The organism is Chitinivibrionales bacterium, assembly GCA_014728215.1.
Lineage (GTDB): Bacteria > Fibrobacterota > Chitinivibrionia > Chitinivibrionales > WJKA01 > WJKA01.
Genome location: WJLZ01000133.1, coordinates 57,672 through 115,342, shown reverse-complemented (window position 1 = coordinate 115,342; position 57,671 = coordinate 57,672). Strand labels below are relative to the sequence as shown.

47 protein-coding genes (2 of these 47 cut by a window edge) are annotated in these 57,671 nt (G+C 46.4%); 22 read left to right on the top strand and 25 right to left on the bottom strand.

The features are described 5' to 3' along the window. The 10 genes from GF401_11195 to GF401_11150 all read left to right on the top strand — a co-directional run. Positions 1-2,638 carry the 3' portion of a tetratricopeptide repeat protein gene (locus GF401_11195; protein MBD3345617.1) on the top strand. The gene continues 1,136 nt to the left of window position 1, outside the view, so the window shows 2,638 of its 3,774 coding nt (coding positions 1,137-3,774); its start codon lies beyond the left edge, outside the window; the stop codon is at positions 2,636-2,638. A 12-nt stretch (positions 2,639-2,650) separates the two neighbouring features. Further along, positions 2,651-3,727 (top strand): M24 family metallopeptidase, encoded by a 1,077-nt coding sequence (locus GF401_11190; GenBank protein ID MBD3345616.1) that lies wholly within the window; start codon positions 2,651-2,653, stop codon positions 3,725-3,727. Continuing rightward, positions 3,724-4,821 carry a PilT/PilU family type 4a pilus ATPase gene (locus tag GF401_11185; protein ID MBD3345615.1) on the top strand — a complete coding sequence of 366 codons (1,098 nt, stop codon included), beginning with the start codon at positions 3,724-3,726 and terminating at the stop codon, positions 4,819-4,821. The genes GF401_11190 and GF401_11185 overlap by 4 nt, the downstream gene beginning before the upstream one ends. Before the next feature lie 50 nt (positions 4,822-4,871). Next, complete coding sequence (locus GF401_11180) at positions 4,872-5,594, top strand: hypothetical protein (protein MBD3345614.1); 723 nt, start codon at positions 4,872-4,874, stop codon at positions 5,592-5,594. 305 nt (positions 5,595-5,899) lie between these two features. After that, a complete protein-coding gene (locus GF401_11175) occupies positions 5,900-6,532 on the top strand; it encodes a hypothetical protein (protein MBD3345613.1) in 633 nt (210 codons plus the stop codon). Continuing rightward, on the top strand, positions 6,529-7,023 hold the full coding sequence (locus tag GF401_11170; GenBank protein ID MBD3345612.1) for a hypothetical protein: 495 nt from the start codon (positions 6,529-6,531) through the stop codon (positions 7,021-7,023). Before GF401_11175 ends, GF401_11170 begins: the two co-directional genes overlap by 4 nt. Positions 7,024-7,025: 2 nt before the next feature. Then, positions 7,026-7,505: a hypothetical protein gene (locus tag GF401_11165; protein ID MBD3345611.1), complete on the top strand. Its 480-nt coding sequence runs from the start codon at positions 7,026-7,028 to the stop codon at positions 7,503-7,505. A 1-nt stretch (position 7,506) separates the two neighbouring features. After that, on the top strand, positions 7,507-8,304 hold the full coding sequence (locus GF401_11160) for a TonB family protein (protein MBD3345610.1): 798 nt from the start codon (positions 7,507-7,509) through the stop codon (positions 8,302-8,304). A 39-nt stretch (positions 8,305-8,343) separates the two neighbouring features. Then, positions 8,344-11,319: a TonB family protein gene (locus GF401_11155; GenBank protein ID MBD3345609.1), complete on the top strand. Its 2,976-nt coding sequence runs from the start codon at positions 8,344-8,346 to the stop codon at positions 11,317-11,319. A 15-nt stretch (positions 11,320-11,334) separates the two neighbouring features. Then, entirely contained in the window at positions 11,335-12,540 is a 1,206-nt protein-coding gene (locus tag GF401_11150) for a hypothetical protein (GenBank protein ID MBD3345608.1), read from the top strand. 59 nt (positions 12,541-12,599) lie between these two features. On the opposite strand, the gene GF401_11145 is transcribed toward GF401_11150, so the two are convergent. The 4 genes from GF401_11145 to GF401_11130 form a co-directional block, all read right to left on the bottom strand. Then, positions 12,600-14,336, bottom strand: a complete 1,737-nt coding sequence (locus tag GF401_11145) for a hypothetical protein (protein MBD3345607.1) — start codon at positions 14,334-14,336, stop codon at positions 12,600-12,602. 245 nt (positions 14,337-14,581) lie between these two features. Further along, on the bottom strand, positions 14,582-14,893 hold the full coding sequence (locus GF401_11140) for a flagellar basal body rod protein (GenBank protein ID MBD3345606.1): 312 nt from the start codon (positions 14,891-14,893) through the stop codon (positions 14,582-14,584). A gap of 84 nt (positions 14,894-14,977) precedes the next feature. After that, on the bottom strand, positions 14,978-16,120 hold the full coding sequence (locus GF401_11135; GenBank protein ID MBD3345605.1) for a hypothetical protein: 1,143 nt from the start codon (positions 16,118-16,120) through the stop codon (positions 14,978-14,980). Continuing rightward, positions 16,066-17,028, bottom strand: coding sequence for a cyclic nucleotide-binding domain-containing protein (locus GF401_11130; protein MBD3345604.1), 963 nt, complete (start codon positions 17,026-17,028; stop codon positions 16,066-16,068). The genes GF401_11135 and GF401_11130 overlap by 55 nt, the downstream gene beginning before the upstream one ends. Before the next feature lie 109 nt (positions 17,029-17,137). On the opposite strand from GF401_11130, the gene GF401_11125 reads away from it, so the two are divergent. Both GF401_11125 and GF401_11120 read left to right on the top strand, forming a co-directional pair. After that, positions 17,138-17,968 (top strand): hypothetical protein, encoded by an 831-nt coding sequence (locus tag GF401_11125; GenBank protein ID MBD3345603.1) that lies wholly within the window; start codon positions 17,138-17,140, stop codon positions 17,966-17,968. Further along, entirely contained in the window at positions 17,914-18,711 is a 798-nt protein-coding gene (locus GF401_11120) for a hypothetical protein (protein MBD3345602.1), read from the top strand. Before GF401_11125 ends, GF401_11120 begins: the two co-directional genes overlap by 55 nt. 110 nt (positions 18,712-18,821) lie before the next feature. On the opposite strand, the gene hisF is transcribed toward GF401_11120, so the two are convergent. From hisF to GF401_11100, 4 genes are all read right to left on the bottom strand, one after another. After that, positions 18,822-19,601, bottom strand: coding sequence for an imidazole glycerol phosphate synthase subunit HisF (hisF, locus tag GF401_11115; GenBank protein MBD3345601.1), 780 nt, complete (start codon positions 19,599-19,601; stop codon positions 18,822-18,824). 54 nt (positions 19,602-19,655) lie between these two features. Next, on the bottom strand, positions 19,656-20,276 hold the full coding sequence (hisH, locus tag GF401_11110) for an imidazole glycerol phosphate synthase subunit HisH (protein MBD3345600.1): 621 nt from the start codon (positions 20,274-20,276) through the stop codon (positions 19,656-19,658). 140 nt (positions 20,277-20,416) lie between these two features. Beyond that, positions 20,417-21,487, bottom strand: a complete 1,071-nt coding sequence (locus GF401_11105) for a DUF362 domain-containing protein (GenBank protein ID MBD3345599.1) — start codon at positions 21,485-21,487, stop codon at positions 20,417-20,419. Further along, complete coding sequence (locus tag GF401_11100; protein ID MBD3345598.1) at positions 21,366-23,063, bottom strand: 4Fe-4S binding protein; 1,698 nt, start codon at positions 23,061-23,063, stop codon at positions 21,366-21,368. The genes GF401_11105 and GF401_11100 overlap by 122 nt, the downstream gene beginning before the upstream one ends. 185 nt (positions 23,064-23,248) lie before the next feature. Here GF401_11100 and GF401_11095 point away from each other — a divergent pair, with 185 nt between their 5' ends. Genes GF401_11095 through GF401_11065 form a run of 7 tightly spaced genes read left to right on the top strand, consistent with a single transcriptional unit; the run spans position 23,249 to position 33,689 of the window. Further along, positions 23,249-23,956 carry an HAD-IA family hydrolase gene (locus tag GF401_11095; GenBank protein ID MBD3345597.1) on the top strand — a complete coding sequence of 236 codons (708 nt, stop codon included), beginning with the start codon at positions 23,249-23,251 and terminating at the stop codon, positions 23,954-23,956. A gap of 7 nt (positions 23,957-23,963) precedes the next feature. Further along, positions 23,964-27,392 carry a transcription-repair coupling factor gene (mfd, locus tag GF401_11090; protein MBD3345596.1) on the top strand — a complete coding sequence of 1,143 codons (3,429 nt, stop codon included), beginning with the start codon at positions 23,964-23,966 and terminating at the stop codon, positions 27,390-27,392. Between the two features lie 50 nt (positions 27,393-27,442). Then, complete coding sequence (locus GF401_11085) at positions 27,443-28,399, top strand: hypothetical protein (protein ID MBD3345595.1); 957 nt, start codon at positions 27,443-27,445, stop codon at positions 28,397-28,399. A gap of 16 nt (positions 28,400-28,415) precedes the next feature. Further along, positions 28,416-29,711, top strand: coding sequence for a hypothetical protein (locus tag GF401_11080; protein MBD3345594.1), 1,296 nt, complete (start codon positions 28,416-28,418; stop codon positions 29,709-29,711). Positions 29,712-29,717: 6 nt separating this feature from the next. Then, a complete protein-coding gene (locus GF401_11075; protein MBD3345593.1) occupies positions 29,718-30,458 on the top strand; it encodes a methyltransferase domain-containing protein in 741 nt (246 codons plus the stop codon). Then, positions 30,455-31,153 (top strand): cell division ATP-binding protein FtsE, encoded by a 699-nt coding sequence (ftsE, locus tag GF401_11070; protein MBD3345592.1) that lies wholly within the window; start codon positions 30,455-30,457, stop codon positions 31,151-31,153. Before GF401_11075 ends, ftsE begins: the two co-directional genes overlap by 4 nt. Before the next feature lie 46 nt (positions 31,154-31,199). Further along, a complete protein-coding gene (locus GF401_11065; GenBank protein ID MBD3345591.1) occupies positions 31,200-33,689 on the top strand; it encodes a hypothetical protein in 2,490 nt (829 codons plus the stop codon). A 71-nt stretch (positions 33,690-33,760) separates the two neighbouring features. Here the strand turns inward: GF401_11065 and gyrA are convergent, their stop codons facing one another. The 16 genes from gyrA to GF401_10985 all read right to left on the bottom strand — a co-directional run bounded on the left by gyrA (position 33,761) and on the right by GF401_10985 (position 52,907). Further along, the gene (gyrA, locus tag GF401_11060) at positions 33,761-36,304 is read right to left on the bottom strand and encodes a DNA gyrase subunit A (protein ID MBD3345590.1); all 2,544 of its coding nucleotides are present in this window, start codon (positions 36,302-36,304) and stop codon (positions 33,761-33,763) included. 11 nt (positions 36,305-36,315) lie between these two features. After that, positions 36,316-37,128 (bottom strand): 5'/3'-nucleotidase SurE, encoded by an 813-nt coding sequence (surE, locus tag GF401_11055; GenBank protein MBD3345589.1) that lies wholly within the window; start codon positions 37,126-37,128, stop codon positions 36,316-36,318. Between the two features lie 6 nt (positions 37,129-37,134). Then, positions 37,135-39,060: a DNA topoisomerase (ATP-hydrolyzing) subunit B gene (gene gyrB, locus GF401_11050; GenBank protein ID MBD3345588.1), complete on the bottom strand. Its 1,926-nt coding sequence runs from the start codon at positions 39,058-39,060 to the stop codon at positions 37,135-37,137. Between the two features lie 21 nt (positions 39,061-39,081). Further along, a complete protein-coding gene (locus tag GF401_11045; GenBank protein ID MBD3345587.1) occupies positions 39,082-39,375 on the bottom strand; it encodes a DUF721 domain-containing protein in 294 nt (97 codons plus the stop codon). Continuing rightward, a complete protein-coding gene (recF, locus tag GF401_11040) occupies positions 39,372-40,517 on the bottom strand; it encodes a DNA replication and repair protein RecF (GenBank protein ID MBD3345586.1) in 1,146 nt (381 codons plus the stop codon). The genes GF401_11045 and recF overlap by 4 nt, the downstream gene beginning before the upstream one ends. Before the next feature lie 316 nt (positions 40,518-40,833). After that, positions 40,834-41,217, bottom strand: a complete 384-nt coding sequence (locus GF401_11035; protein ID MBD3345585.1) for a response regulator — start codon at positions 41,215-41,217, stop codon at positions 40,834-40,836. Further along, positions 41,210-41,647 carry a response regulator gene (locus tag GF401_11030; GenBank protein MBD3345584.1) on the bottom strand — a complete coding sequence of 146 codons (438 nt, stop codon included), beginning with the start codon at positions 41,645-41,647 and terminating at the stop codon, positions 41,210-41,212. Before GF401_11030 ends, GF401_11035 begins: the two co-directional genes overlap by 8 nt. A gap of 22 nt (positions 41,648-41,669) precedes the next feature. Further along, positions 41,670-42,062, bottom strand: a complete 393-nt coding sequence (locus GF401_11025; GenBank protein ID MBD3345583.1) for a response regulator — start codon at positions 42,060-42,062, stop codon at positions 41,670-41,672. Continuing rightward, complete coding sequence (gene nuoE, locus GF401_11020; protein ID MBD3345582.1) at positions 42,062-42,580, bottom strand: NADH-quinone oxidoreductase subunit NuoE; 519 nt, start codon at positions 42,578-42,580, stop codon at positions 42,062-42,064. The genes GF401_11025 and nuoE overlap by 1 nt, the downstream gene beginning before the upstream one ends. Further along, complete coding sequence (locus tag GF401_11015) at positions 42,547-44,421, bottom strand: NADH-quinone oxidoreductase subunit F (protein ID MBD3345581.1); 1,875 nt, start codon at positions 44,419-44,421, stop codon at positions 42,547-42,549. The genes nuoE and GF401_11015 overlap by 34 nt, the downstream gene beginning before the upstream one ends. Positions 44,422-44,746: 325 nt before the next feature. Further along, entirely contained in the window at positions 44,747-46,708 is a 1,962-nt protein-coding gene (locus tag GF401_11010) for a HAMP domain-containing protein (GenBank protein ID MBD3345580.1), read from the bottom strand. Positions 46,709-46,722: 14 nt separating this feature from the next. Next, positions 46,723-47,346: a redox-sensing transcriptional repressor Rex gene (locus GF401_11005; protein MBD3345579.1), complete on the bottom strand. Its 624-nt coding sequence runs from the start codon at positions 47,344-47,346 to the stop codon at positions 46,723-46,725. Positions 47,347-47,612: 266 nt separating this feature from the next. Then, complete coding sequence (locus tag GF401_11000) at positions 47,613-48,395, bottom strand: hypothetical protein (GenBank protein ID MBD3345578.1); 783 nt, start codon at positions 48,393-48,395, stop codon at positions 47,613-47,615. A 231-nt stretch (positions 48,396-48,626) separates the two neighbouring features. Further along, positions 48,627-49,862, bottom strand: coding sequence for a hypothetical protein (locus tag GF401_10995; GenBank protein MBD3345577.1), 1,236 nt, complete (start codon positions 49,860-49,862; stop codon positions 48,627-48,629). 217 nt (positions 49,863-50,079) lie between these two features. Beyond that, positions 50,080-51,897 (bottom strand): hypothetical protein, encoded by a 1,818-nt coding sequence (locus GF401_10990; protein ID MBD3345576.1) that lies wholly within the window; start codon positions 51,895-51,897, stop codon positions 50,080-50,082. Beyond that, entirely contained in the window at positions 51,894-52,907 is a 1,014-nt protein-coding gene (locus tag GF401_10985; GenBank protein ID MBD3345575.1) for a TIGR02147 family protein, read from the bottom strand. The genes GF401_10990 and GF401_10985 overlap by 4 nt, the downstream gene beginning before the upstream one ends. Positions 52,908-53,016: 109 nt before the next feature. Between GF401_10985 and GF401_10980 the strand changes: the two genes are divergently transcribed. After that, the gene (locus GF401_10980; protein MBD3345574.1) at positions 53,017-53,637 is read left to right on the top strand and encodes a hypothetical protein; all 621 of its coding nucleotides are present in this window, start codon (positions 53,017-53,019) and stop codon (positions 53,635-53,637) included. 4 nt (positions 53,638-53,641) lie between these two features. Next, positions 53,642-54,109 carry a D-tyrosyl-tRNA(Tyr) deacylase gene (locus GF401_10975; protein MBD3345573.1) on the top strand — a complete coding sequence of 156 codons (468 nt, stop codon included), beginning with the start codon at positions 53,642-53,644 and terminating at the stop codon, positions 54,107-54,109. Between the two features lie 106 nt (positions 54,110-54,215). Here GF401_10975 and GF401_10970 read toward each other — a convergent pair whose 3' ends face one another. Next, a complete protein-coding gene (locus tag GF401_10970) occupies positions 54,216-56,480 on the bottom strand; it encodes an AAA family ATPase (GenBank protein ID MBD3345572.1) in 2,265 nt (754 codons plus the stop codon). 187 nt (positions 56,481-56,667) lie between these two features. Between GF401_10970 and trkA the strand changes: the two genes are divergently transcribed. Then, positions 56,668-57,671, top strand: the 5' portion of a protein-coding gene (gene trkA, locus GF401_10965; protein ID MBD3345571.1) for a Trk system potassium transporter TrkA. The gene runs 367 nt beyond the window's last position; 1,004 of the gene's 1,371 nt are visible here — the first part of the coding sequence; the start codon lies at positions 56,668-56,670; the stop codon falls past the right edge of the window.

The following is a 57,671-nucleotide window of genomic DNA, read 5'->3' as shown; positions in this document are numbered from 1 at the left end:
AACCAATCAAAATGATGTGCCGTCCGCCAGCCCTGCCGATACCGATACGCAGAAATATCCCCCTCAAGGGGAGGATGATCAACTCTCTCCGGCTGCAGAATCAACCGGTACACCTGCTCAAGCCGACACCGGTAAGCCGGAACAAGCCGCGCAGGAACCCGAATCAGGAATTTACTCCACCCCGGAGCCGGAAGAACCCGCGATCGAAACCGGCCGGGAATCCGATCGTGATACATCCACCCAACCTGCGGCAGAAACCGAACAAACCGGGGCCGATACCGATATCAAGGGTGACGATGTCACTTCACGTATTGATGAATTGTTTGATGAAAAGCCGCTTAACAAATCACAACTTTCCGATACCACCACCGTTGATCTTCCCGAGACCGATCAGCACGGTGAAGGTTCCGAGCCACCTAAAGAAACCGACACGCCCTATGAATCTGATTCAACCGGAACCGTTGAACAGGAATACGGTCACCCGCCCCCCGACGAACCATCGGGTGGTGAAACGGATATCAGTGGTGATGATGTTACCTCGCGAATCAATGAGATGTTCGAAGACAACGCTGAAGACAACATCGCCCAGGAGACAAATGCACCCGAAAAGCGTTTGAGTGACACCTCCATGCAAACAGCCGAACCCGAAGGAGAAGAAAATACAAAGATCGAAGATGCTTCGGTCTCTTCTGCAGACTCGGATATCAGCGGTGATGATGTCACTTCACGAATCGAAGAGATGTTTGAAGACACTACCGAAGAACCATCTGCCGACGATAACGCTCCTGCCGAAAACGGAAACGAATCAGTTCCCGGAGAAAGCACTCTCATTGAAGAGGATACCCGGGAGCCTGAAACTCAAACACCCAATTACGATACATCATCAGCAGAAGAATCGATTGACAAGGCCATAACAACCGAAAACTATCTCCCCGATTCTATTGAAGATGCACAAACGATAGCGATTGACCGCAGCGCCTTTGATGAAGCTATCTCCGAAAAAGCCCACCGGGAAAATCAGGAGGGTCTGGCTACCGAAGATCTCAACGTGTCGGATGAACAGGCTGCTGTAACCGGCGAAGATCTTACCAAACGGGTCGATGAAATGTTTTCGGGAAGTGATTCTGAAGAAAAGACCGCCGTCGACAACGACAGCCCTGGTGAGATGCTCACCGCCGGCCCAACCGAAGAACAAGTATCGGATACTCCACCGGTTACCGATGAAACAGTGGACAGTGATACTGAACTGTTTGCCGAGGAGACCGCCGACAATACTACGGCTCCCCAGACTGAGGATTCGGAACAACCCCGTACTGAAGGCAGCGACTCGGAGGAACACATACCGGAAGATTTCAGCACTATCGGAGAGTCCCTGGATGAATCCCTTAACGAAATCGCAGTAGACCTGCCGACCGACATCGCCGGTGACGATGTCAGTCAGCGTCTCGAGGAGATGTTCCCGGATGATGCCGGGGGTCAGACAGCAGAAGATATCATTCCGGATGATGAAAGTGATGCAGAAGAGGAAACAGAAGTCGGCGGGGGATTCTATAATATTTCGGGTGAAAATGCCGAAAATCCCGCCGAGGATAGCTCAATGCTCAAGGATGTGGATCAGGTTGAACTCGACAGTTCGATTTCCGAGTTTGATATTCCACAGGATGAGAACGCCGATAGTGATGAGAGCACTAAAGAAACGATTGCCTTGAAGAGCGAAGATCTGGAAGCCGCTCAAAATCGTCAAGCAGACGAGGTTGAAGATACAATCATTGAAGAGCCTTCACCGGAAATCGAGGGCAGTGATATTGAAAAACGTCTTGGTGAGCTTTTCCCGGAGGAGTCTCTGGATTCCGGGGAACTGGCCGAGGCTATTCCAGATGATGAGGACGATTCGGGAGATCAGGTGAGTGGAGATTTTTATACCATTGAAGGAGAAAACGCCGGTCCTCAAACCACCGAACAATCCCTTCCCGAAGAGATTGGTAACGTTGAGATTGAAGAGGAAATATCAGAATTCAGCGATGATAGCGGGGAAAGGGAACTGGAGGAGGTATCTTCATCTCACGAACCCCCGGTATCCGGCAAGAACCGGGATACGGTCCCTTCGAATGAGACCGAGACCATGGATGAAGTCGCTCCACTCGAAGAACCGGAAAGTAAATCCGGAGAATCACATCGATATCCGGCTGAGGAAACCACCGATGAAATGCAGGAGGCAATAAAGATATCGGCAGAAGAGTTTCCCCCGGAAGAGCCGGAGCCTGAAAATGAAGGACCGCCAACAATTCCCGATCATGTACTCACGCCAACCCTTGCTGATATTTACTATCAACAGGGCCAGGCTGGGCTTGCCGTTCAGATATACTCCAGACTCCTGGAGCGGGATCCCGATAATGAAAGAATTCAGAATCGGTTAGTTGAAATTAAAAGTACAATGACCGAAGAAGATAATGCGACGGGAATTCGGCCACAACAGCCGGTCCCACCCAATAAAGAAAAAAAAGATGCCCCGCAAGCAAAAAAGAAAAAGAGCCGCAGATCAACAAAGAAGGCAGTGGGAGATAAGCCTCTTAAAGGGGTCCGTATCAAAAGAAAAATCAGAGAAAATCTGAAAAAAGGCAGGCCAAAATCACGGTAAAGGATATTCTTCGTGAAATCGCGGTTATCACAACTTAAATCCTTGCTAAAAAAAAGTAACTGTACCCACATTCTGGTTACTGACATTGTCGATGTCCGCTATTTCAGCGGGTTTCGCTCAACTCAGGCCTTTCTTCTGGTTTCCAAATCGGATAATTATCTCATTTCCGACTTCCGGTACAAAGAAGCCGGCAAAGAACATTGTGCACAAACCGGAGAGTGGGAATTTTTTGAGTACAACAAAAGCGGGTTTGGTTTTCTTGCCGAAATTGCACCTCCATCAAGCAGGATCGGCATTCAATCAAACATTGTGACACTCGATCAGTTCGACGATTTGAAGCGGCAATGCAATAAGTGCATCTTTGTAAAGCTATCCACCACAGTTTCATCCCTTTGTATACCCAAGTTTTCGTCAGAAATAACCGCAATGGCTTCCGCGGCCCGTATCGGCGATAGGGCTTTAAAGTCAGTCCTGCCTCGGCTGAAAACGGGCATAACCGAAAAAGAAGCTGCTGCGGAACTTGAAGCCCTTTGCGCCCGGTTCGGTTCCGAAAAGCCCTCATTCGATACAATTGTTCTTTTCGGTGCGCGATCGGCCCTCCCTCACGGTCAACCATCATCGGCACAACTCAGAAAAGGAGACTGGATACTCGTAGATTTCGGATGTACTGTCGATGGATTCTGTTCAGATATGACCAGAACGATGGTATACGGAAAGGCCGGCCCGAAACAAAAGGAGATCTACGCCGTTGTTTTGAAGGCCCGGAAAAATGCCCGCACCCATGCCCGTGCCGGCATTACCGCAGCCGGCCTCGACCGGCATGCACGATCGATCATCAAAGATCATGGATTCGGAGATTATTTCGGCCACGGAACCGGCCACGGTGTGGGCCTTCGTATTCATGAAGCTCCCCGGGTGGCCTCGGCAGTCAAATCCCGCCTTCCAGCCAATGCAGTAGTAACCATTGAGCCGGGTATTTATTTGCCCGATTTTGGTGGTGTTCGCATTGAAGATATGATATTATTAGAAAAAAATGGAAACCGGGTACTGACCCATTCACCGCGCCGTCTCCTGGAACTGGGTGTATGATCGATATTCATGCTCTGCTGAAAGCTATGGTTGAAAAGAATGCGTCCGATCTGCATATCAGGGTAGGCTCTCCTCCCATATTTCGAATTAATGGAACACTCTTCCGGCTAAAAAGCGATCCACTTTCGGTTGCCGACCTTGATAAGATTCTCAAAGATCTTCTTACCGACGACCAGCTCCGGATGTACCAGCAACGTAACGAGCTGGACATGGCTAAAGGCGAGCGGGGAGTGGGCCGGTTCAGGATAAATATTTTCCGGCAACGCGGAACACCGTCACTGGCAATCCGGGCGATCCGGACCGATGTTCCTCATTTTGAAGAATTGAATGTTCCGGATGTCATTTTGGATATTGCAATGAAAAAACGGGGCCTGATTCTGGTTACCGGCACCACCGGAAGCGGCAAATCGACACTGTTGGCATCGATGATCGATCATATCAACGATACCGCCGCCATGAATATCGTTACTATCGAAGATCCGATCGAATACCTTTACAGAGATAAGCGAAGCATCGTTGTCCAACGGGAACTGGGCGCCGATACCGATGGTTTCCAAACAGCATTGCGCTCCTGTTTCCGGCAGGATCCGGATGTAATCCTGATCGGCGAAATACGGGATAAAACAACCATGGAAATCGGTCTGAGTGCGGCAGATACCGGACACCTGGTTATGAGTACCCTCCATACCATGAATACGGTTGAAACCATTACCCGGATTGTTTCCTTTTTCCCACCGCACCAGCATGATCAGATTCGTCTTGTCCTTTCCAATGTTCTTGTAGCGGTCATTTCTCTGCGTCTTCTCCCTCGTAAAGACGGCGCGGGACGGGTTCCTGCCGCCGAAATACTGATTAACAATGCCACCGTAGCCGAATATATTCTCAATCAGGAAAAAACACATCTCATTATGGGAGCCGTAGCTGAAGGATATACACAGTATGGTTCGCAAACGTTCGATCAGTCTCTGCTTCAACTTTACAAAGACGACATGGTGTCGTTTCAGACAGCAAAACAGCATGCGAACAATCCGGATGATTTTGAGCTGAAAGTGAAAGGTGTTGAAGGTACCTCAGACAGGAGCTGGCTGACATAACCTTGAAAATTGCAGTATATAAGAAAAGTCCTATTGAAAGGAGAATATACATGGAAAAAGGTTTCATTTACAGTGGTATACTTGTCGGCATATGCAGTGTTTTTGTATCCGCCCAGCCGGTGGCCCGGGTCGGTGCTCTTGAAGGAAAGGCCGGGATGCTGCGCAAAGGAAGTGAAAACTGGCGTAATGTTCGGCCGAACATGCCATTGAAAGTCGGCGACCAACTCTATACGCAACCGGAAAGTTTTGTAGAGATACGATATTCGAAGGGCCAGATCCTACGCATGGATGAAAGCACCAAAATCACCATCGAAGAATCCAGTGAAAAGACCACGAAAACCAAAAGCAGTATCGGCCGCATATGGGTGAACATGAAAAAGATGGTAACCCAGGGCGATGAGTTTCAAGTCGCCACGCCAACAGCTGTGGCCGCAATCCGTGGAACGGTGTTCAATATCAACACAGATAAAGATTCATCGACCTCTGTTGATGTTTATGACGGCAAAGTTGCGGTGGGCCCGGCCGACCGCCTGAAAAAGAAAAAAAAGAAAACGCAACCTTCAACGGGTGTAACCGAAATTCCCGGTCCTGAAGAAATTCCCGGGCCCTATGAAGTGCCGCTGGAAACATGGAAAACGATCGTTGCCGGACAAAGAATCTCCGTTAACAAAGACGGCAAATTCGCCCAGGAACAATTTGATATCGATACATCGGCTAAAAATGATTTTGTGAAAAAAAATATGGCACTGGATAAAAAAGAAGCCGAACAATAATTAATTTTACCGCCTCGTATTCTAAATCCCGTTTTACCATTAGTCGGTTTGCTTCAAACCGTCATCGTTCTCACAGGCAATGATATATATCATTTGTATATATCATTCCGGCATAGTTTTTTTATTTGAAAAGTTGGAACCGCCGCCGTGTATACCGATACGAGTAATTAATGACCTCTGTATTCGGCAAAATCAATTGGTACAATACTTGCAAACTCCTTGTTCATTATTTTCTTTTCCCGATCTCATATCAGCGTATCCTTGTATTATTTTATCGATTCCAAATTTAATAAGGAGAAGTCCTGATGATTGAAACCCTTGCAAAGCATTTCAACGCCGGTGGTCCGTTTATGTGGATCATTCTGGTGGTGCTTGCCGTAGCGCTCGCCGTATTGATAGAACGGCTGATTTTCTATTTTATCATTTGTCATGGTAACGGCGCCAGGCTGGTGGCGGAAATTGCCCGGGCCCTGAACAACAATAAAACGGAGGAGGCAAAAAAGGCTGTCTGCTGCAAAAAGGGGCCGCTCAGTATTTTGCTTCGTACCGCGGTTGAGCGTTTTGAAAGCGGGATGACAATTGATGATATTCGTGAAGGGGTTGAAGAAACTGCGATAAAGGAAATGCCGAAAATGTCACAGCGGCTCAATTACCTCGCACTCTTTGCCAATATAGCCACACTGCTTGGACTACTGGGTACTATTACCGGTCTTCAGCTCTCATTCTCTTCTCTGGCTTCGGTGGAAGCATCGAAAAAAGCGGCCCTTCTGGCCCAGGGAATATCCCAGGCAATGAACACCACGGCTTTCGGGCTTACTGTGGCCGTACCCTGCATGGTCTTTTATACCATGCTCAACAATAAGCAGCAGCAGCTGACCAAAGACCTCGACGAATCGGTTGTAAAAGTTCTTAATTATATGAAGAAAAAATTATCATGACCGGTCTCTCATTTTACAAAGGTACCCGCTCCCCATCGGAATTCGACGAAACACCGGATATCGATGTTACGCCGGTTATGAACATGTTTGTTATTCTTATTCCTTTCCTTGTTTCCATGGCGGTCTTTACACAACTATCCATACTGGAATTCAGCCTTCCACCCAATGTCGGTACCGGTCTCGACAATTCATCCGGCAAACCAAAATTGAAATTAACCGCCGTCGTTGCGCCCAAGTTCATTGCTATTACCCAGGGGGAACATATGCTCGATTCGCTGCCTGTAGAAAAGGGTAATTACAATTATGACGCCTTTTTTACCAGCCTCAAAAAACATCGGGAGAAAGCGGATATCAAAGATGAAATCGTTGTGGCGGTTCGGGATGCAGTTCTTTTCAAGTATGTCGTACGAGTCATGGATAGATGCAGAGACGCAGGATTTAATAAAATCGGACTTTCAACTGCAACCGGCCAGGTAGAAAGTATCAAGTAGTCATGAGATGTTATACGACGATATCGTCGCAACATGAAGGCACTGCCGGCACAGGCACATTCAGGCCCCAGCTCACGTCACTGATCGATGTCATGACCATTCTTCTTGTTTTTCTTATCAAGAGCTTTTCGGTTGAAGGCAACATTATCACCCCCTCGCAGGATCTCGAGCTTCCCGTATCAACATCAAAAAAACCGCCCCAACTCGTTACGTCACTGGAAATTACCCGAAGTGCGGTGATGGCCAACGGTGATGTCATTGCAAAACACGATAATTTCCTTTCCTCCGATTCATTGCTTATCCCGCTTTTATTTGACTATATGAAGCTGCAGAAAGCACAAATCACCGATACAACCAAAAATCGTGAAATCATGATACAGGCCGATAAAGATGTCCAGTTCAATGTTATCAAGCGCGTGATGTTTACATGCAGTAAGGCAGGCTTTTCCGATTATTCAATCCTGGTTCTGGAAGAAGACTAGCATGACTGCACACCAAAATGAAGCACTCCTGAAAGCCTATGAGCACTATATTCCCAGCGCATCTCCGCTTATCGAGCGCCTGTTTAAAATAATTCTTCTTCTGGTAGTAGCGCTCTTTATCGGCTTGGGCATGCTTTTACAAAAGATAAAGACGGAACCCGAAAAGATCGTCGAGCGTATCGAACGAATAAAAACCCGGTTTATTATTGAAGAAGAAAAAACAGAGCCGAAAAAAATCGAAAAGCCAAAGCCAACAGCAAAAAAGACAGAAGAGAAGGAACCGGTCGATCTAACCAAAAAGCCCGAGCTTAAACAGAATGTCGATGATATTGTTGAAGAAAAGCCGAAAAAAAGGAAAGTTCGCCGTGTTTACGGACTAAAAAAGGTTTATTCGAAAGGTATTGGAAGCGGTGGGAAATTATCGGATGCGGTTATCGGTAAACTGGGTAATACGATCAATAAAGACCTTGATACGATTACCGCCACCAAAGAAGAAGTCAAAGGTCAGATCGTTTCGGCCACCACAATAACGTCCGCCCCGAAATTTAAGAAACGGGTCAAGCCGGAATACACCAAAGAAATGCTCGAAAATAAAATTGAAGGGGTTATTAAGGTCAGGATCCTGGTCGACATTGACGGTAAGGTTAAAAGGGCAACGGCATTGAACGATCTGGGGTATGGTTCGGCCCAACAGGCTGTCAAGGCATGTCGTGCAATGGAATTCACTCCCGCTCTTGTCGACGGCACACCTCGAGCAACGAGAATAATTATTCCAATCCGGTTTGTGCTTTTAGGGTAATCTATTTTAATCATTGTACCGAAGTATTTTGAAAACGATATGAAACCAAAAATTCTTTTATCAACAGTTTTACTCGCCTGTATAAGCTTCCTCTATGCACAGGAACATACTGCAGCTGCCGATTCGATTCCCCAAAACACCTCATCTGATAGCGATACAACACCCGACCAAGGGACAGCTGTTATGCCCGGTGATGACGATATCATCCTTATTGACGAAACAGAAGACAGTGTTGGAATTGTTTCCGAAGATACTGTGGTAAGGTTCGACGATAGTATCCTTACCGGTGATGATATAATTCTCGAGGATGAAGCTCTTGAAGAGACCGAACTCCCCCCGATCGAAAAAATGCCCGAGCTCACCGGCTTTGTGAAGGCTGCATATCCACCCGACATGGTGAAAGAGGGGATTGAAGGTGCGGTGCTCATGGATCTGCTGGTAAATGAACGGGGTACGGTCGACAGTGTCGCTGTTGTGGAAGGGCTTACTCCCGAACTGGATTCTTCGGCTGTTTCGGCGGCCCGCCGGTTCACCTTCACTCCGGCAATTGCCGGTGATGATTCGGTTGCGGTGCTTCTTCAGTACGAATACCGCTTCACCCTCGATGAAATAGTAGATAAAATCGAAGAGTATGTTAATTTTTCAGGCAAGCTCGTTGAGATGGGCACCCGCATGCCGGTTGCCGACGCCATGGTTGTTCTTGACTTCATCGATACAACACAGGATACCGGCTTAAAGGTCCCCTTTACTCCCTATCTGCAAAAGATCGGTACCTTTGAGGGCCAGTATCTGGAAGAGAACCATCTTGTGACGATCTCCGACTCTGCCGGTCATTTCCAGTTTAAATCCCTGCCCGCCTGTTCGCTCGGGGTTAAAATTATTCTTGCCGGCTATAAAAGCTTTGAAGAAACCGAAACCATTAACCCGGGGAAACACACCGAAGTTCTTTACCGGCTTGAACGGGAATCCTATTCGGAATATGAAATTGTTGTTTACGGAAAAGCCGAAAAAAAAGAAGTTGCCAAACGAACGCTCAATCTTCAGGAAATACGCAAAGTACCGGGGTTTGGTGGTGACGCCGTCAAGGTAATTCAGGCTCTTCCCGGGGTTGCCCGTCCCTTTTTCGGCGGGGGCGAAATAATTGTCCGTGGAGCCGGGTCTGAAGATAATCAGTATTTTGTCGAGGGCATGACTGTGCCCTATATCTATCATTTCGGGGGACTCAAATCGAATTACAATTCCGAAGCGCTTCAATCGGTAGAGTTTTTTCCCGGTGGATTCGGTGCCCGGTATGGCAATGCTCTTGGCGGCGTCGTGGAAATAGAAGGGCGTCCCTATCGCGATGACCGGTGGCACGGATTTGTTGATGTCAATGCTTTTGACGCCTCATTCATGTTTGAAAGCCCGATAACCAAAAACAGTGGCCTTATCATTACCGCACGGAGAAGCTATATTGCCAATGTACTCAGCTTTGTCGTTTCCAATGTCCTCAAACAACAGCTCCCCTTCACAGTCGTTCCCTATTACTGGGATTATACGCTCCGTTTTGATACCGAACCATGGGAAAAACACCACTTTTTCCTGACAGCTTTTGGAGCCAAGGATAAATTGGAATTGATTTCAACCGATGTACGGGGAGGAAGTCTTGAGGTCGATAATGAAACCGACCGGGTGAGTAATGATCTCTATTTCCATATGGGCATTTTGGGGTGGGATTATTCGATCACCGAACAGTTAAAAAATGAGATGCGATACAGTTTCCTCTATCTCGTACAGGAGATGGCGGCATTCGGGTTTTTCAAAGCCGATGCTGTTGGAAAGGGCCATCATATTAGAGATGAAATTTCATGGCAACTCAATCCGCAGTTAACGCTCAAAGGCGGACTTGACATCCTCTATGGCCCACTTACCCACAAACTATCATCGATTACCAGTGACAAAGATGTCACCAGGGACACAGTCGATTATGTTTTCGGCCCCTATGGAGGATATCTCTCCCTGGAGTGGCGCCCCCGGGAGAATATTCTGATTATTCCCGGATACCGGATCGATTATTATCCCGAAATCGATTATCATGGTTCGATTCTGCCCGAACTCTGGAATTACGACATCGATGACAACGAGGGATTCGACAATGAAACCCGATTTCCGGTGGAACCATCGTTCCGCATTACCGGCCGTTATGAATTCACCGAAAACCATACGGCGAAAGGATCGTTCGGAAACTATTCCCAGACACCTCGTCCACTGGGGCAGGTGACCCATCCAACTTGGGGCAATCCCAATCTCGAATCAACAAAGGGACGTCAATTTGTACTGGGATATGAATGGCAGATAACCGATCTTATCAGTGTCGATTTTCAGGGTTATCTCAACAATCAATGGAATATCGCGCGGTATCCAACGGAAAGCGAAATTATAAACAACCCCAATATTCCACCCTATATCGACAACGGTAAAGGGAGAATGATGGGACTTGAACTGTTTCTCAAACATGATCAGGGAAAAAAGTTTTTCGGATGGCTCACCTATTCTCTTGCACGAAGCGAACGGTATAGCTATCGTGACGGTAAATGGGCTTTGTATGATCGGGATATACCCAATAATATTCAACTTATCGCAAGCTACCGCCTGCCCCATAATATGGAATTGGGAACCCGTATTCGCTACACTGATGGTTATCCGACCACCCCGATTGACGGAGCGGACCTGTACGACTTGACCTACTTTTACTATGAAGCAAAGGCCGGCAAAGAAAACTCCGACCGGATGGAGCCTTATGTGGGCTTCGACCTCCGGTTCGAAAAGAAGTTTGTCTTTAAAAAATGGATGCTCACCCTGTATCAGGAGACAATGAATATTGCGCACCTTTTGCGATTTGTTAAAAATTCCGACGGCGATCCGGTATTCGAACCGCCTGAGACCGATTTTTATATCTGGGATTATAACTACAAACATAAAAATGCGCTCAGTGACGTCCCCCGTGCATCGGTGGGCATTCTGGCTGAATTTTAAAACAGGTAAAACGGTATGAAGAAACCCCTTGCCCTGATTCTATTTGCGTTCTTGCTGAGTTGTTTCAATTTCCCCACGCGGTTTGAACGAATAGTAAACGATGAACTGCGCCCCGTCACCGCGGTTTTTTCTCCCTATTCGGAGGCCGCGCCGGGAGATACGCTTAGTGTGAAAATCCATTTTGCCGGAAATCCGGTGATAGCAGTGGATACCATGATGGTTTCGTATTCGGTACTCAATAATGTATACGGAATTAATGATACCTTTACAAATGTTGAAGCCGTTCAAATGATCGATTCAACCATGGCGCTCCCCGAATCGGTTGAAATCAGTTTTGTAGTACCCGACACGAAACTGGACGATTTGCTCGCTCCCTTTGTGGCACGCACCGATTCGGCCCTCCGGGCCATCGATCCCGCACTGGCTGAGATGGTTCCGCCCAACATACTGATTGAACAGCTTACAAATCCCGACCCGGCGTTCTGGGATGCCATCCCTGATTCATTTATTAATACCATGATCGCACCGGCCCTCGAGTACATAACCAAACCGGCCTATTTTTTCATAACCGCCCGGTCTCATAACGGTATTGTACTGGAAAGCAGAGCAGAATTTGTGGTCCGATTCAATACCAATTTCAAAGACATACCAAAGTTATCTCAGGCAATACAGGTTAATAACAATCCTGAGGTTCGCTGGATGGGAGTATATAAAGTTGAAGGTGATAATGTTTTTTCCTTCGATCCACTCGAATTCACCGGCGAGTATGAATTTTTCTGCTTTTTTAATGAAGCCGATCAATCATGCACATTCGATTCGGTTATTCTCATCGACACCGGTTACTCATATTTCATTGCCGCCGACAGCGGTATTGTACAAACCGATGCCGGTCTCGATACTACCCGTGATGCCTATATTCAAAAGGTTAACGGCAAAGACACCATAGTTCTCGAAGAATATTTTTTCCAGTGGTTTTATGAGAATCTCGATGAATCGACACTGCCCCAGGACTCCCTTTTTATCCTCGAGCGATTTGATCAGGACCCCATTGCACGGATCTATCCACCGCTGGATACACAAATGCGCCATTTCAAAGTGTGGGTTGCTGTATATGATGAATTCTTTGGAGAATTTTCCCGCCCCCGGGGCATGACCCTGAGGCAGATTGAAGGTGTGCTGGAATATACCGATGCCTACAAAAATCAGGTTGCCCTGAAATGATAAAGGGGCCTGTGACGTAATACTGTTTCGATATTTTCCATTGTGCCGATCTTTCTTATTTACCGGACCTGTTCCCTGAGGGCCTGATAAGCCTGATAGACGGTAGTCTCAAGGACGGAATATGCTTCATCATAAATATATTTTTTTAATTCATTCTGAGATTCACGAAACATCTCGTAGGCATCTCTGATCTGGTCCTGCTCAAGAAGTGTGTAGATTTCAACCAGTTGCTCTTTTGCTTTTTCCTCTTTTTCCCGCAGGAGCCGCTCTTCTTCCCGCGCATAAGCATATACTTTTGATTTCTGGTACGATGAATTTTCATAGCCTGTCCCGGATGATGAAGATGGCTTTCTGTTTTGCGACCTGGTTTGATTTGCAGGCGCAGTACTACGGTGATTTTTCACATGGGTGAGCCTGGCTTCCTCTTTTCGTTTTTCTGCAGCCGCTTTTCGTTGTTTTTCCGCTCGCCTTTGCCTCTGCTCCTTTAGCGCTGCCATCCGCTGTTCTTCTTCACGGGCTTTCCGTCGACGGGCTCTCCGTTCACGCCACCGAACCCAGAAGGGTTTTCTTTTTTCCATTTCGGCTCTGATACTATCCTGCCGCTCCTGAGCGATCTGTTTGGCCTGGAGCGCCATATCCCCGAATCCGACGTCAACATTTTCAGGCTCTTCAACGGCAATGGCGGCAATCTCCTCGCTGATAGCAGTATCTTCCTCTGCCTGTTCGGCAAGGACTTGCCGAATAACCGCATTATTGACAACACCAATTTTTTCCCTGGAGACTCCATATTCTTTAGTTAATGTGTTATCCAGATAATCCATAGCAGCTTCAACACCTTTAACATTCAGGATATCGATATTATAGGTTACCAGGGAATCCTCTTTCTTTCCGATCGCCTCATTCATTCTTCGGACTTTTTGTGCATGGTGCTCCCACTGCGATTGCGAAACTTCTCCCTTAATGGTTCCCAGGCGTTTATCAACAACGGTCAAGACATTCGCCGCCTCTGCCAGCTCGTTTTTTAACAGCAGCAGCCGTGCCCGTTGCAAATCATTGGCTATAAACGATTTCTCATCGTCAATATTAACCCGGGCTTTCAAACGCGCGGCCAGTTTGCTGTAGGTGGTAAGAGATATGGAAAGATATTTCAGATTTTTACTGCAATAATCAAGTTCCATCTGGGCCTTGTGCAGCTGTTTGTTGTCGAGCGCGGTTTCTATGTTTCTCTGGACATCGCGAGAAAGCCCCCGGGCCCGGTCCCTGATCAGCCATTCGATTTCCGCAGCCTTCGATCCGTCAACCGAAAGCATCTGAGAATGAATATCGACAAGATTCGCGAAATCAGGACGTTTTTTTCCCGTCTCCCTGTTAAAGGCAGTAACCAGATGATTAATCATCTTCTGCCGGTTCCGTTCATTCTCCTGAAGGATATCTTCTTCTTCAAGCATTATCTGGCCTTCAAGCTCCCCGACCTTCCATAAAATATACCGTGAATTCGGGTCATTTTTTGCAACATGACGAAGCTTGTTTGCAATTCGCTTGGCTTCTGCAATCGCTTTTTGACGTCTGTCCTGGAAATCGCCGTAAGCGGTCGCTGCATTGAGCTTGTAAAAAGCGCGAAGAATCAAGGTGTCCACATAGGTTTTTGTGTAATACCCTTCCTTTGGCATCTCCTGGCAGAAGGCGCTGCCAAAGGAGAAATGGCCCTCGGCGGTATTATTTTCCTGAAACAATCGGCCGCACAAGGGAAGAAACAGTAACGCGGTGCAGCACAGTTGAAGATGTAGGCTTTTCATTTCCTGCAAGCTGAATTGTGTTGTAAAAGAGTGAACCTAATATCTTGATTTATAAAGAGAAAAAGCGCTTAAACAGCCAGGGATTATCACTCCTGTTCTATAGGCTTCATGTCTCTTTTTATCAGATCGCCGATCAGTCATTCAATATACAATAGTTGCTCACCCAGAGCAACATTTGAACCGATGTTTGTTGTTGAAAATATGCGGGCCCTTTACAGCAGACGAGCCTTATCTTTATCGGAAATTTAGCCGAATATATCCAGTAATTCGCCGATCATTCGGTCCTTTACTTTCAGTACGCTTGTGTTTGCTGAAAGTGTGTTTTTATTCTGTATCTGTTCTTTCGATTCTTCGATAAGGCTTGTGTTTGAAGATGCTGCAGAAGAATCCGGGGTATGAGTGATGCGGCTTATCCGCACTCCCCGGGGACTGGTTTCCGCCTGGTGAGCTGTGCGCTGCTTAAATCCAGGTGTGTTGACATTAGCTACATCATGAGCGGTGATATCATGACGGGTAATGCTTGTCTGGATACCCGATAATGAGGAAGAAACGTTCATAGCTCTCTTTTTTCCGAAAATAGTTGCCCAGTTTAATTATACCCACTCTCAGCAGTATCGTCAATGGTAGATATTACACCCCTGCTACCGGGGATCGAAAAATTCCCGGCCGCCGTAAATCCCCATATCATTACGGGAGCCGTCATCATCTTTCCAGGCCTTTCCCGGTTTGCCGGCATCAATGCAGGGAGAATAAGAGGAAAGTGAATAGCGAGCATATACGCCGGTCCGTCGCCCGGCAGCAAGCGAATCGACCAGCGTATCCCCGACAGCCTTTGCAAGGGTCGTGTCCACCAGTTTCGATTTATCAGTCGGTACCGCAATATCCTTTTCCACCGCTGCCGAATCGGAGGCAGATCCCGCAAAAATCGGATCCATGACAAGGTTATGTGCAAAATCGACCGAGTCTTTGTTTTTATTTACCCCATCGACAATACCCAGCCTCGGATTGCAGTCGAGAAAATTACCGTCGGGATTACCAAAGGCACAATTATATTCGAACGTTATTGCCGATGCATTATCTCCCCAGACACCGTAATTCCTGTTAAAAGCGACGATGGTATTGTAAACTTCGGGATTGGCGGCCCCGACACGAATCCCACTGGCAAAATTTGATGCAACGATGCAATTGTAAACTCGCATGTTTCCCTTTTCCCGGCAGCTTATGCCAACATTGTTGTACTCCATTACCGAGTTTCGTAGTAAGGGAGAACTGTTTATCGCAACAACGCCGTGAAATGCCCCGGCAATATCGGCATAGGCAATTTCTGTCAGTTCATTGTAGGAGTTATCAAACACTATTCCATACCAGGAACATTTTTTATCGTCCTTGTAAATGGGAGATATTTTTATTCGCTTATTTTTCCTTCCTGCACAAGTAAGCATTCCTTTGATTTTAATCGAGACTGTTTGCGAATCGAGATGATCAATCTGCTGGATTGCCGAATCATAGTAGAGCGGCTGGGATATCAGAATTTTTGTGCCCGGTGCAATAACGAGCTTGGCTTTTTTAGCAACCATAATATCCCCATTGACTATATATGGCCCGTCTTCAGGAGTCCACCGTGTTGTCACGTCAATTATTCCGCTGACCCTGCTTTCCGTATTACCGTACGCAACCAGAAACATAATCATCGCCATACTATTCACGATCAGTCTTTGTTTGTTTTTAATCATAGGAGCGGTATCATATCCCGATATTTGATAAGGTGAAAATAGCGATTCCATAATGCAGTATTAAGTGAAAACATATAGCCGTCAAGCATGTTGGCACTCTTTTCGGTTTTACTATCCTTTTGGAAAGTCAGGAGATTTGCTTCTTTTAATTCCCTGATTTTTTCCATACATGTATCCTGCAAACCGGCATCTGCGACGATTGGCCAGAGAGCCTCTCCGGAAAGCTCGGTTCGTTTATCCTGAGAATCAGCCGGTAATTCATCAGTCTGCACAACTTCAACAACAAGCTTTTGGGTACCGGGTGACAATTCGCTGCAGTTTTCGAATCCTTTTCGAATCAACAGTCTGAGAAAGGAACAGTATTTTTCCATTTCTGCAGGATCCGACTGATACAGGTTGTTATCGGTAATATCGACAAAACCTTTCTCTTGCAAAAATTCGATTGTTTTTGTTATGCGCTGATAAGTTGACCCGAGAAGCTGGATCAACTCTCTGCGAGTCTGGGACAGATTCAGGCACTTCCCGGGATTACCGCCTGACATTTTTCCTTTGTGGACAAACATATAATTGAGACTCAGCACAATATTCGCCCCCAGGTTACTTCCATACAGCCGCTGCAATCGTGAATTGACCCGGCGAATTTTCATGCTGGTCATGCGGATAATGGACATAAACCAGGAAGGAACACCGGCGATCTTTTTATGAAACGTCTCGGCGTCGATTACAACCACCGTGCTGTCCTCAATGGCCTTCACGGATGCACTCCGCGGTTTGCCGTCAATAAGCGCCATCTCCCCAAGAACGGCACCTTTCTCAAGCACCGCCAGCTCAACAACTTTGCCGCATATCATCCGAAAAACCTTCAACCTGCCCGACTGTATGATGTAAAGTTCCCGGGAATGATCATTTTCGTGAAATAGTATGGTGTCGGTTTTGCAGATTTTTGTTTTCGGTTGCATTGGAGGGCCCGCAAAATAAGTATATTTGTTAAAGATTCCAATAATACGTTGAATATCATAATTTTACATAAAAAAACCGTCCAAAATCAAGGAAAAAAGGGTGTGTTATATGAGAATAAAGTTCCTCCCGACAGCAATACTGATAGTTCTTGTGAGTATTATTGCCTGCAACAGGGAACCCACCGTAAACCTTTCGGTCGATTTTTCTTCTCAGCCCATGTGGCGGTATAATGCAAAAGTACTTGTAAGCGGTTCGATGACAACCCTCGATACCAGCACTAACTATTCAGGCATGGCAAATCTTGTCCTTTTAGGCAAAAGCTATAAAAAGGCGCCGGCAAAGCTGCAGCTTACCATCCCCTCGGTCCGTATCTCCACCGATTTCATGGATGATGCCGAAAAAGAGAACCTGAAAAAACAGCTCGAACAACTGCAACTGGATATATCGATGGATGAAGGGACGGTCGATCTGTCGGATACCGCCGATCTTCCCACACTCATCACAGGAAGCTGGGGACTGGATAAGAGCCTTGCCAAAGTACTCCCGGTGTTACCGGACATTCCGGTCACCCGGGGATCAAAATGGGAAAGAAACAAGCAGACATCAATCCGGACATCTCATGGTGATGCAGTTGCTCATTTGTTTCAGGCCTTTATTGTCGACAGCATTTATCACAAGAACCAGAAAACAATGGCATCGATAAGTTGGGATCTCAGTTATAAGATTGAACTTGAGAACCCGGATACCACCGGTCTCTTGGTCCAGCTTCCCGACGGTGGTGAAGGTTCAGGTCATGCGGTAATCAATACCACCGATAACAGTGTCGATTTTGCCCGGATAGAATTTGCCGTTAAAAGTAAGGAAAACAGAGGAATTCGTATCGGATGGAAAGAAATAGTGGAGCTTTCCCTGGCACAAAGAAAGCAGGAGACATCGTGAGCGCCCTGTTAAGCAGAAATAAATCAGCACCCCCTTTATATTTCAGCAGGGGTCATTCGGCTTTTTTATTAATGCTTCTTTTTGCCGCAATCCTTCATGCCGAACCACCTGAACACAAAATTATTATATCGCAGGATACCGTATTCAGCGATCATTTTTTTATCCCCGAAAATAGGACCTGCATTATTAAACCCGGTGTAAAAATCCTTTTTGATGACTATCGAAAGATCATTGTGTGCGGCCTGCTTATTGCCCAGGGGAAACCGGATGCTCCGATCCACTTTTCCTGTGTGGACCGCCCCCGAGGCTCAACCGGCAGTCCCTGCTGGACCGGATTTGTGATCTACGGTGAAAAGGCCGATGCGCTGTTGCGGCATTGCCGGATTGAAGGCGCCTATAAAAACATTATCTGGGAAGCAAATCCTGTTTTTGACTCCTGCGAATTTGCCGGAAATCATTATGCCCTCTATTGCATTAAAAAGGCAGCCCCTCATGTTAAAAACTGCACAATCTATCGTAATGTGTATGGTGTAGTATCCGATTTTGCCGCACCCTTGCTTCTTAACAACCTTATCACCGAAAACACCGTCGGCGTATACCTCCAGCTCAGCGCGGAGCTGGTTGCCGGGAAAAATATCATCGAAAAAAACGATACGAATATCCGTACCGAGCAATGTCTCGGGCCAACGAAAAAGCCGTTGTCACTCCATTATCTGTGGGAGCTGATGAGAGAGTTGTATTAATTCGGAAAAGTTCATATCCCGGCGATCCGCCGTTGCCGATTACCGACGTTGCACCCTTTCTATAAACATATTACCAGCAAATTAAAACGGGATATTATTCGCAGGGAGACCTAAAAAGTCATCCGCATCTTGATTCCCCGACCGGAAAGATACTCCTTGATTTCCCGGATCGAATACTCGCCATAGTGGAGAATTGAGGCTACCAGCGCAGCATCGGCTTTGCCTTCGGTGAGAACATCATAGAGATGTTCGGGTTTTCCGCCACCCCCTGAGGCAATGACCGGAATGTTGACACTTTCGGCAATCGTACGCGTCAGATTCAATTCGTAACCGGTTTTTGTACCGTCGGCATCAATAGAATTGACAACGAGTTCTCCGGCACCGAGTTCTTCACCTTTCTTTGCCCACTCCAGGGCATCGATATTCATGGGAGTCCGGCCGCCGTGAACCACAATTTCGTAGCCGGAGGGGATTGTATCGGATTTTTCCACTCCGCGAACATCCATGGAGAGAACCACGCACTGAGCACCAAAGGTTTTCGAAGCTTCGGTGAGTAGGGGAGGATTGTATACCGCTGCAGTATTATAATTTACCTTTTCTGCGCCGGCAAGAAGCACTTTACGGCCATCCTCAACAGAACGAAGGCCGCCGCCTACGGAGAAGGGGATAAAAACCTGCGACGCCACCTTCCCGACAACATCGATCATAATGTCACGCTTGTCGCTTGATGCGGTAATATCGTAAAACACCAGCTCATCAAGCCCCTCTTCGTAATATTTCCTCGCCGATGTCACCGGATCGCCAATATCCTGTGTATTGACAAACTTGATGCTTTTTGCAAGCTTGCCGTCACGAACATCCAGGCAAGCAATCAATCGCTTACTTAACATTGTATCCTCTCTGCATTGCTTCTATAAACAACCTTGCTCCATTTCCCCTTCACCTCAAATCCCGCCGTCCCAGCTGCAGAAATTTTTCAGCAGCTCCAATCCGACTCTGCCGCTTTTTTCCGGGTGAAATTGGGTGGCAAACAGATTTTTGTCGCCGATGGCCGCAGGAAAAACAGTCTCATAATCGCATACCGCAATTACATTCTCTTCTTTGGACGGCAGCGGATAATAGGAATGAACGAAATAAAACTCATCTCCATCAGCAACATGACTCAACAGTGGGTGCTGTTTTTTAATTGTAATACCGTCCCACCCCATATGGGGGATTTTCAGTGAGGCTTCCTTTAGATCGAACCGGGGACAATTGCCCTCGATGAGGCCCAGACATGGAGTGTCGCCTTCATCGGAATGCGAAAGAATAATCTGCGTCCCCAGGCAAATGCCGAGTATTGGCGTCCCCTGTATAAAAGCTTCCCGAAGTGCGGTATCGAGCCTCCGCTCCTTAAGGATTTGCATCGATGCTTCCGCATGGCCAACGCCGGGGAAAATGATTTTTTCCGCATCAAGGATCTCATCTCTGCGGGGAGTGATTGTATTTGGAATACCCAGGAAATTCAGCGCCCGTTTTACCGAGGTTAAATTGCCAGCATCATAATCGATTATCGCTACCATTATCCGGCCCCTTGCAATAGTGATTCAGGAAAATAGTATATTGCCGGAAACAAGCAGCAAAAAGCCCCGGAGAATTAAAAAAGGCAACCGGATTCTCGGTTGCCGTTACCAGTGATTTGAATTTCCCTGCCACGTACCAAACCCTATACAGCGATTTCTTTAATCGAATCCGACGCGACATTCCCGAACCCGAGTTCGCTCGCGATTTTAAGATATTTTACATTTGTGCCTTCAAACTGCTTTCCATACCACGATGCGAGCGTTACGGCATAGCTGTCGACAGCAACAGGATCGAGTCCTCCAACAAAAGTATCGAGTTTGACTACCTTGCCGGGACCACCCGGTCCGTTATCAAGGAGCGCCCGGGTAGCATCGATAATGCTCAGTGTCGGTTTCATATAATACAACTGCTCGGCTATTGCCGTGTGAAGGTCCATTTCCCGATGATAAGCGCTCCGGTTATACACAAGTCCCATCATTCCCTTGAGTCCGAGTGATACTCCCGCAGCACTGTGTGACTTTGCTGCAGGAAGGGAGATAAACACATCGGCACGCCCAAGCTCCTTTAATACTTTTATACGGGTGAGCTGTTTTGCCTTTTCTGATTTCTTCTCCACATACATGCTTTCCTGTTTTGGAACAAAAACAACGACCCCTTTCATGTCCTTAACCGCATCGGCAATACCGGTTTTGCTCTTACATGCTTCAACCTCCCGGAGAACATTATCGCATACGAGTACTTTTGATGCTCCGGCATCAAGACACAATTGGGCAACGGTTCGCACGGCCTCGGGCGAAGTAGTCGTTCCCCAGTCGGGAGGATTGGAAAAACTCATGTTCGGTTTGATAACCACCCGCGCGCCTTTTTTTATATAGTGTCCCATACCTCCCATCGAATCGACAATTTTCGTAATTATTTCCGATGCTTTTCCTTTGCCGACATAAACTTCACTTTTGCCGCCTGCAGTTTCTGCGGCAAAGAGCGGTGATGTCCCCTGCAGGGCTACTCCGGTGCCTGCGGTTGCAGCGGTTCTTAAAAATGACCTTCGTGAACGCAGCATCGTAACCTCCTTTTGCTCAATTTTTACCTTTTTAATCCTGAATAAAACCTTCGGGCAAATCGTTTTGTTTTTCCGTCCTGTTCTCTTCCGAAATAAAGCCCTCCGGCAGATCTCCCGACTCTGTTTTTGTTGAATCATCAGATCCGTAGGCATGTTTCAGTTCATCATCTGACCTACGCCTTTGCTCGACAATCGATTCCTTTTGCCACTTACTGATGTATGTTCCCGATTCCCGCCTGTTTTCTCCAAATTTATAAACGACTATTGCGGCCTTATCGAAAATCGGACAATGCTGTTCGCAAAAACCGCACCCCAGACAAAGATCTTCATTCACGACGGGAACTTTAAACATGCCGGTGGTGGTCCGGACATATTTTGGGGTAATAGCATTATAGGGACAGACCTCATCACAGACAAGGCATTCTTTATTCTGTTCCCAGGCTAAACATCGGCGGCGGTCGATTACCGCGGTGCCGATTTTAACAAACCGCTTCTGTTCATAGGATAATTCCCGTATTGCGCCGGTCGGGCAGACATGGCCGCAGGAGTAGCATTTCTCTTCACACGCTCCGATCCTTGGAACAAGCTTGGGGGTATATAATCTGCTGAAACCGTCATTCAGTATGCATGGCTGCAAAGCATTGGTAGGACAGACCTTCATACATTCGCCACAGGCGATGCACCGGGAACCGAAGAGGTCTTCCGGAACAGCTCCCGGCGGACGGATCAGGCGGCCGGTGTTGTCTCTTTTGGTAAATGCATCGGCCCGGAGCAAGGGAACCATCACTGCACCGCCCAGAACTCCCGCCACAACATGGCGGCGGGCAACATCAGGTCCGGTCGTTGTGGCCAGCGAAGGAGCGGAAAAGCGAAAATCTGTACACCCTTTCCTGACTTCGGTGCATAATCCACAGACAATGCATTCTGCAACCGATGTTTCTTCCGGACGCTCCTTATTGATGGCCCGAGTTGGACATTTTCCGGCGCAGGCTTTGCAGGAATTACATGCGCGTGTATCGGTGGTCCTTCGGAAAAGAGCAAAACGACTTAAAATTCCAAACAGCGCCCCACTCGGGCAAATATACTGACACCAGAATCGTTTATCTAAAAATCCCCCGCCAAAAACAATAGCGCCCAAAATGAGCGCCCCCACACCGCCGTAGAACAAGGGTATTTTAACCGTTGCATAGGCGAGTTCGTCGGCTCCAATAACCCGAAAAAGGGGCTGAAGATACTGGCGACCGTCTGCACGCACTAATGCCTCGAAGGGATAGACAACCAGGGTAAAAATACGGGTAAACAAAGAAATTGGATCCATAAAAAGAGGAAAAAGAACACCAAACAAAGCCATGAAAAACAGCGCGATAAGAATGAAATACTTTACCCTCTGAAGAGCGCGGGGAGGGGGGCTTTTTCGCATCCTCATTTTGTTGAATACATAACGATCGGAACCATCGATAGCAGCTCCAAGAGGACAGACAAATCCGCAAAAGAACCGTCCAAACAGAAGCGACAGTACAAGGATAACTCCTGAAAGTATGACAAGCCTGAGAAAAACAGATCGTGCCGAAATTGTAGTAAGGATACCGACGAGTGGATTCAGGCGTAAAAACCATTCACTTTGCCAGGTATAGGCTGCGGGATAGGTGTTGGCGAAAAAAAAGAGGGAAACAAAAAGAATCAGGAAAAAAAGCTGGGAGACTATTCTGATTTTTCGAAGACGGGACATGTATCAACTCCACAATGGTTCAATCGGACGCACTTCATTCTGTAAATACTCCCTTACCAATATAAATTAAATCTTATTATGCTTCCATAAATATGCTCATTTAGCTCATTCCATAACCGGGGCTCCTGAGCCGGGTAATCCGCTACTAATGTATTTTAGTACTCTTTTTACGATTCCGCGGGATTATGCATTCCGTGGCTTTTGGCATTTCTACAATAAATACTTTTGTTACTCTAATTTATTGCGGGTATATGAAATCGTATAATTATTATCTGTTTGATGTTGACGGCACATTAATTGATACCAGAGAGCTGATCTATCAATGCTTTAAGTACACCGGAAAGAGATTTGCCGGCAAGGCGGTTCCTCGCGAACTGGTGGAACAACATATCGGAATACCGCTTCGTAATCAGATGGAGCTTTATTTCGGTCCCCTGTCGGATGAGCGCTATATGTTCATCTCCAGGGAACATATGAGATATCAACTGGAAATATACCGTGATTATCTCTCTGCATTTCCCGGTGTATCAAACACATTGTCGGAACTGAAATCTGCAGGAAAAAAGTTAGCCGTCGTAACCTCCCGGCGGAAGAATACTCTCGGTCTTTATTTAAGGGAAACAGGACTTCACGATTTTTTTTCGGTTATAATCACTCCCGAATCTACCGAACGTCATAAGCCTGATCCCGAACCTGCACAGAAGGCACTTTCACTTCTTGCAGGGACAGCCTACAACGCGGTGTTTATCGGTGATTCAATCTACGATATTGAATGCGGCGCCCGGGCGGGAATGGACACTGCTTATGTACGTTGGAATGGTGTAACCCCTCAGTTTGAGCGGTATAAACCAACGTATATCATCGAAGAAATGGAAGAATTAACAGCAAAATAGTAACTGCATGAACGTAGAATTTTATAAAGACCACTGGCCGCATGGCTCGATTCCTCAAGCGGTCCAATGGGCTGAAGAACAGCCTGAAAGCGCGCTTTTTACCGGATGCACAGGCTCAAGTGATGCACTGTGTATTGCCGAGCTTTTTGCTGCATCGGAGCGGTCCCTTTTTGTGCTGACCGAAAGCACAAAACGGGCCGAAATCCTCGCCCATGAATGTGCGACTTTTGTGGGGGAAGACAGCATATTTTTGCTCCCTGCACGCGATGCAGTCCCCTATAACATGAAATCCCCCTTTGGACCGACGGTTGAGGCTCGTTTCGAGACACTCTCCCGGATGCTCAACCGTCAAAAAGGCATATATATTGCTCCAAGCTCATGTCTTCTGGAAAGAGTTGTTCCCTCAAACGCTCTCTTCAACCAGGTTATCAGACTCAATGTAGGCGATGAGGTTACACTCGAAAATCTCAGCGCATGGCTTATTGAAATCGGCTTTCATAAAGAGACCATGGTATCCGATCTAGGGACGTTCAGCGTCCGGGGTGGAATCGTGGACATCTATCCTTTTATGTATGATAATCCTATCCGCCTGGAATTCTGGGGTGATACCATTGAATCCATCAGAGAATTCGATATATTCAGCCAGAAATCGCGGACCCGGCTTTCTTCACTTGAGATATTTCCCATGAAGGAGATCTGTTTTGATGATGAAGCACTAGAAGCGGGCCTGGAGTCGATGCGCGGTTATGCTGAAGAAACCGGTATCGATTTTTCAGCAATCGACCGGCTTGAGCATCAATGGAAGCTGGCGGGTGACCAGGAAGGAATAGAATGGTTCTTGCACTGGCTTCCCAAAAATACAGCTTCAGTATTGGATTACCTTCCCCGGGACTGCCTGGTTGTATGGAATGATATAATTCCTGTGGACCGTCGTCTGGAAATTTACAAAAATAATTATACCCGTCACTTGGAGCGGGTTCCTGAATTATTTCTTCCCTTCATTTCTCCGCCCGAAAAACTTCTTTTAAATAAAAATGATATCGACGAGGAACTAACCTGCTTTTGCAGGATTTTTATGGGAACACTCGATCTTCCGCCCCACTCCCCCTCCTATGCCTGCTCCTTTGCAGAACCGGCGCCGGTATCCAGTAATCTGGAACAGCTCTATTCTGAGCTTACCGCACAGCATCAGAAGGGTTTTGATATTACTATTCTGGCCGGCAATGTGGGGACAGCCGAACGGCTGATCGAACTTATCCACGAACAGTGTCCCTTTGTAACTGTTTTTCTGGGCTATCTCGAACGGGGATATGTGGATAAACACAACAGCCGGATCATATACGCCGAAGATCTTATATTCAGACGAAAACAGCACCACCACATAAAGCCGAAAAAATCAAAAGGGGGAATTCCGATATCCTCCTTTGAGGCCCTTTCTCCAGGCGATTTTGTTGTCCATGTCGATCATGGTATCGGCAAATTTGTTGGAATACAAAGAATCAGTGCCGGCCAGGCCAACCGCGACTGCATGGCGCTTCAGTTCAAGGACAGAGCAAAGCTCTTTGTTCCTATTGAAGATTTTCATAAAGTACAGAAATACGTCGCAAAAGAATCGGTGGTGCCCTCACTATCAAAGCTTGGAAGTGAAGCATGGAATCGACTGAAAAAACGGACCAGAGATTCACTCAGGGAAATGGCCCGGGAACTGATCGAATTGTATGCCAAACGGCAATATCATGAGGGAATCGCTTTTGCTCCGGATGCACCGTGGCAAAAGGAATTTGAAGACGCCTTTATCTACGACGAAACCCCCGATCAGTTGACCGCTATCAAGCAGGTTAAAAAAGACATGGAAACAAAAAAACCGATGGACCGGTTGATCTGCGGTGATGTCGGATTCGGGAAAACAGAAGTTGCAATGCGTGCCGCATTCAAAGCGGTCATGAACGGCTATCAGGTTGCGGTTTTGGCGCCGACAACGATCCTTGCCATGCAGCACAACAATACGTTTTCGGATCGTATGGCAAATTTCCCGATAAAAATAGATGTGCTCTGCCGTTTTCTTAAACCAAAAGAACAAAAAGAGATCGTTGCAAAGGCGAAAAACGGTGAGATCGATATTCTTGTGGGAACACATCGGCTGCTGTCCAAGGATGTTTCGTTTAAAAACCTCGGTCTTCTTATTGTAGATGAAGAACAGAAATTTGGGGTAAAACACAAAGAAAGACTCAAACAGTTCCGTTCAAAAATTGATGTTCTTTCCATGACAGCCACGCCGATCCCCCGAACGCTTCATCTTTCACTGATCGGCGCCCGCGATTTATCGACGATGAATACTCCACCCCGGAACCGTCTCCCGGTCCAGACCAGCGTCTCGGAATACCACGATGAAATGGTGAAAAACGCAATCGAGAACGAACTCGACAGAGGCGGTCAGGTGTATGTGGTTCACAATCGTATCAAAGACTTGTACGTGTTGAAAGATAAAATTGAACAGCTGGTACCCAAAGCCCGGGTAATTGCCGCACACGGACAGATGCACGAGCGGGAGCTTGAAATAATCATGCGGGAATTTGTCGCCGGACGCTATGATGTTCTCGTGTCGACAGTTATTATCGAAAACGGGCTTGATATAGCTAATGTCAACACTATCCTGGTCAATCGTGCCGATATGATGGGTCTGTCACAACTCTATCAATTGCGGGGACGGGTCGGGAGATCGTCGGAACAGGCATTTGCCTATCTACTCACCCCTGCTTTTAAAAAGATCGACGAGCATTCGCTACGGCGTCTTTTTGCCCTCGAGCAGTATACCGAGCTTGGTTCCGGTTTTCAGATTGCGATGCGTGACCTGGAAATTCGGGGAGCAGGAAACATTCTCGGCACCCGTCAGCACGGATGTATCGCTGCCGTGGGTTTTGAAATGTATTGCCGACTGCTTCAGGAAGCTGTCAAAGAAGCGAAGGGCGAAAAAATCGATGATGAAACCCGGGAAATTCAGGTGGATATCCCTCTTGAAGCCCATATCCCTTCGGATTATGTTTCAGATGGCGCCGCCAGGATACGAATATATCAGGAACTATCATCGGTTACATCAACCGACCAGATTGAAGATATCGAACAGGATATTATCGACCGGTTCGGTCCTGCACCGCCTCCTGTTCACACGCTGTTGCTGCTTATGAATATAAAAGTACTGGCACGAAATATCGGATGCTCAAAAATTGCGGTCGATACAGACAGAACGCTGAGTTTCAACTTTGAGGGAAACAACGAAGAAATAAAGGAACAAATCAAGAAAATACTGTCTCAAAGCGCCCGAAACTTCGAAGTTGTTTACCAAACTCCGATCTCCTTGAAAACAACGCTGTCGTCAAAAGATACTCTGGAAAAGGCGTTTGAAGTAAAAACTTTAATAGAAGAAATTGTTAAATAATGGTATCCTTTATATAACAAGCGATTGCGTAGATTTATATCTATTCCATCATGTATCTTAAATCAAGTGCATCTGTCCCAATTTGGAAAGGCCCGGCAATGAAATTACTTGCTGAATATCGTTTTTATTTCTTGAAATCACTTCTATTGGGCAGTCTGCTGATTGCGGGTGGGTGCCGGGAAAAAAGCTCAAGTCCCGTTATTGCCCGTATCGGCAAATCAACACTTACCCTCGAGGATCTCAATGAGAGTATTCCCGATGAATACCGCGGAAAAATCACCCGGGAGCAGAACATTAAATATGTTAAACAATGGATTGATAATGAACTGCTGTACCAGGAAGCTCTTCGAAGGAAAATCCATAAGGAAAAAGTGATCAAAACGAGGCTCAGGAGAATGAAACGCGATCTTCTCTGCGCCGAGATGATCAGCCGCAATTCGGTGCAGGATCCCCAGGCCCGGGTTACCGAAGAGATGGTCCACGATTATTACGAAAAAAACAAGCACACTTTTGTTCGCGACCAGGACGTATTTAAATATATGGAAATTATTGTTGATGATTTGAAAACGGCCTGGCAAGTGAGAAATCTGGTGCGGGCAAACAATTTTCCCGATCTTGCAGCCCGGTATTCCAAGCTTCCGGTCCTGGATCCGCGCTCCCTCTCCTATGTGCCTGCCGACGAAATACCCCCTGTTATTGCGGAAGTTATTCCTACCATTCGAACCGGGGGAACAACAAGTCCCATTAAAGTAAATAACGGTTATAGCATTATCCGTGTTGTTGACAAACAAAAGGCAGGGACAACCAGTGCTCTCGAAGAAATTCAGGATGAAATAATAAACCGGTTGTCGGCCGAATTACAAAAAACCGAAATCGAAAATATGCTCTACGAACTTAGTCAAAAAAGCGATGTCGAATTTAACATGGAAACAATTCCTGAAGGGGAAAAACCGCAGGCGCCGCTCGATTCAACAGATGAAATAAGTAACCGTACTGAACCCTATTAACATGTAAAAGAGGCTTATGAAAACCAAACTCAGCAAAATATTTTATTGTGTCGCCGCATGCTCGGTGATTTTTTCGGCTCATTCGCTTGAGCTTCTGGACGGTATTGCCGCTGTGGTCGGCGATTCGGTGATCCTTGTTTCGGAGGTCGAAGCTTATACCTTACTTCTGATGAACAGGGAAGGGATAAAATCCGATTCGGTCCGGATTAAGGAGCTCCGCCGGCAGGCTCTCGATGAACTTATTGACGGCAAAGTTTTTGTTGTTCATGCGGAAAAGGATACCAATATTGTTGTTTCGGAGGAAGAAGTTGAAAATGCCCTCGACAGAAGAATAAAAATGATTCTTCAGGAAAACAACACCACACTCGAAATGCTCGAGCAGGAACTTCAACGAACCAACGGCATGAGTCTTCGGGAATTCAAGTCACAGATGCGCAAAGGAATCAAGGAGCAGCTTGTCAAACAGAAAGTGCATCAGATGTACGGCGCCTCAATCAATATCACCAGGAAAGATGTCGAGCAATTTTACGAGCAATACAAAGACAGCCTTCCCTCAGCAGGAAAAAGCGTCCGCCTTTCGAAACTCGCCATCTCCTTTTCACCATCCGATTCCGCCCGGCAAGCCGCATACAAACGGATAACGACCCTGAAAGAAAGACTGGACAACGGCGAAAATTTTGCAGAACTCGCCAGGCAATTTTCTGATGGTACCAATGCCGCAGAAGGCGGGGATCTGGGTTTTATCGGTAAAGGAACACTCAGTGAGCTTGTATTTGAAGAAAAAGCCTTTTCCCTTGCCCCGGGCGAAATAAGCGAAATTTTCGAAACCAGACTGGGCTTTCATATCATCAAAGTCGAGGGCCGTAAAGATCAACGTGTCCATGTCCGGCAAATTCTTGCTCAGGTTGCCCCTGCGGAGTCTGAAATCAAAGCCGTTACCTCACGGCTGGATTCAATCCGTGCCGCCTGCAAAACCGAAGAAAATTTCAAAACTGCGGTAAAGAAGTTTTCCACCCATGAGCAAACAAAATCACGGGGCGGCGATTTCGGATGGCACTCCGCCTATTCGCTTCCCGGAAAATTCGACCTGGAGAACGATGATTCTCCAGTTGGACAAATATGCCCTCCTGTTAAAGAAGACGACTCCTATGCTCTATATCGAATAACCGACTTTAAAGAAGAACGGCAATATACGCTTGAAGATGATTGGGATTTAATTGCCGAACAGGCGAAAAATATCGACGCCCAGAAAAAACTTATCGACCTTGTTGAAAAATGGCGAAAAGAAACATTCATTGATATAAGGCTTTAAATTACCGTGGTCTATACAGGATTGGCCCCGATCTATGACAGAGTAATGATTCATGTCAGGTACGAGCAATGGGTCGGCCTCATAACGCGAATAGTTAAAAAGTATCTTTCCCGTACGCCGATCACTGTTTTTGAAATCGGTGGAGGGACAGCTGTTCTCGGCAAAATGCTGATCGATAAAGGGTTTGCCTATACCGGCTCAGATATCAGTACCAGTATGTGTTTTGAAGCAAAAAAAAAGGTCGGCCGTTTTATTGTGGCCGATGGTCGTCTATTGCCGGTGAAATCCGGTTTTGATATGGTGCTGTTCCTCTATGACGGCATCAACTATCTTATGAATCTGGACGATTACACCAGGCTATTTTCTGAAACATGGAACATACTCAAACCCTTCGGACTTTTCCTTTTCGATATTACAACCTTCACAAACTCAATTCATTATTTCAACGATTATTACGACCATGAAGATCTGGGTGAATACTTCTACTCCCGTCACAGCTATTACCAGGAATCGGACCATACGCAGCATAACGATTTTACCATATACCGCCGTCATAATAATTCAACTCCCGATGAGAAAATGAATGAATACCATACCCAGAAGTTATTTCATCCCGAAGAAATTTCGGCGCGCATACCAAAGGACAAATTTGATTTGATTGGTATCTGGGATGGATATGGCTTTAAAAAATATTCGGATACATCGGAAAGAATACACTTTCTTTTAAGGAAGAAACCTGCGGCATGATTCGCTTTGCCCATGTAACAAAAACCTATGACGGTCAATTCACTGCATTGCAAAATGTATCCTTTTTTATTGACAAGGCCGAATTTGTCTTTTTAACCGGCGCCAGTGGTGCCGGCAAAACGACCTTGCTCAAACATATTTACATGGAGGAACGACCCAGCACGGGGCAGGTCTTTGTCTGCGGTTTCGATTCAAAATATGCCCAAAAAAAAGAGCTTCCCTATTTGCGTCGGAAACTCGGTATTGTATTCCAGGATTTTCGTCTTCTCTATGACCGGAATGTATTTGAGAATGTGGCTTTTGCCATCCGGGCTGTGGGCGTATCGGAGCGCAAGGTAAAAAGGAAAGTATTTGAAGTACTGGCGCAAACCGGATTAAGTCATAAAATTTCTTATCTTCCAAGCCAACTCTCCGGTGGTGAACAACAGCGGGTATGCATTGCCCGGGCAATTGCCAACGATCCATGGGTCCTTCTGGCTGATGAGCCGACCGGCAATCTGGACCTCGAAGTTTCTCAGGAAATTATGGATCTCCTCCGCAGCATCAACAGCTGGGGTACTACCGTCATGATGGCAACCCATGATCTTCATCTCATCGAATCATGTCATTACCGGCGTATCGAACTTTCCCGGGGAAGTCTTGTCGGGGGCAGTGATACGACCGTTAAACCAAAAGCATGGGATTTGAAAAAGTGATGAATTACCCAAAGTACCATAAATTGAAATAAATGTTTTGAATAATATGTATTTTAACCCAATGTATAACCGGAAAATACAAACAAGGAGCTTTTCTCAAATCATGAAAAATTTTGTTTTCTTTTTATGCATCCTTTTTGTTGTTACCCATGCCCAGAATCCTGCCATGTCACAAATGATTCGGCAATACATTCAACAAGGAGGCAAACCTTCCAAAGCACAGAAAATGCTCCGGGAATACAAAGAAAACAAAGAAAAAAGCGGTAAGGACGCCATCGATGAAATGGCTGAGAAAGACACCCTTGCTGATACCACTTCCAAAAAAAAGACAGGCCAGTTATCTGTATACGAAAGCATGATCAGAGGAATTTCAATCGATCCGGACCAGATTTTAGATTCCCTCCATATTTTCGGCCACGATGTCTTTAAGAAATCCAGACGCTCGAGTTTTAGTTCAGATGATTTCATTTCGGTGCCTGCATCATATCCGGTAAGTGTTGGTGATGAAGTAATCATTAAGCTGTGGGGTCGAATTAATGAAGAACATAAAGTTGTAGTCGACCGGGACGGTAGAATCAACATACCCCACATGGGACCGGTTTCCGTTGCAGGCCTTCCTTTCAGTGCAATGCAAAAAAACATCATTGACCGTGTGCAAAGTATTGAAGGCGTTCAGGCATCGGTAACCATGGGAGAACTTCGCTCGATCCAGATTTTTTGTATGGGTGAAGTCGAATCCCCCGGAATGTATACGGTTGGGGCACTTACCAATGTCACCAGTGCGCTCTTTGCCGCCGGCGGTCCCACGAAGAACGGATCTTTACGTCATATCGAACTGAAAAGGAACGGGAAGAGAATTAAAAAACTCGATTTTTATAATTTTCTCCTTTCGGGAAATAATTACACAAATCTACGACTCAAATCGGGCGACGTCGTGTTTGTTCCTACCGTTAATAAAATGGCCGCCATTGCCGGCAATGTCCGTCAAAGCGCACTATACGAGATAAACGATAATACGTCCCTGAAAGATTTTATCGGTCTTGCAGGCGGTATGACTCCTGCAGCCTGGACCAACAAAATTCAGGTCGAGCGATACTCCGATAATCAGTACCAGATCGTCCTCGACCTTCATACCGAATCCGGATCTGCGCTCCCCGAGTTCGCCATTCAGGATGGTGATATTGTCAAGATTTTTCCGATTGTCGTTAAGGACCACAATGTCGTTTACCTCGCGGGCAATGTTAGCCGTCCCGGAAAATATGAACTTACCGAGGGTATGAAAATAAACAGCATTCTCGGTTCCTACGATCTTTTGCTCAGTGGCACCTATTTTGAGTATGCTGTTATTAAAAGATTCGAACCCCCGACATTTCAGGAATCGATTATACCCTTCAATCTTAGCCGTGTTTTAGAAGATACGACGGTGACTGACAACATTTTTCTGAAACCAAAAGATGAAATTTATGTGTTTCATCGGGATTTCTTTGAACCGGACCGCAAAGTTGCGATCGGTGGTGCGGTTACCAATCCGGATGATTATTTACTTCTGGAAAACATGACGGTGCGGGACCTTATTATTCAGGCCGGCGGCTTATCCGAAGATGCCAGCCCGGAGCGCGGTGAACTCTACCGGCGCACCTTTGACCAGGCCAATGTGACTACTCAAAAAATCGAGTTTTGTGTCCAATGTGCTCTCGATGATGATCCCGAGCATAATTTTGAATTAAATAAACTCGACCGTGTTTTTATCAGAAGCAAAAGAGGGTGGGAAGAAGAAAAGAAAGTAACCCTGGCAGGAGAATTTATCTATCCCGGTACTTATGTTCTGCTGGAAGGAGAAACACTGGGTCAACTGATCAGGCGTGCCGGTGGTTTTTCACGGAACGCCTATTTAACTGCGGCTGTTTTCACCCGTGAAAGCGTTCGGGAGAGAGAAAAGGAGAAGACCGATGAATATGCCCGGATGCTGGAAATGGACATTATGAAATTCACCGGCGAAATGGCGTCAAAGGAGAAGGGGGCTGAAGCCCAGGCGCTTTTACAGCAGCAGCTTGCAAATCTGGAAAAACTGAAAGCGGTGAAACCGCTGGGAAGGGTCGTTATAAACCTGACAAATCCAGCGGGATATGAACATTTTATGCTCGAGGGTAGCGACAGTCTTTACATACCTAAAGATATCAGCACGGTTTCGGTTATCGGTGAAGTTTATAATCCGTCAACATTCAAACTCGACAACAAGCTCCACACTACCAGGTATTATATCCAGCTTGCCGGGGGATACAAGGAGCATGCCGACAAACGAAACACCTATGTTATTAAAGCAAACGGGACAGTACTCACCCAAAAAATGACTAATGTGAACCGGTACGAACTCGAACCCGGCGATGCCGTGGTTGTTCCTCAAAGGATAAAATATGTGAGTGGGTTCAAGGTATTCGGCGAGACTATTTCTACGCTGGTCAATATAACCGCAATCACGACTTCTATTGCAACGCTGATCCTTCTTCTTCGGGGAAGCAACAATTCGGGAGAATAGCAATATAGTCTCTCCCTTAATCCGGCACTGAAGGGCCGGCCACACAAAGAATTGTGTGGCCCTTTTTAATCTTACTCTGAAGGCGGTTCTTCCCCAGAATCCGGCGATTCTGCATCCGGGGATTCGGTATCCGAAACATCTTCGATTTCGGCAGCCTCAACAGCTTCAACCGGTTCCTCATTCTCGTCGCCATTCGTTTCTTTATCGCACAGGGCCAGACTTACAACAAAATCGCCTTTGCTGAGATTAATCAGGCGGACTCCCTGGGTATTCCGACCGATCACCGATATCTTACCGACATCCATGCGAATGAGAATACCGTTACGGGTAATCAGCATCATGTCGCAATCATCTCTGATGCCTTTTAAAGCGACCACTTTGCCGTTTCGTTCGGTGCATTTGATATTAATAATCCCGGAGCCGCCACGATTGGTTTTACGGTAATCGGAAACACTTGTTCGTTTTCCGTATCCATTTTCGGTAACTGTCAATACAAGATCAGACTCTTCAATGATAATCATGGCGACAACCTTGTCATCACCACGCAAGGAAATTCCCTTCATTCCCCGGGTATTTCGGCCAAGTTCACGGGTGGCGCTTTCGTGGAATCGGACCGCCTGTCCGTTTCTGGTACCGAGAATAACGTCATTGTTTCCGTTGGTCAGTTTACATTCAATGAGTTTATCCTGGGGATCGAGTTTAATTGCATTGATACCATCTCTGCGAATGTTCGAATATGCTTTGAGAGGCTGCTTATTGACAACACCTTTTTCGGTGGCCATAAGCAGGTAGGAGGTTTCGTCGAACTCCTTTGTCGGGACCAGGGCGGCAATTTTTTCTTCAGGTCGAAGCTGGATAAGATTCACAATCGGCCTGCCGCGGCCATACCGCGGAGCCTCAGGAATCCGGAACACCTTCAACCAGTAACACCGTCCCATTGTTGTAAAGAACAGAATATAGGTATGGTTTGATGCAATAAAGAGGTTTTCAATATAATCGTCCTCCTTGGATTCCATACCCTTAATGCCGCGGCCACCGCGTGCCTGTGCACGGTAGGTCGAAACCGGACACCGTTTGATGTAACCGGAATGAGACATGGTGATCACCATAAAGTCGTCGGCAATCATATCTTCGATTTCGACCTCACCACCGGCATCGATAATTTCGGTCCGCCGTGGATCGCCGAAACGGTTTTTTATGTCCATAAGCTCATCTTTGATAATCTGCATCTGACGATCTTTACTTTCGAGTATTTCGGTCAACTCACGAATCCTGGCCATAAGCTCGTTATATTCGGCTTCGAGTTTATCCCGCTCCAGAGCAGTAAGCCGGTGAAGACGCATATCCAGAATTGCCTTGGCCTGAATTTCACTGAGTGAAAATCTGTCGATAAGACGTTGTTTTGCTTCCTCGGGTGATGAAGATGTTTTAATAAGCTGTACTATTTCATCAATATTATCGACGGCGATTTTCAGCCCCTCAAGAATATGGGCCCGTTCTTTTGCCTTTCTCAATTCGAAGGTGGTGCGACGAACAACAACATCGACACGGTGAAGAACAAACTGTTCAATGAGTTCTTTCAGAGACAACAGCCGCGGTTTCATGTTCACCAGGGCCAGATTGTTTATCCCGAATGTCACCTGAAGGTTGGTAAACTTAAAAAGCTTATTCAAAACGACCTCGGCATAATTATCTTTTTTAATGCCGATCACAATCCGCAGACCTCTTCTGTCGGATTCATCCCTGAAAAACGAAATTCCTTCAATCGTTTTCTGCCTGACCAGGTCGCCCATTTTCTCCAGAAGCGTTGACTTATTTACCATATAGGGAATTTCGGTAACAATGATCTGTTCTCTGTCTCCGGATGTTTTTTCGATTTCGGTCTGGGCTCGTACCGTAACTTTTCCCTTACCGTTTCTGTAGGCTTCGACAATTCCATCACGCCCGTAAATAACACCGCCGGTGGGAAAATCGGGCCCCGGAATATGTTTCAACAAACCGGGAAGGTCAATTTCAGGATCTTCGATTGTTGCAATTACCGCATCGATGACCTCACTCAGATTATGGGGAGCCATATTGGTGGCCATACCAACCGCAATACCAGTCGCTCCATTAACGAGAAGGAATGGGATTTTTGCCGGAAGTACCGAAGGTTCTTTGGTGCTGTCGTCATAGTTGGGGGCAAAGTCGACGGTCTCTTTCTCGATATCCGCCAGCATTTCTTCAGCAACCCGGGTCATTCTGCATTCGGTGTATCGCATCGCTGCAGGAGGATCGCCGTCAACAGACCCGAAATTGCCCTGTCCGTCAACCATCGGATACCGGAGAGAAAAGTTCTGTGCCATACGGACCAGGGTATCATATACCGCAGCATCACCATGGGGATGATATTTACCGATAACATCCCCTACAACACGAGCACATTTCTTATGCGATTTGTTATGCTGTAATGAGAGGTCTTCCATTCCATACATTACCCTCCGATGAACCGGTTTCAGTCCATCACGAACGTCGGGAAGTGCACGGGCAGTAATCATGCTCATCGAATAATCGAGATATGATTTCTGCATTTCATCTTCAATAAAAACCGGAATCTGTTTTTCGCCGTCAGGCATCGAAAATCTCCTTATAAGATATTAAAATTCTTTTCCAGTACAGCAAGGGTATTGAGCCCCCCTTGCGAAGTAGCATCAAAATCGAGCGGGGTTATGGCGATATAGTTATTCATTACCGCCCTGGAATCATAATCGTCCGACAACTCGACATTTCTTTTTTCTCCATAAATATAAAAAGCATCTTTTCCCTCTTTATCACAAACCCGTCGGTACCGGTCGTCAAAGAAAGCCATGCTCTGCCGGGTTATTTTGACGCCCCGGCATTCACTGAGAGGACATTCGGGAAAATTGACATTAAAAAATATCCGATTTTTCTCCTTTGCAAGAATTTCGCTGTAGTGCTCTAAAATGAATTCGAGGATTTCCACCGCTTTTTTCGAATAATCGTCGACATGTTCTTTTCCCTTTTCCCCGGTGGAAAAGGCAAAGCTTGGTATCTGCCAGAATGCGCCTTCCCGCGCAGCCGCAACCGTACCGGAGTAAAAACCGGATGTTCCCGAGTTTTCTCCGATATTCATACCCGAAACAACGATATCCGGCTTGCCGCCAAGCAGATGACTGACCGCAAATTTGACGCAGTCGGACGGCGTACCACGAATAGCATACCCAGAGAGCCCGCCATTATTCGATTGTATTTTGGAATAATAGAGCGGCGAAGAAAAGGTAAATGCATGGCTGACACCGCTCTGCTCACTGGCAGGTGCGGCAATGGTAACCGAAAATGTATCTTTCAACGCCCCATAGAGACTGGTGATTCCGACCGTGCCGAAACCGTCATCATTGGTTAAAAGCATCCTGAAAGGCTTTTTTCTGGTTTTATTCATAGAGTACTATATATCCAGATTTTGAACTTTTTCCGCATTCTGTTCAATGAATCGACGTCGAGGCTCAACTTCTTCTCCCATAAGCATGGTAAAAATCCTGTCCGCCTCGACCGAATCTTCGAGTTTTACTTTCAGCAGTCTTCTTGTCTCAGGATTCATCGTCGTTTCCGCCAGCTGGTCGGGATTCATTTCACCAAGTCCCTTGTACCGTTGGAGTGAAAGGTTTTTTCTCTCTTTCCACTCTTCGACGACCTTTTGTTTACCTTCATCGGTAAAAACATACCGTTCTTCCTTGCCGGATTTAATCTTATACAGCGGCGGTTGAGCAATGTAGACAAAGCCTTTCTCGATAAGATCCGGCATGTGACGGAAGAAAAAGGTCAACAGCAACGTTCGTATATGTGAGCCGTCAACATCGGCGTCAGTCATAATGATAATTTTATGATATCTGAGTTTATCGATGTTGAATCCGTCCTCTTCTCCATTCTCACTCTGGCCAAAACCGGTTCCCAGGGCCTGCACAAGCGCCTGAATTTCATCGTGAGAGATCACCTTATCGATTCGTGCTTTTTCCACATTCAGTATTTTACCTTTTAAAGGAAGAATTGCCTGAAAGGTCCGGTCCCGTCCCATTTTGGCACTTCCTCCGGCGCTGTCTCCCTCAACGACAAAAATTTCACAATTCCCGGGGTTTCTCTCCTGACAATCGGCAAGTTTGCCCGGTAATCCACCACCGTCCATTACGGTTTTGCGCCTGGCCAGCTGACGGGCTTTCCGGGCGGCGTCACGGGCGATGGCCGAGTTGATACATTTTTCGGTTATCTTCTTGGCTACCGGCGGGTTCTCTTCCAGAAAAGTCGCGAATATATTGTTGACCGCCGATTCCACAATGCCCATTATATCGGAATTGCCCAGACGGTGCTTTGTCTGACCTTCAAACTGAGGATCCGGAAGCTTGACACTGATTACCGCAGTCAGGCCTTCACGAAGATCTTCTCCCCGCAATTCTATTTTATTGTTTTTTATCAGATTATATTTGCCGATATAGGTATTGATCGTTCGGGTGAGCGCCTTTTTAAAACCCGATAAATGCGTGCCGCCGTCGATCGTGTTGATATTATTGGCAAAGGAAAAAAGGTTTTCGGCATACGAATCGTTATACTGCATGGCGATCTCAATTTCGATTTTCTCGATACCCTTCTGGAAATAGATCGGCTCGTGATGAAGCGGTGTTTTATTTTCATCGAGAAACTGCACAAAGGAGATCAGCCCACCGGGATAACAGAAATCGTGCTTTTTATCCTCAACACGATCATCGTTTATCGTTATACGAACGCCCTTATTGAGAAAAGCAAGCTCACGCAATCTTTTGGAAAGGACATCAAAGCTGTACTCGGTAGTTTCAAATATGGCGGGATCCGGCTTGAAAGTTATTTTTGTCCCGCGCTTATCGGTTTCCCCTGTCACCTTTATGTCCGAAACCGGAACACCGTTTTCGAACCTCATGAAATGGACTTTACCATCAAGACTGACTTCGACTTCCAGATGGATTGAAAGCGCATTTACACAGGACACACCGACACCATGGAGTCCGCCGGACACTTTATAGGAGGAGTTGTCGAACTTTCCACCGGCATGAAGGGTTGTCATAACCAGCTGAAGCGCCGACATCTGGGCCTCGCTGTGATGTCCTACCGGAATACCACGACCATCATCAACAACGGTGACCGAATTGTCCTTATGAATGACAACATCGACTTTCGTTGCATAGCCGGCGAGCGCTTCATCGATTGAATTATCAACGACTTCAAAAACCAGGTGGTGAAGGCCCTGTACGCCGGTGCTGCCGATATACATGGCGGGCCGTTTCCGGACTGCATCGAGCCCCTTCAGTGTCTTGATGTTTTCTGCACTGTATTCAAAATTGCTCATAAATGGTAACCTCTGAACGGGTTAATAAAATATTATTTCCTTTATTGAGGAGCATCCGGACTTTTCTTCGATTTTGTCCAGGATCTCCTTTTTTAAATAGCTAATTTCCTGCCTCCAGGCTGCAGAGGGGACACGGACATACAAGACACCATCCTCAGCCCTTGTGCATTGGGTATTCTCTGCAATCTTTTCTCCTACGATCTCGGGCCACATGCGCACAACGTCATACTCTCTGCATGCGGTTAGATAGCCTTGTTCGGATAAAAACGAATTCAGGATTTGCGTTATTGACTCCGGCTTACTTTTTCTCATCATCCGGCACACACCTTCCCATCCGATATTGTGAAGGGATGAATCGGTTTTGAAAAGGGAACCCGCGATGTTGATGCTGTTGCAAAGAGCTGTCCACCGGATTCGATAAGCGGATAGAAATGCTTAAGCCGCTGATCATCGAGTTCCGAAAAGACATCATCCACAAGCAGAATCATCGAATCACCCGAATTCTCTTTAAGGCTGTAGTATGAGCAAAGGCGGAGTGCAAGGGAAAGTGATCGACATTGTCCCAGAGAGCCGAAGTTTCTGGCCGGACGACCGTCAATCGTTATCCGCACATCATCTCTGTGTGGCCCGATTGATGAGTATCCAAGATTGCAATCCTGTTTTCGAGTATTTTTCAGTGCCTCTAAAAATAAATATTTCCACTCTTTTTTACTATTAAATTCACTTGAAAAAGAAGGTTGAAACTTAATTGTTCCTGTCTCTTTATTCCGGCTGATTTGCCGGTAGAATTCGGTGAATTGCGATTCGACCTTTCTGATTATTTCATTCCGTTTTTCGGCGAGTTCGGCCCCATGGAAGGCCATCTTTTCTTCATATGCGTCAAGCTGCATGTCGCAGATTTTCATTCCAAGAAGCTTATTCCGGTTCAGCAGGCTTTTTCGATAGTGAACACAATGCCCGAGATAGCCGGGCACAAGCTGGCTGATTAAGATATCGACAAATCGCCGACGTTCATGGGGTGGACCGTAGATTAAATTAAGATCGTCGGGACCAAAAGAGACGATTCCGGCAATACCGAACCACTCAGAAAATGATGAGACCTTCTTATCGTTAATTTTCATGCTTGATTTTCTGTCCCGCCCGAACCCCATCGACGCAATGGTTTCATTGCCCGATTCGGCATTCTTGAATCCTGCCTCGATGAAATAGCATGATGCCGATGAATTGATCATATTGCGGCGGGAAGCAGCCCTTTGAGAACGGCCGGTGCATACAACATGCATGGCTTCAAGCAAATTTGTTTTGCCGGAACCGTTCAGCCCTCTGAAAAGAGCACCGTCCTGAGAAAACTCTAAGCTCTGTTCTTTAAAATTTCTGAAATTATGCAAAGTAAGATGGGATAAGTACACGGAGTTGACCGCTTTTTTATTTATAATATGATATAACAAATATAATATATGCCTCTTATAAAATCAGCCCCTTTCGGCAACTTCTCTCTGCATACAGCACGAGTCGGATTCTCTACTAAAAAATTCGGTAAGCGAAACGGAATATTGCGGGTGCAGAATTGATAAAAAGGGATTAGGGAACTCAAGCGCCAAAATGTACAGCGCTCTACAGCCGAGGAAAATCCGGCCATTCAGGCGTATGCCGGAGAGTAGACCATGCACCGGCAGTATGCCGCACCAGGAGTCAAAAAGGAGGGCCCGATAAGGGCCCCTTGCCTTTTCAAACTGCCATACGGTTTACCGGCCGGCGCATTCTAAAAAGGTATTATGCGGCAACTTTGGTAAGATTTTCAACCAGCTCTTCGGGTTTGACCGGCTTTTCATAAACACCTTTTACATTTGGAAACTTCTCGTCAGGAGCATAGCTGCTGAGAAGAAAATTGCCTTTATGAATCCCCGTGATCAGCATAACCGGAATATTTGCAGTTTCAGCTCCGTCACGAAGCTTCTTTACCGTATCGAGTCCGGCACTGCAGTCTTCCATCATGACATCGAGCAGGATTACATCGGGTTTCTGAGCAACAGCTTCTTCATACCCTACCCGACCGTCTTCAGCAGTCACAACCGTGTAACCGTTGGCGGCAAGCAGGTCCTTCACCGATGCTCTGTATTCAGCATCATCATCAATAACCAAAGCTTTTTTATTCATGACAACCTCCTTTTGTGTGTTGGTGTGTGGGTGTATCGTTGTTAAGTAATGTAGCCACAAGCTCCAAAAGCTTTTTTGGGGCAACCGGCTTTTCGACAATTTTATTTACCGGAAGAAATTTGTCATCAGCTTCAAAACGAAAGGGGAGGTTCATTTCACGGCAGATCCCGGTCACCAGCACAACAGGGACCGCATTTAAACTGCAATGCTTTTTCAACTCTCTACTCACCTCGAACCCTTCGGTGTTATAATCCATCATCACATCAAGCATAACCAGATCCGGCTTTTCTTTTTTAGCCAGCGCCATTCCGTCGGTGCCATTATGGGCGCTCAGAATCCTGTAGCCTTCAGCTTCAAGAAGGTCTATAACACTATGAACAAACGCAACATCATCATCTACGAGTAATATTGTTTTATTTACATCTTTCATTTATACCTCCAGATAACATGTATCATTCATCAAGCAATTTTTCAACTTCACCAATGAGTTTTGACGGTTCGATCGGTTTTTCGAGTATCCTTTCGACAGGGAGCCATTGTACATCCGGTTTTAATAATGAGGGCAGTCTTTTTTCGGACACAATTCCGCTTACCAGTAATACCTTTGTCGATTTCAACTCGGGTTTAGTACGTATCTTACGGGCAATATCAAAACCTTCAGTCTCATAGGTCATCATAACATCAAGAATAATTAAATCGGGGCGCTCATTAACCGCCAGCGCCAGACCGTCACTACCGTTGAATGCCGAGAATACCTCGTAATCAAATGCTTCCAGAAGTTCGGCCACTGAAGCAATGAAGTCTTCATCATCATCGATAAGAACTATCTTCTTCTTCGGCTCCATTACCTGCCTCCTTTGAACCCGTATTCTCCGAGGATTTCTTCCAGTTCATCCGGTTGTACATTGCCATATACCCGCTCATCGATAATCATCACCGGAGCAAGTGCGCACATTCCTACGCAGCGGGCGGATTCGATGGAGAATAAGTCATCCTTGCTGGTTTCACCCTCCTTGATTCCGATTAAATCCACAAGCTTCTTCACTATTTTTCCCGCACCTTTCACATGGCATGCCGTCCCCAGACAGATGGAAATCGTATGCTTCCCTTTCGGCTTCAGGGTAAAATAGTGATAGAACGTGGCAACACCCATTACTTCCGACAGGGTAACACCAAGCAAGGAGGCGACTGTTGCCATCTGATCTTCACGCAGATATCCCTCTTCCTCCTGCAATTGATGGAGTATCGGTATGAGATAACTTCTTGGCCGGAGTTCGTTACAGCATTGACGAACGAATTCCTCAACCTTCCGCGGCAGCGCCGCACGTGTTACGCTGTCATTTTTTGTTTTACAGTTCTCCATGTCTTATTCTCCTTTTCAAAAGGCCCAACATCCTTTTGTACAGCATTGAATTTGCATATATCATAACAACTACCGCATTTTACGCAGATTTCATTGATTATCTCATGGGGCATCTTTTTCGCTCCGACAATACACTTCACAGGACAGACACGGGCACAGGCGGTACATCCGACACATTTCTCCCTATCGATGATATAGGAAGTTAAGCTTTTACATACTCCTGCCGAGCACCTCTTATTAACGATGTGTTCTTCGTACTCATGGCGAAAATGGCTGAGTGTGCTGAGTACAGGATTAGGCGCACCTTTACCCAGTCCACAGAGCGAAGCGTTTGCCGTCACCTTTGCGATCTCTTCAAGCTTATCAAGATCGCTCATAGTGGCCTTTCCTTTTGTAATCGAATCCAGAATTTCCAGCATGATAGTAGTCCCGGCTCGACAGGGGGTACACTGTCCGCACGACTCTTCAGCCATAAACTCGAGAAAAAACCGGGCGACATCCACCATGCAGGTGCTCTCATCCATAACGATCATCCCCCCGCTGCCCATCATTGCCCCGGCCTGTTTGAGTGAATCGTAATCGACCGGTGTTTCGAGAAAGGATTCAGGAAGACACCCACCTGCCGGACCGCCGATCTGAACCGCTTTGAATTTTTTGTTTTCCGGTATTCCGCCACCAACCGTGTAGATTACTTCATGAAGCGTTGTGCCCATCGGCACCTCGATAAGCCCGGTATGCCGGACCGCACCGGCCAGGGCAAAAACCTTTGTTCCCTTACTTTGCGGCGTCCCAATCGAATTAAACCAGCTCTCACCATCCAGAAGTGCAACTGGAACATTGGCAAATGTCTCAACATTATTTATCACCGTCGGCTTATTCCACAATCCTCTATCGGTGGGGAAAGGCGGCCGCGGCTTGGGTTCTCCACGATATCCTTCAATCGACTTTATAAGCGCCGTCTCTTCCCCGCACACGAATGCTCCCGCACCGAGACGGACTTCAACATCAAAATCCCATCCGGTGCCGAAAATGTTTTTACCCAGAAAACCATACTCTCGGGCACTCTTAATCGCCATTTCAAGTCGTTTGATCGCCAGGGGATATTCAACCCTGGTGTAAATAAACCCTTTTGTCGCTCCAATTGCATACCCGGCAATTATCATCCCCTCAATAATCGTGTGAGGATCGCCTTCTATTGTGCTTCGATCCATAAAGGCCCCGGGATCCCCTTCATCGGCATTACATATCAGAAACTTTTCATCCGCATCCTGCTTTGCGGCAAAGGACCACTTCTGGGCGGTTAAAAACCCGCCGCCGCCACGACCCTTCAGACCAGCCGATTTAACCTTTTCTATGATCATTTCCGGATCTTCGGATGCCAGAGCCTGCGCCGCGGCTTCATATCCGTTTACCGACAGATATTCATCAATCGCCTCAGGATCAATAACACCGCAATTCCGAAGAGTCATTCGAAGCTGCTTTCCGAAAAAGTGAATGTTTCCGAAAAAGGGTATAAACCGATTCGAAATCTTATCCATCGACATTGCATAGTCGGCCACAATTTTTTCATTTTTCAAGTGCTCTTCCACAATACGATCAATCATCTCTTTGGTCAAGCCACTGTATATTACATTATCAGGATAAACATGCATAACCGGTCCGGCGTCGCATTTACCACGACAATCCATCCTGGTTACCATTAATTCTTCACTCAAATTCGCCGCTTCAATACGAGCCGCGCAGTAGGTGAACAGTGTGTCGGCACGTTCATTACCGCATGCCTTCCCCGTGCAAAGGCCAATGATTCGGCGCGTCGAACTGAATCCATCAACATGCTGCATCGTATACTTTACTATCGGTTTGTCAGCGAGTATATGGTCCTTAAAGATTTCCTCTGCCATTTGAGGAGTACAATGAACATATTTTACCGGCACGATTCCTTTTCGTATAACAGTAACGACAGGTTCCATATCGCATCTTCCGGTACACCCCACCTGACCCATTGTTACATTTGCTTCCGGGTTATTCTGTACCAGTTCCCGAAATTTACCGTAAACCTCCCGGGCTCCGGCAGCATTTTCGCAGGTTGCCGAACCAACGGTTATCCTGTATTCAGTATTGAACTTCGCTTCAAACACCCGCCAGACAGCTTCGGTTCTTAAGTTTTTAACAATTTTCAAGGGTTCTTTGTTCATGTCTTTTCAACCTTTCTTTGCTTGCAGGCAAAGTAAAAACAAATTCAGTCCATTTGCCCTCTTCGGAATTAACAGAGATAGTCCCTCCGTGGCTCTTAACTATATGCTGTGTTATAAAGAGACCAAGTCCGGTTCCCTTTTTCTTCATCCCCATACCATTGACACGTACAAATTTATCAAATATCGTATTACGATACTCTTCAGGAATACCATCACCGGTATTACGAACCCTGAATTCTATCACTGCATCGCTGATCTGAGAATCGATCGTTACGCATCCGTCTTTATTGCCGTATTTTATCGCATTGCTGATAAGATTTTCAAATACTTCATGAGTCATATTGTAGTCCGCATGAACCGTACATTCATCGGGAATATTGTTTTGAATTGTTACACTCTTCTCTTCGGCAGCCAATTTCATCAATTCTATCAGCGACCCCACGATTTCATCATTAATCCGCACGTCGGCGAGCACAGGATTCAACTCATTATTTTCTATTCTCGACAAGTTAAGATAATGCCGTACCATTTCGGTAATTCGCTTTGTGTTAAGGTCTATATTTTTTACCGCCCGTTTCTGTTTTTCATTAAGCTCTCCGAATTTATCCTCTCCGAGCATAAATGTGTAATTCATAATGGAACCCAACGGTGTTTTCAGCTCATGGGAAATAAAGCCGAGTGTTTCCATGTAACTTTTATTAACCGCAACCAGCGATGTATTGGCCTCTTTGAGTTTGCGTTCCCTCTCTACAAGCTTATCTGCCATATTGTTAAAAGCATCGATAAGCGTACGAGTCTCGGTAGAACATTTTTTAAATTCAACGCGTCCCGGATGTTGACCTTCACGCATTGTATGCGACGCCTCGGCCAGTGCATGAATTGGTTTAGCGACCCGGGCAGCGAGAAAATAGGCTGCAATAAGTGTCACCAGAAGGCCGGCAAAAGAAAGGAGTGCATAACGGCCAATCATCATGCGGACAATATCAACAAACGGCTGTTCCAGTATACCAACGTACAACATGCCGACAATCCTGTTGTTGACCGTATATATCGGATCATAGGCAGTCAAATACCAATCCTTTACAACAAACGCCCTGCCGAGCCATGGCTCACCATTGTCAAGAACGCTTTCAGCCACCTCTTTCGAAACACGCGTTCCCAATGCCCGGTTTCCATTATCCTTTCGAACAGTTGTCGTTATCCTGCAGTCATTGAGAAATATGGTCACCGAACCGGTCGATGTGCCTTTGTATTTTTCATTGCGATAAATGGTTTCATGAATTTTATCCACAATTTTCTTGTTACGGTTCATCATGACGCCTCCATACACGGCCGCCACAACATTGTTATTGTAAACAACCGGCACAGCGCTCATAAGAACCATTCCCCTGGATTCGTTATTCTTCCGGCTTCCGCGGGCAAATGGTGTTTCCTCAAACTCCAGAAATGCTCTCCTGGAAAGATCCCCATACTCCCGATCCAGTGTCTGTGGATCAAACAGCGTAACCCCGGCAACGCCTTGCCCCTTTAATGCCTTCTGTATCAAAGCATCGGCCGGAAAATAATCTCCAACTTTATAGGGAGGCGCACTTCTAAGTACAACCCTTCCATTCGGCGTAAGGATACTTAGAAAATCCAAATTAAATCTCGTGCGTATCCCCTCAAGGTGCCGTCGTAATTCACCATCATCAAATTGACCATCGCTGCACTGTTCTCTGAAACCACTGTTGTCGACAATTAGCTTCAATACCGTTTCAATAGTATTCATTTCGCCATTTAAAACACTCCAGGCTGCATTTAAGTCCGACCGCACCTGATTTTCGGCGCGCTGAATTACCTGCTTTCTGATAACCTGCACTCCAATAAAGGCATACAGGAGACCAAAAATCAAAGCCAGAAAACCGAAAAACTTAAATAAACGAGTACGAAGCATCTGCTACCACCATCCTATCCTTTGTGACCATTCGTTATGTGCAGAATTACTTTCTCCAGTTCCATTGCAAGATTAATGTGATTTTCATAACAATCAGCGGGCAATACCAGCCTGAACGGAACAAAATTCAAAAACCCCTTAACACCAGCTATTACCAGAATATCCACCGTCCGTTGAACAACGTCACCCGGAATAGTCAAAACAGCTATTTTTATTTTATTTGTCGACACAAATTCCGCAAGTTTTTCTGCAGGAAACACCGGCACATCAGCATCAGGATCGATTTTCGACTCATCCGTATCGAATGCCGCAACAAACCTGATATTTTCATCAATGAACCCCCGGTAATTACATAAAGCTTTACCGAGCTTTCCAAACCCTACAATTACCGCACCGGTTTCTGTCCCTTTGTTTAAAAGTCTGTTTATCTCACCAAGGAGATCATCAATTATATAGCCGCCCTTTTTGTTTCCCGATGTCGTGAGTTGCGTAAAATCTTTTCGCACCAATGATGCTGAAATTCCGAGTGTATCGGCAAGATTCGAGGAAAACACCTTACTGAAACCCAGACCTTTCAGCTTTTTCAATATGTTTTTATATTCAAGCAGCCGAATGCTGGATGATTCATGATTTGCCATTATCTCGCCTCCATTTGCACAGAGTCATTCCTGTTTTTTTTGTTTTGAATTCCTGTTTTATGATATAAATATAACATAAATTGTTATGAAAGTCAACCTTTATGTTACCTTTTTATCATAATAATCAATGGCGGCTGTCTTAAGCCTCGAAATATCAACACATTACTAAAATGCACCAATTCCGTGCAAAGAGAGATCAACCATAGCTGATAAAGGGTTTTCGGTGAAAGAAAAGCGGGTGAAGAAAAGGAGCTTTTAATATACAATCATTGGAACAAAGAGAGTATTGAAACCGGTTCCGGCTCCTCTGCCAGAACGAGTAAAACAGGTGAAGCATTTTCTCCGCTGAATTGAAGTGACAGGGTATCGGCAAGAAACGTACGGTTATTCACGATAATTTTATTGTCTTCGATCTCTGAAATCGATTCAATTTTTCCCAGTTTTTCGCCGCCGATGATTTCATCTTCCCATTTCAACAGCACGAAGGAATTACTGGATGGTACAAGCATCGAGAGAAACCCCTGATCGACAATCAACCCGCCGGCGACATAAAAAGGAAGTTCAGCAATGGAAAAGCGGGTTTTAGCCTGAAGGGTTAAGGCTTCCTCACCTAAAATATTATCCATTATAAAGGCAGGGTCACTTTCTAAAAGAGTGATTTTTTCGGCAATTGAATTTCCTGCACTTGCCGGAAAATGTCCTGATGATATCAACACAAATAAAGAATCGGTGATTTCGAGGATCTCGAGTCCCATGGGCCGGATAAACTGCTCTGCTCTTTCAACGACTTCGGCGGCCGAGGGGTCATTTTCGACAAGAAGCCTCATTGCAAATTCCCGGTCCGATCCGGTTACTTCTGCAAAGGCGGTTAATTTATCTGCAAGTGATTCTTTTTGCTGCTCGAGCTGCTGCCTGACACACTGCCGCAGCGAACTTATTTGACGGCGGGCGATTATTGCATTTATTTCACCGGGAAGTTTCATCCATATTAAAGCAAGCAATATGGCTGCAGTAAGGATTACGGCTAAACCATGTGTCAGAACTTTCATTGAGGCTCCTTCTTGTTATTTCGCTTCCTGATAATTTAGATATAGTAAGAAAATAGAGAATTCCCTGCTTAAATGTGAAGTGGGGAAAGAAAAATAATTTGATTGCAGGAACATGAAGCGTACCGGTATACAATGATTCATTCACCCGCTGCAGGAGCAGTTATTACCAGGGATGAATAAAAAAAGGCGGATTACTCCGCCTTTTTAAAAATGAAACCCAGATAATTTTAATTATCGGGCGTAACTAATTTTACCATCGGTTGCAATACCCTGGGTGATGACAACGCGGTTATCTGCGGTGATTTGTTTCCGGAGAATAACGCTGTTTGACGGTGCCTGAAGAGCGCCGTCGATAACCTTGAGCATCCGGCCGCCTGGTGTGAAATACTGAGTTTTGACTATGTTTGACGACCTTGGGTTCCACCGATTGATCGGCACCTGGACATCAATCCATCCGGGGCAGTAGGCATGATCGGCTGCACCGGCGGTTGCTTCATCAAACACAGGTTGTCCTTCGCCTTCCAGAAAATCATCGAGATTCATGCCAAAGGCGATATCGCCCCAGGCATCTACCGATTCTTCAGCACCGGAAATCGGATTGGCTTCCTTGTGGAAAGGGTCACCGGGCAGACGCCAGCGAAGAGCGGTAAATGAATTGGGCTCTGCAGCATCGAGGTCATTATAACCGAATGTCATTGCTAATTCGGATCCTGCGCTTTGCGGAGCAACACCAGGTGAAGCACCCCAGACATCCCACGGAACAAACCATTCCTGACGGCGAACACTCGTGACTCCGCCCTCTGCATCAAGGATATCAACCCTAATGCCATACAAGGCCTCTGCATCATCGATACGGACTGTTTGATATGACACAAAGTTTTCAGGATTCGAAAGCCATGGTTCACCAGCCACATGAATGTTAAAAAGATTATAGCGGAAATTCTCAACCGGTTCGCTTCCGCCAAAACGGATCTGGAACTGAGCGAAGGATTCGGTCAACTGGCTCATCGAAAGATCGATAAAGAGTGGGGCAGCACTACCAATACTTCCATACAGCTCGGTTGAAGAATGCTGATCGATAAACAGCTCACATGCATCATTGCCATAGGCTTCGGGATAAATCAAGCCCTGCCAGTCATCATCGGTAACCTGAAAAAGAAAATAGACACCTCTGTCACCATAGGCTGCCATAAGATCCATACCGCAGTCATTTCCGGTGCCGTCGGGAAGTGTTCCATAGGCCCAGTTGTTTTCATCGAGGGTAGCCCTGTCGAGTGACGCTGAAATATCCCAGCAATACCAGAAACAGGATTTCTGATTGTTGTCGTCGACCTGGAATAGTGCTTCTTCGGCGGACGAAAGATGGTAGGCGGTAAGCTTGAGAGACTGATCAGGAGCGCGCTCGAATTGCGCCACTGATAAGGAAGTAACAAAAAGACATAACATCAAAACTGTAAAACGTTTCATAATAGGTAGCTCCTTTCAAAAAAATTCAATTAGCCGTCACAATACACCCCAATTGCATCATTGAGTAATATTCAGCCTTTGCGCAAACCTCCTTTCGTTGTACTTGCGATCACATTAAACTCGTCTTTTTGTTGTTTTCGGGTATAAAAATTAAAATAATTTATAAAACAGGGATGTACTAATAAATCTACAATAATAATTGAACCCATATTTTCTTTCATTTATCTAATTTGGGACCGAGGAGGATATCCCCCCACGAATCCACAGATGTTGTATCGCTGGTAGCCGGGTTAACATCGGTGGAATACGGATCGGTGCGGTTCCTCCACCTAAGAGCCGTGTGATTTCCCGCACCTGAATCCATATCGTTGTACCCAAAGGCACAAGCAAACCTGCTGCCTGCGGTTTTTCGAGCAATCCCGGGTGTTCCTCCCCATACATCCCATGGAACCAGCCATTCCTGACGGCGAACGGAAGGTGTATCGATGGGAGAGAATATTATTTCAATCTTGATGCCCCATTGGGCTGCAATACTGTCGAGGGTCAGTCCTCTGTTGAACTCCACAAATCCGGAGGGATCGGTTAACCCCGAATCATATGCCATCGCCTGATCAAACCAGTTTATGCTGGCGTTATTGCTCGGCTCGGAAGCTCCGAATCGGACCTGTACCTGCATATAACTCTGCGTCAGCTGACTGTAATCAACGTTAACAAAGTAGGGGGTTCCCTGCGTATAAAGTTCCTCTGCCGACCGTCTGTCCACCATGAGTTCTACAGCATCGTTACCGTATATTTTTTCCGCCAGAGAATCGACCCATTCATCATCATTGACCTCAAAGAAGAAATAGACGCCGCTGTCTCCATAGGCCGATTTCAATGCCATACCGCAGTCATCGGAACTTGACGGTTCTTCGCTGTAATCCGCATAATCGAAGGCATTGAGGTGGACAATATCAAGATAGGCCGTATCCCAGGCCGACCAGAAGGATGATATTTTATTATCCGATACATTAAATGCAGCTTCATCCGATGAAGAAATCTCATAAGAAGTCAGCGTATATTGTAGATCGGGTTTCCGTTCGAATTTGTACCCCTGTGAAGAAGGTGTTGTTGCCGATTCATACTCGCTGCGTGAAGACACGCCCGCATCATTTGCAGCAGCGACTTTATAGTAACAAGTGGTTCCTTCAGCCAAACCGGAATCGAGATAATGTGTTCTCAGGGTAGAATCAAGCAGGTCGTAGAGGCCAGTTTCAGGAGACATTCTGTAAATGTAATACAGATGAACGTAAGGAAGGCTGTCCCAGACAAGTTTTATCGATGTATATGAATAAACCGTAGCCTTCAACCCTTTCGGCTTTTCAGGTGCAGGCAGATGACTGATTTGCGGCGAACCTGAAAGGGATCCTACAGACCCAAGAATCGTCCGTTCTCCTTTCCTTACCGGTACCGACTCATGCTCAGCCTCGACGGCGCCGCTTATTGTTGTCACATAGAATGTATAATCGCTCTGCGGCACATGAACAAATGAAAAGGAGCCCGCAGGTTCTACTTCTGTGATACGTTCAATTTCGGGAATGTACACATAAAGCTTTTGTTCCCGATTAAGAAGAGCCGAATCTACCGTTCCCGATATCGAGCCCAGTGTCTGAACAACACCCGAAACAGAATCCGTATCACGGCCGGCAACCGAAGCATTGAGCAATGCACCGACCGAATCACCGGAAATTATTTCGACATTGTAGTCGCCTTTGGGTATCGGGTTGAAAGTAAAAGAGCCACGGTTATCGGTCCAGGTGGAATCTACTGCACGAATTTCATTGAGAGCGACCTGTTCAACCGGTGAAAAACCTGGATGGAGGAAAACATAGGCATTGGCAACAGGTTTATTGTCAGCAGTACTCACAGAACCTGTCAGTGTACCGGTTTCAGTGCCGGTTTCGGTACCAGCAATCGGTTGCTCCGATGAACAATACAACAGTGCGCATAAACAGGAAAATAATGCCACGTGAAGGGCAAGCAGCATTTTTTTCATTGCTTCCCTCCTTTTTTAATCTTTGTGACCGGTACCAGGAACATGGCAAGCTCATAGATACGGTCTGATTCGTGATGATCTTTATGAATTATTGAAGTAACTTCAGATTTAAACTTCTGCAATTGCCGTTCAATCCTTTTAAGGCCAAGCTCAGAGATACTGATCAATTTTGTGGAAACGTTCTGCATCTGATCGGAATTTGAGAAAAGAGCCCGTTTGGCCGTTTCCAGAGACTGCATCTGATAATGTTTCACCAGATCATCGTTGATATATGGTGGGGTTTGTATAATTTTTTGGGTCGGTTTTAAAAACCCCTTTTCGTCCTGCGCAACCAGTTCGAGATTTTTCAGAAGATTAATTGATTCCCGGACCGTTTTCTCAGTAAGGGGAGGATTTATCTTTTTCCCAAGCTCTCCATAATCGTCCTCGGTACAATTGTAAACATCGAGCATAGCCCTGATAACGCTGTGGCGCCATTCTTTGAAATATTCGTAGACATTGAGATCGAGTATCTGACGGGGTGTTTTATTTAACGAAATTAGCTGCTGAAAATAGAGCTCCCGTTCTCCCGGCTCCATGGCCTGGTTGTATTTAACCAGAACTCTGAAAAACTGAGCCTCATCCTTTTTAAGCTCGAAAACCTTAATAAACCGGTCGATAAAGGTAGACGTGACCGTTTTGCCTTTGATGACATCATTAAAGAAACTTCTGCTCTTTGAGAGTCCAAGAAGTCTGCAGACATTGGAGCGGTTGAAATTCTTATCGAATTTCTGCCGTTCCTGCTGATAATCATCCAGGAACTTACGAAAATCGTTATAGTGAAACACAGTGGGTAAATTTTCGTTTGCCATGTCCATATAATAAATAAACTTAGAACAAAATGCAACGGCCAATGTGTGCATATATTTGAGTACATTTTTTGGAGGACCGAAGATCCAAGGTCGAACATTAAGAGAGACAATCAGGGGACTGAGATGGAATAGTCGCTTAAGGAACTCGAACGAAAGCATATTTTTCAGTTCTTAAGCTCCGCTCCTACCACCGCCATTCCTTTCCAATGGCTCTGTTTTGAGAAATAGATATTATAAATTATATTGAAAAACAAAAAAGGAGGATCCAATGAAAAAGAATATCGCACTCTTTATTCTCTGCGTGAGCACGATATCATCGGTGTTTGGAGAGAATGTTCTGAATTTGAAAATCGGTCCGCTCTGGCCCCGGTATCTTCTTGATACCGACACAAAGACAGCCTGGGACGCCACGGTGGAATACGGAATTGATATCGACGAAAAAGTCGGTTTCGGTGTCGGCGCCGATTTCATATGGAACCGCTCAACGAAAGACAAAGACACGTTAATCGATACCAGCATCTCTGACCAGCAGAAGACTGTCCAGGAGGACATTAAAAGCTTTATGTTTCCTGTTTCCGGGTTTATTTTTGTGGACCCTCTTTCACATATGCTTGTTCATCCCCTGCTTCAATTCAATATCGGCTACATGCCCCACATTTATTCTCAACGGGGCAAAGAGATTGAAAATACAACCCGCTATTACCATGGCTTATATATGCAACTTGCTCTCGACGGTGTTTACGGTTTCAGCGAAAATGCTTCAGTTTTGGCGGGAATCAATTACCAATGGGCCAATACCCGTCGTCGAGACAAAGATGATCGTAACACCATTTATTATCGCAATATGAGCGGTCTCGGCTTTGAAATGGGATTTTCCTTTAACTTTTAGCGCCATGCGAATCGTCCTTCAGCGCGTCCACCAGTCCACCGTCAGTGTCGAGGGGACAATTACCGGCAAAATCGGTAAAGGAATCCTCATTCTTCTCGGCGTCCATGCCACCGACACGGAGACCGAAGCCGAATTCTGTGCAAAAAAATGCGCGGAATTGCGGATTTTCAGTGATGAAGCCGGGAAAATGAACCGCTCAGTGCTCGATATCGACGGCGAAGCACTGGTTGTCTCCCAATTCACCCTCTACGGCGATTGCCGCAAAGGACGGCGCCCCAGCTTTGTTGAAGCAGCGCGCCCTGAAAAGGGAAATGAACTCTACGAATATTTTGTTGCCTGCCTGAAACAACGCGTTCACAAAGTTGAAACCGGTATTTTCGGCGCCATGATGGATGTTGAGATTGTCAACGACGGGCCGGTGACGATGATTGTGGAGAAAATGACGGACGAGGGGAAGAAAAGGGAGATCTGAGACAAAAGCCCCCTCACGAGGTGCTATCGGGAGCGTGACAACGATGTGAGTGGTTGGGGGTGAGGCTGGTCCCGGATACTGGAATCCATTATCGCAGCCTGGTATCCTAATCCATTATTGTTGTATCTTGGCCTTCGACTTTCGACTCCCCTTTACGTATCCTGATATACCCGATTGCGGTTTTCCAGGAAATATCCTGGTCGACAACGGCCCTGCGGACGACATCTTTACATAACGAAACCTCGTTTTCAGAAAGTGTTTCCCGCAGCCGGTCACCCAGAGATCGACGTTTCTCTCCCGACGGTCCCCTGAACCAGAATTCTACTTCCTGAGCGGTAATGCGTTTGGAATGGTGCTGCATTTCCATATAGGTCCGCAGCTCATAACCGGAATCCAGCGTCAGCTCTTTTTCGAGCGTTTCGAGCGTCCAGTTGACCATAGGGTCGTTCGTATCGGTAAAGAGCAGTTGCTCGATCCGGGTAAATTTCTTTTTCAGTGCAGCATATTTTTTGGGAAAAGTTATCAGTTCCGAGAGGCGTTGGCCGAGTGCGGGAATTGTTTCGGCAAGGGCAAGTGTTCCTCCGGAAGCAAGGAGACCGGTAATTGAGCGGAGCAAGCCGGGCTTATCGGCATGCTTTGCAAGGATATTTCTTCCTACAATCGAGGTAAAGGCGATTTCATCGCCGGCTTCATTACGAATGTCATCGATCAGCGATTTTGGGGTCCTTAAAACAATCTGCGGCCGGTTGAGTGTATCGAACTGTGAAGCCATTGTGGAGAGAGTGAAATACTCTTTGTCGGAATGGGCCATCGCCCATACTGCGCCCTCCCGTACCCGCCGCACAGCTTCAAAGGCCAGAAGGCCTGTGCGGGCGTGGAGGTCGAGGACCAAGCTCTCTTTGTTCACGTGTGCAAGCTCCAGCAGGCGGTCTCTGATCTCTGCGAGGGTCGCCTCCGAAGCCGTCCTTTTAATCCAGGCACTTCGACCAGGTTGCGACTCACTCTCTCTGAAAGAATTAAAAGGATCCGACTCATCCTGCTCCACCATGGCCTCGACCCGCGCCTCACGCAACCTGTCAACCCGCTCTTTAATCCCCCCTTCTCTTCCCTGACCGGATGGTTGATAAAAAACCTTCCCCTGCAAAACATCGGGAAGATACTGCTGGGCAGCCCAATGGTCCCTGAATGCATGGGGATAGAGGTATCCCTTTCCATGGCCGAAATCATCACCGTCTCTGGATGCGTCTTTAAGATGATCAGGCACTTCACCGGTCATTTCATTGCCCACCGATTTCAGCGCATCGAAAAAGGCCATCGTCGAATTGCTTTTGGCTGCTGTGGCAAGATAGAGACAGGCCTGAGCAAGATGAAACCGACCTTCAGGAAGCCCCACATAATCGAATGCCTGTGCAGCACTCATGACCACGCTCAGGGCATCGGGATCGGCCAGGCCGATATCTTCGGACGCCAGAATGAGCATTCTGCGAAAAATAAACCGGGGATCTTCACCGGCATACACCATCCGTGCCATCCAGTAGAGGGCGGCATCAGGATCGGAGCCACGGACCGACTTGATAAAGGCCGAGATGGTATCATAATGAGCATCGCCGTCCTTATCATACAACACCGCCTTCTGCTGAATCGACTCTTCAGCAACATCGCGGGTGATACGGACAGCACCTTCGGAGTCGGGTGAAGTGGTTTCCACGGCAAGTTCCAGAGCATTGAGCACTCCCCGGGCATCACCGTTGGCAACACTCACAAGGTGATCCAAAGCATCGTCGTCGATATGAACGTCAAATTCACCAAAGCCCCGCTCTTTATCCTCAAGAGCCATCCGCGCAACCTTCCGGAGGTCATCGGACGTAAGGCTTTTCAACTGGAAAATCCGTGACCGTGACACCAGCGCCTTGTTTACTTCAAAATATGGATTTTCGGTTGTGGCCCCGATCAATATGATTACCCCGTTTTCAACATGGGGCAAAAGCGCATCCTGCTGCGACTTATTGAACCGATGGACTTCATCGACAAAGAGAATTGTCCGTTGGGAATACAAGGACAGCGTTTTCTGGGCGGTATCGATCGCTTCACGAATGTCCTTGACACCCGCAAGCACCGCATTGATGGAAATAAACCTTGCCTTTGTGGTTTTGGCGATAATTCTGGCAAGGGTTGTTTTACCTGTGCCGGGAGGACCGTAAAATATGACACTGGAAAGCTGATCGATGGTTATCGCCCGCCGGAGAAGCCTTCCGGGTCCAATAATATGCTCCTGTCCTGCAAACTCATCCAACGTGCGTGGACGCATCCTGTCGGCTAAAGGGGCGTTTTTTTCCAGAAACTGTTGCTTATTATGTTCGAATACATCCATAAAAGAAAGACCGGACACCACATCTCGTCGATACTATCATTATAAATATACTTAATCGAGCATACCCCGCTCGCCGGGCCCCCTTTTGCGGGTTCCTCTGAAACTCTCTTGACCGCTTCTTTGCCCGAGCCATCGAAACAAGTTATTTTTGTTAGCCGTCAGATTAGAACCCTAGCAGGATAGAGGCGTGAATATTATAATCATAGGTGCAGGGACAGTAGGTTTTTCCCTGGCCGAATATCTCAGTAAGCATCAACACCATATTTCGGTAATCGAGACCGATACCGTCCTCTGTAACGAAATCAATACCAAGCTCGATGTTTTCACGATCAATGCCAAGGGCAGCAGTCCTTCGGCATTAAAAGCCGCTGGAATTCAGGATGCCGATATGATTATCGCTGCCACCCCGAATGTCGAAACCAACCTCCTCGTCTGCAATTTCGCCAAGCAATACGGAGTTCCCGACCGTATCGCCCGAGTTAAATCGGGTGAATATACCAGAGGCGATATTGATATCAGCCTCGAAGAACTGGGAGTAACCCATGTCGTCGAACCCGAAAAAGAGGTTGTCAAGGTCATAATCCAGTACATCGAACTGCCCGGTGTCTCACAAACTGCGAATTTCCAGGCGGACAAGGTCTATTTACGGGGGTATGAAGTTAGGGAAGGGATGCCTCTTGCCCACAAAACACTTGTCGAGATAAACAATATTGTGTCACCGGCACCCATGCTGATCGTGGTTATTGTCCGTAACGGAAAAAGCATTACCCCGTCGGGAGCAGAACGACTGCTCCCCGGCGACAAGATTGTGGCAATCATGCCCAAAGAATCCTTTGCCACCTTTCGTCAAATACTCGGCAAGGGACCGGATAAAGTCAAAAAAGTCATCATTTCGGGTGACACCCTGACGGCGCTCAATCTTGCCGAAGCATGCAAGCCCTATGTTGAGCGGGTGATCCTGGTAGATCCCGATGAACAGCATGCAATCAAAGCGGCATCAAAACTCGAAGGCATTGAAGTGTTTCACGGCGACTGCACCAACACCGAAATGCTTCAGGAAGTACATATCGAGAACGCGCATTTTTTCATTGCTTCGGGTGAAGATACCGAAGACAATGTAATGTCCTGCCTTCTTGCAAAAGCCGAAGGTGCCGGCGAGGTCATTGCGGTCAACAACACCGACCGTCATGA

Excerpts from the sequence above, each read along its gene's own strand:
- GF401_11185 (MBD3345615.1), top strand. The coding sequence starts at position 3,724 with ATGATCGATATTCATGCTCTGCTGAAAGCTATGGTTGAAAAGAATGCG.
- GF401_11180 (MBD3345614.1), top strand. The coding sequence starts at position 4,872 with ATGGAAAAAGGTTTCATTTACAGTGGTATACTTGTCGGCATATGCAGT.
- GF401_11175 (MBD3345613.1), top strand. The coding sequence starts at position 5,900 with ATGATTGAAACCCTTGCAAAGCATTTCAACGCCGGTGGTCCGTTTATG.
- GF401_11170 (MBD3345612.1), top strand. The coding sequence starts at position 6,529 with ATGACCGGTCTCTCATTTTACAAAGGTACCCGCTCCCCATCGGAATTC.
- GF401_11165 (MBD3345611.1), top strand. The coding sequence starts at position 7,026 with ATGAGATGTTATACGACGATATCGTCGCAACATGAAGGCACTGCCGGC.
- GF401_11160 (MBD3345610.1), top strand. The coding sequence starts at position 7,507 with ATGACTGCACACCAAAATGAAGCACTCCTGAAAGCCTATGAGCACTAT.
- GF401_11155 (MBD3345609.1), top strand. The coding sequence starts at position 8,344 with ATGAAACCAAAAATTCTTTTATCAACAGTTTTACTCGCCTGTATAAGC.
- GF401_11150 (MBD3345608.1), top strand. The coding sequence starts at position 11,335 with ATGAAGAAACCCCTTGCCCTGATTCTATTTGCGTTCTTGCTGAGTTGT.
- GF401_11145 (MBD3345607.1), bottom strand. The coding sequence starts at position 14,336 with ATGAAAAGCCTACATCTTCAACTGTGCTGCACCGCGTTACTGTTTCTT.
- GF401_11140 (MBD3345606.1), bottom strand. The coding sequence starts at position 14,893 with ATGAACGTTTCTTCCTCATTATCGGGTATCCAGACAAGCATTACCCGT.
- GF401_11135 (MBD3345605.1), bottom strand. The coding sequence starts at position 16,120 with ATGGAATCGCTATTTTCACCTTATCAAATATCGGGATATGATACCGCT.
- GF401_11130 (MBD3345604.1), bottom strand. The coding sequence starts at position 17,028 with ATGCAACCGAAAACAAAAATCTGCAAAACCGACACCATACTATTTCAC.
- GF401_11125 (MBD3345603.1), top strand. The coding sequence starts at position 17,138 with ATGAGAATAAAGTTCCTCCCGACAGCAATACTGATAGTTCTTGTGAGT.
- GF401_11120 (MBD3345602.1), top strand. The coding sequence starts at position 17,914 with ATGGAAAGAAATAGTGGAGCTTTCCCTGGCACAAAGAAAGCAGGAGAC.
- hisF (MBD3345601.1), bottom strand. The coding sequence starts at position 19,601 with ATGTTAAGTAAGCGATTGATTGCTTGCCTGGATGTTCGTGACGGCAAG.
- GF401_11105 (MBD3345599.1), bottom strand. The coding sequence starts at position 21,487 with ATGCCTACGGATCTGATGATTCAACAAAAACAGAGTCGGGAGATCTGC.
- GF401_11100 (MBD3345598.1), bottom strand. The coding sequence starts at position 23,063 with ATGTCCCGTCTTCGAAAAATCAGAATAGTCTCCCAGCTTTTTTTCCTG.
- GF401_11095 (MBD3345597.1), top strand. The coding sequence starts at position 23,249 with ATGCATTCCGTGGCTTTTGGCATTTCTACAATAAATACTTTTGTTACT.
- mfd (MBD3345596.1), top strand. The coding sequence starts at position 23,964 with ATGAACGTAGAATTTTATAAAGACCACTGGCCGCATGGCTCGATTCCT.
- GF401_11085 (MBD3345595.1), top strand. The coding sequence starts at position 27,443 with ATGTATCTTAAATCAAGTGCATCTGTCCCAATTTGGAAAGGCCCGGCA.
- GF401_11080 (MBD3345594.1), top strand. The coding sequence starts at position 28,416 with ATGAAAACCAAACTCAGCAAAATATTTTATTGTGTCGCCGCATGCTCG.
- ftsE (MBD3345592.1), top strand. The coding sequence starts at position 30,455 with ATGATTCGCTTTGCCCATGTAACAAAAACCTATGACGGTCAATTCACT.
- GF401_11065 (MBD3345591.1), top strand. The coding sequence starts at position 31,200 with ATGTATTTTAACCCAATGTATAACCGGAAAATACAAACAAGGAGCTTT.
- gyrA (MBD3345590.1), bottom strand. The coding sequence starts at position 36,304 with ATGCCTGACGGCGAAAAACAGATTCCGGTTTTTATTGAAGATGAAATG.
- surE (MBD3345589.1), bottom strand. The coding sequence starts at position 37,128 with ATGAATAAAACCAGAAAAAAGCCTTTCAGGATGCTTTTAACCAATGAT.
- gyrB (MBD3345588.1), bottom strand. The coding sequence starts at position 39,060 with ATGAGCAATTTTGAATACAGTGCAGAAAACATCAAGACACTGAAGGGG.
- GF401_11045 (MBD3345587.1), bottom strand. The coding sequence starts at position 39,375 with ATGATGAGAAAAAGTAAGCCGGAGTCAATAACGCAAATCCTGAATTCG.
- GF401_11035 (MBD3345585.1), bottom strand. The coding sequence starts at position 41,217 with ATGAATAAAAAAGCTTTGGTTATTGATGATGATGCTGAATACAGAGCA.
- GF401_11030 (MBD3345584.1), bottom strand. The coding sequence starts at position 41,647 with ATGAAAGATGTAAATAAAACAATATTACTCGTAGATGATGATGTTGCG.
- GF401_11025 (MBD3345583.1), bottom strand. The coding sequence starts at position 42,062 with ATGGAGCCGAAGAAGAAGATAGTTCTTATCGATGATGATGAAGACTTC.
- nuoE (MBD3345582.1), bottom strand. The coding sequence starts at position 42,580 with ATGGAGAACTGTAAAACAAAAAATGACAGCGTAACACGTGCGGCGCTG.
- GF401_11015 (MBD3345581.1), bottom strand. The coding sequence starts at position 44,421 with ATGCAGCATGTTGATGGATTCAGTTCGACGCGCCGAATCATTGGCCTT.
- GF401_11010 (MBD3345580.1), bottom strand. The coding sequence starts at position 46,708 with ATGCTTCGTACTCGTTTATTTAAGTTTTTCGGTTTTCTGGCTTTGATT.
- GF401_11005 (MBD3345579.1), bottom strand. The coding sequence starts at position 47,346 with ATGGCAAATCATGAATCATCCAGCATTCGGCTGCTTGAATATAAAAAC.
- GF401_11000 (MBD3345578.1), bottom strand. The coding sequence starts at position 48,395 with ATGAAAGTTCTGACACATGGTTTAGCCGTAATCCTTACTGCAGCCATA.
- GF401_10995 (MBD3345577.1), bottom strand. The coding sequence starts at position 49,862 with ATGAAACGTTTTACAGTTTTGATGTTATGTCTTTTTGTTACTTCCTTA.
- GF401_10990 (MBD3345576.1), bottom strand. The coding sequence starts at position 51,897 with ATGAAAAAAATGCTGCTTGCCCTTCACGTGGCATTATTTTCCTGTTTA.
- GF401_10985 (MBD3345575.1), bottom strand. The coding sequence starts at position 52,907 with ATGCTTTCGTTCGAGTTCCTTAAGCGACTATTCCATCTCAGTCCCCTG.
- GF401_10980 (MBD3345574.1), top strand. The coding sequence starts at position 53,017 with ATGAAAAAGAATATCGCACTCTTTATTCTCTGCGTGAGCACGATATCA.
- GF401_10975 (MBD3345573.1), top strand. The coding sequence starts at position 53,642 with ATGCGAATCGTCCTTCAGCGCGTCCACCAGTCCACCGTCAGTGTCGAG.
- GF401_10970 (MBD3345572.1), bottom strand. The coding sequence starts at position 56,480 with ATGGATGTATTCGAACATAATAAGCAACAGTTTCTGGAAAAAAACGCC.